The organism is Tissierella simiarum, from assembly GCF_018917865.1.
In the GTDB taxonomy this organism is placed as follows: Bacteria; Bacillota; Clostridia; order Tissierellales; family Tissierellaceae; genus Tissierella_C; species Tissierella_C simiarum.
This window is the reverse complement of sequence record NZ_JAHLPM010000009.1, coordinates 114,418-172,088: the sequence shown is the minus strand read 5'-3', so window position 1 is coordinate 172,088 and position 57,671 is coordinate 114,418. Positions and strand designations below refer to the sequence as shown.

Annotated in this window: 66 protein-coding genes, 1 pseudogene, 1 riboswitch and 2 other annotated features (2 of these 70 only partly in view); of the genes and pseudogenes, 64 read left to right on the top strand and 3 right to left on the bottom strand. The window is 29.3% G+C overall.

Translation table 11 applies throughout. The annotated features are described in order from the left end of the window. The 29 genes and pseudogenes from KQI42_RS11955 to KQI42_RS11820 form a co-directional block, all read left to right on the top strand. Window positions 1–92, top strand: the 3' portion of a protein-coding gene (locus KQI42_RS11955) for an HAD-IIIA family hydrolase (protein ID WP_216520043.1). 436 nt of this gene lie to the left of the window's left edge; 92 of the gene's 528 nt are visible here — the last part of the coding sequence; the start codon falls outside the window, past its left edge; it ends in the stop codon at window positions 90–92. A gap of 52 nt (window positions 93–144) precedes the next feature. Further along, on the top strand, window positions 145–723 hold the full coding sequence (locus KQI42_RS11950) for a hypothetical protein (RefSeq protein ID WP_216520041.1): 579 nt from the start codon (window positions 145–147) through the stop codon (window positions 721–723). 37 nt (window positions 724–760) lie between these two features. Further along, on the top strand, window positions 761–1,429 hold the full coding sequence (locus KQI42_RS11945; RefSeq protein WP_216520039.1) for an HD domain-containing protein: 669 nt from the start codon (window positions 761–763) through the stop codon (window positions 1,427–1,429). Window positions 1,430–1,704: 275 nt separating this feature from the next. Next, entirely contained in the window at window positions 1,705–3,588 is a 1,884-nt protein-coding gene (locus tag KQI42_RS11940; RefSeq protein WP_216520037.1) for an ABC transporter substrate-binding protein, read from the top strand. Continuing rightward, window positions 3,566–4,348, top strand: a complete 783-nt coding sequence (locus KQI42_RS11935) for a Na-translocating system protein MpsC family protein (protein WP_216520035.1) — start codon at window positions 3,566–3,568, stop codon at window positions 4,346–4,348. The genes KQI42_RS11940 and KQI42_RS11935 overlap by 23 nt, the downstream gene beginning before the upstream one ends. Before the next feature lie 292 nt (window positions 4,349–4,640). Further along, window positions 4,641–6,008: a uracil-xanthine permease family protein gene (locus KQI42_RS11930; RefSeq protein WP_216520034.1), complete on the top strand. Its 1,368-nt coding sequence runs from the start codon at window positions 4,641–4,643 to the stop codon at window positions 6,006–6,008. A gap of 40 nt (window positions 6,009–6,048) precedes the next feature. Continuing rightward, window positions 6,049–6,852 carry an FAD binding domain-containing protein gene (locus KQI42_RS11925; RefSeq protein ID WP_216520033.1) on the top strand — a complete coding sequence of 268 codons (804 nt, stop codon included), beginning with the start codon at window positions 6,049–6,051 and terminating at the stop codon, window positions 6,850–6,852. Further along, a complete protein-coding gene (locus KQI42_RS11920; RefSeq protein ID WP_216520032.1) occupies window positions 6,842–7,309 on the top strand; it encodes a (2Fe-2S)-binding protein in 468 nt (155 codons plus the stop codon). Before KQI42_RS11925 ends, KQI42_RS11920 begins: the two co-directional genes overlap by 11 nt. After that, window positions 7,293–9,608, top strand: a complete 2,316-nt coding sequence (locus KQI42_RS11915) for a xanthine dehydrogenase family protein molybdopterin-binding subunit (protein ID WP_216520031.1) — start codon at window positions 7,293–7,295, stop codon at window positions 9,606–9,608. The genes KQI42_RS11920 and KQI42_RS11915 overlap by 17 nt, the downstream gene beginning before the upstream one ends. Window positions 9,609–9,816: 208 nt before the next feature. Further along, entirely contained in the window at window positions 9,817–10,404 is a 588-nt protein-coding gene (locus KQI42_RS11910; protein ID WP_216520030.1) for a nucleotidyltransferase domain-containing protein, read from the top strand. Between the two features lie 35 nt (window positions 10,405–10,439). Further along, window positions 10,440–11,075, top strand: a complete 636-nt coding sequence (locus tag KQI42_RS11905; protein ID WP_216520028.1) for a carboxypeptidase-like regulatory domain-containing protein — start codon at window positions 10,440–10,442, stop codon at window positions 11,073–11,075. 39 nt (window positions 11,076–11,114) lie between these two features. Further along, window positions 11,115–11,468, top strand: coding sequence for a hypothetical protein (locus KQI42_RS11900; protein WP_246566439.1), 354 nt, complete (start codon window positions 11,115–11,117; stop codon window positions 11,466–11,468). A 2-nt stretch (window positions 11,469–11,470) separates the two neighbouring features. Continuing rightward, complete coding sequence (locus KQI42_RS11895; protein ID WP_216520026.1) at window positions 11,471–11,707, top strand: hypothetical protein; 237 nt, start codon at window positions 11,471–11,473, stop codon at window positions 11,705–11,707. Window positions 11,708–11,733: 26 nt separating this feature from the next. Further along, window positions 11,734–11,898, top strand: coding sequence for a hypothetical protein (locus KQI42_RS11890; RefSeq protein ID WP_216520024.1), 165 nt, complete (start codon window positions 11,734–11,736; stop codon window positions 11,896–11,898). 117 nt (window positions 11,899–12,015) lie between these two features. Beyond that, window positions 12,016–12,153, top strand: a pseudogene (locus KQI42_RS21815) (GNAT family N-acetyltransferase); the annotation flags it as partial. A gap of 328 nt (window positions 12,154–12,481) precedes the next feature. Beyond that, window positions 12,482–14,227 carry a glycoside hydrolase family 10-like protein gene (locus tag KQI42_RS11885; protein WP_216520022.1) on the top strand — a complete coding sequence of 582 codons (1,746 nt, stop codon included), beginning with the start codon at window positions 12,482–12,484 and terminating at the stop codon, window positions 14,225–14,227. A 690-nt stretch (window positions 14,228–14,917) separates the two neighbouring features. Further along, entirely contained in the window at window positions 14,918–15,322 is a 405-nt protein-coding gene (locus KQI42_RS11880; RefSeq protein WP_216520020.1) for a VOC family protein, read from the top strand. Between the two features lie 185 nt (window positions 15,323–15,507). After that, entirely contained in the window at window positions 15,508–16,131 is a 624-nt protein-coding gene (locus KQI42_RS11875) for an NUDIX hydrolase N-terminal domain-containing protein (RefSeq protein ID WP_216520018.1), read from the top strand. 64 nt (window positions 16,132–16,195) lie between these two features. Next, window positions 16,196–16,618 (top strand): NUDIX hydrolase, encoded by a 423-nt coding sequence (locus KQI42_RS11870; RefSeq protein ID WP_216520016.1) that lies wholly within the window; start codon window positions 16,196–16,198, stop codon window positions 16,616–16,618. A 191-nt stretch (window positions 16,619–16,809) separates the two neighbouring features. After that, complete coding sequence (locus KQI42_RS11865; protein ID WP_216520014.1) at window positions 16,810–17,430, top strand: HAD-IA family hydrolase; 621 nt, start codon at window positions 16,810–16,812, stop codon at window positions 17,428–17,430. A gap of 61 nt (window positions 17,431–17,491) precedes the next feature. Next, window positions 17,492–17,755: a hypothetical protein gene (locus KQI42_RS11860; RefSeq protein ID WP_216520012.1), complete on the top strand. Its 264-nt coding sequence runs from the start codon at window positions 17,492–17,494 to the stop codon at window positions 17,753–17,755. A gap of 88 nt (window positions 17,756–17,843) precedes the next feature. Continuing rightward, on the top strand, window positions 17,844–18,347 hold the full coding sequence (locus tag KQI42_RS11855) for a D-glycero-alpha-D-manno-heptose-1,7-bisphosphate 7-phosphatase (RefSeq protein ID WP_216520010.1): 504 nt from the start codon (window positions 17,844–17,846) through the stop codon (window positions 18,345–18,347). A 51-nt stretch (window positions 18,348–18,398) separates the two neighbouring features. Continuing rightward, the gene (locus tag KQI42_RS11850; RefSeq protein WP_216520008.1) at window positions 18,399–18,938 is read left to right on the top strand and encodes a GNAT family N-acetyltransferase; all 540 of its coding nucleotides are present in this window, start codon (window positions 18,399–18,401) and stop codon (window positions 18,936–18,938) included. A gap of 119 nt (window positions 18,939–19,057) precedes the next feature. Beyond that, entirely contained in the window at window positions 19,058–19,912 is an 855-nt protein-coding gene (locus tag KQI42_RS11845) for a Nif3-like dinuclear metal center hexameric protein (protein WP_216520006.1), read from the top strand. Between the two features lie 189 nt (window positions 19,913–20,101). Beyond that, on the top strand, window positions 20,102–21,397 hold the full coding sequence (locus tag KQI42_RS11840) for a hypothetical protein (RefSeq protein WP_216520004.1): 1,296 nt from the start codon (window positions 20,102–20,104) through the stop codon (window positions 21,395–21,397). A gap of 309 nt (window positions 21,398–21,706) precedes the next feature. Next, window positions 21,707–22,402, top strand: a complete 696-nt coding sequence (locus KQI42_RS11835; protein ID WP_216520002.1) for a DUF5058 family protein — start codon at window positions 21,707–21,709, stop codon at window positions 22,400–22,402. Window positions 22,403–22,433: 31 nt separating this feature from the next. Beyond that, complete coding sequence (locus KQI42_RS11830; protein WP_216520000.1) at window positions 22,434–23,126, top strand: hypothetical protein; 693 nt, start codon at window positions 22,434–22,436, stop codon at window positions 23,124–23,126. 73 nt (window positions 23,127–23,199) lie between these two features. Further along, window positions 23,200–24,309: a M20/M25/M40 family metallo-hydrolase gene (locus KQI42_RS11825; protein ID WP_216519998.1), complete on the top strand. Its 1,110-nt coding sequence runs from the start codon at window positions 23,200–23,202 to the stop codon at window positions 24,307–24,309. Between the two features lie 15 nt (window positions 24,310–24,324). Then, window positions 24,325–25,653, top strand: coding sequence for an amidohydrolase (locus KQI42_RS11820; protein ID WP_216519996.1), 1,329 nt, complete (start codon window positions 24,325–24,327; stop codon window positions 25,651–25,653). A gap of 47 nt (window positions 25,654–25,700) precedes the next feature. Here the strand turns inward: KQI42_RS11820 and KQI42_RS11815 are convergent, their stop codons facing one another. Beyond that, a complete protein-coding gene (locus KQI42_RS11815; RefSeq protein WP_216519994.1) occupies window positions 25,701–26,870 on the bottom strand; it encodes an iron-containing alcohol dehydrogenase in 1,170 nt (389 codons plus the stop codon). Window positions 26,871–27,071: 201 nt separating this feature from the next. Here KQI42_RS11815 and KQI42_RS21810 point away from each other — a divergent pair, with 201 nt between their 5' ends. The 9 genes from KQI42_RS21810 to KQI42_RS11770 all read left to right on the top strand — a co-directional run bounded on the left by KQI42_RS21810 (window position 27,072) and on the right by KQI42_RS11770 (window position 31,527). After that, the gene (locus KQI42_RS21810) at window positions 27,072–27,278 is read left to right on the top strand and encodes a GNAT family N-acetyltransferase (RefSeq protein WP_216520101.1); all 207 of its coding nucleotides are present in this window, start codon (window positions 27,072–27,074) and stop codon (window positions 27,276–27,278) included. Window positions 27,279–27,305: 27 nt separating this feature from the next. Next, the gene (locus KQI42_RS11805; protein WP_246566436.1) at window positions 27,306–28,124 is read left to right on the top strand and encodes a VanW family protein; all 819 of its coding nucleotides are present in this window, start codon (window positions 27,306–27,308) and stop codon (window positions 28,122–28,124) included. Between the two features lie 45 nt (window positions 28,125–28,169). Next, window positions 28,170–28,508 (top strand): transposase, encoded by a 339-nt coding sequence (locus tag KQI42_RS11800; protein ID WP_216519993.1) that lies wholly within the window; start codon window positions 28,170–28,172, stop codon window positions 28,506–28,508. A 26-nt stretch (window positions 28,509–28,534) separates the two neighbouring features. Further along, window positions 28,535–28,789 carry a zinc ribbon domain-containing protein gene (locus tag KQI42_RS21805; RefSeq protein ID WP_216519991.1) on the top strand — a complete coding sequence of 85 codons (255 nt, stop codon included), beginning with the start codon at window positions 28,535–28,537 and terminating at the stop codon, window positions 28,787–28,789. Next, a complete protein-coding gene (locus KQI42_RS11790; RefSeq protein WP_216520104.1) occupies window positions 28,716–28,904 on the top strand; it encodes a hypothetical protein in 189 nt (62 codons plus the stop codon). The genes KQI42_RS21805 and KQI42_RS11790 overlap by 74 nt, the downstream gene beginning before the upstream one ends. Before the next feature lie 31 nt (window positions 28,905–28,935). Beyond that, on the top strand, window positions 28,936–29,181 hold the full coding sequence (locus tag KQI42_RS11785) for a hypothetical protein (RefSeq protein WP_216519989.1): 246 nt from the start codon (window positions 28,936–28,938) through the stop codon (window positions 29,179–29,181). Further along, window positions 29,132–29,569 carry a hypothetical protein gene (locus KQI42_RS11780; RefSeq protein ID WP_216519987.1) on the top strand — a complete coding sequence of 146 codons (438 nt, stop codon included), beginning with the start codon at window positions 29,132–29,134 and terminating at the stop codon, window positions 29,567–29,569. Before KQI42_RS11785 ends, KQI42_RS11780 begins: the two co-directional genes overlap by 50 nt. Window positions 29,570–29,839: 270 nt before the next feature. Continuing rightward, the gene (locus KQI42_RS11775) at window positions 29,840–30,739 is read left to right on the top strand and encodes an AraC family transcriptional regulator (protein ID WP_216519985.1); all 900 of its coding nucleotides are present in this window, start codon (window positions 29,840–29,842) and stop codon (window positions 30,737–30,739) included. A 38-nt stretch (window positions 30,740–30,777) separates the two neighbouring features. Then, window positions 30,778–31,527, top strand: a complete 750-nt coding sequence (locus KQI42_RS11770; RefSeq protein WP_216519984.1) for a class I SAM-dependent DNA methyltransferase — start codon at window positions 30,778–30,780, stop codon at window positions 31,525–31,527. Between the two features lie 98 nt (window positions 31,528–31,625). Here KQI42_RS11770 and hisC read toward each other — a convergent pair whose 3' ends face one another. Then, complete coding sequence (hisC, locus tag KQI42_RS11765; RefSeq protein WP_216519983.1) at window positions 31,626–32,708, bottom strand: histidinol-phosphate transaminase; 1,083 nt, start codon at window positions 32,706–32,708, stop codon at window positions 31,626–31,628. A gap of 253 nt (window positions 32,709–32,961) precedes the next feature. Here hisC and fusA point away from each other — a divergent pair, with 253 nt between their 5' ends. From fusA to disA, 12 genes are all read left to right on the top strand, one after another. After that, entirely contained in the window at window positions 32,962–35,025 is a 2,064-nt protein-coding gene (gene fusA / locus KQI42_RS11760) for an elongation factor G (RefSeq protein WP_216519982.1), read from the top strand. Between the two features lie 71 nt (window positions 35,026–35,096). Further along, window positions 35,097–36,131: a BTAD domain-containing putative transcriptional regulator gene (locus tag KQI42_RS11755; RefSeq protein ID WP_216519981.1), complete on the top strand. Its 1,035-nt coding sequence runs from the start codon at window positions 35,097–35,099 to the stop codon at window positions 36,129–36,131. 69 nt (window positions 36,132–36,200) lie between these two features. Continuing rightward, window positions 36,201–36,497 (top strand): hypothetical protein, encoded by a 297-nt coding sequence (locus KQI42_RS11750; RefSeq protein WP_216519980.1) that lies wholly within the window; start codon window positions 36,201–36,203, stop codon window positions 36,495–36,497. A gap of 158 nt (window positions 36,498–36,655) precedes the next feature. Continuing rightward, window positions 36,656–36,729, top strand: a riboswitch (cyclic di-GMP riboswitch). Window positions 36,730–36,742: 13 nt separating this feature from the next. After that, complete coding sequence (locus KQI42_RS11745; protein ID WP_216519978.1) at window positions 36,743–36,967, top strand: hypothetical protein; 225 nt, start codon at window positions 36,743–36,745, stop codon at window positions 36,965–36,967. An 18-nt stretch (window positions 36,968–36,985) separates the two neighbouring features. Then, complete coding sequence (locus tag KQI42_RS11740) at window positions 36,986–37,276, top strand: transglutaminase-like domain-containing protein (RefSeq protein ID WP_216519976.1); 291 nt, start codon at window positions 36,986–36,988, stop codon at window positions 37,274–37,276. Window positions 37,277–37,291: 15 nt separating this feature from the next. Continuing rightward, window positions 37,292–37,525: a transglutaminase-like domain-containing protein gene (locus tag KQI42_RS11735; protein ID WP_343231686.1), complete on the top strand. Its 234-nt coding sequence runs from the start codon at window positions 37,292–37,294 to the stop codon at window positions 37,523–37,525. 94 nt (window positions 37,526–37,619) lie between these two features. After that, window positions 37,620–38,078 (top strand): CtsR family transcriptional regulator, encoded by a 459-nt coding sequence (locus KQI42_RS11730; protein WP_216519974.1) that lies wholly within the window; start codon window positions 37,620–37,622, stop codon window positions 38,076–38,078. 12 nt (window positions 38,079–38,090) lie between these two features. Beyond that, window positions 38,091–38,603 (top strand): UvrB/UvrC motif-containing protein, encoded by a 513-nt coding sequence (locus KQI42_RS11725; RefSeq protein ID WP_216519973.1) that lies wholly within the window; start codon window positions 38,091–38,093, stop codon window positions 38,601–38,603. A gap of 5 nt (window positions 38,604–38,608) precedes the next feature. Continuing rightward, complete coding sequence (locus tag KQI42_RS11720; protein ID WP_216519972.1) at window positions 38,609–39,625, top strand: protein arginine kinase; 1,017 nt, start codon at window positions 38,609–38,611, stop codon at window positions 39,623–39,625. 15 nt (window positions 39,626–39,640) lie between these two features. Continuing rightward, entirely contained in the window at window positions 39,641–42,079 is a 2,439-nt protein-coding gene (locus KQI42_RS11715) for an ATP-dependent Clp protease ATP-binding subunit (RefSeq protein WP_216519971.1), read from the top strand. A 61-nt stretch (window positions 42,080–42,140) separates the two neighbouring features. Then, a complete protein-coding gene (gene radA, locus KQI42_RS11710) occupies window positions 42,141–43,523 on the top strand; it encodes a DNA repair protein RadA (RefSeq protein ID WP_216519968.1) in 1,383 nt (460 codons plus the stop codon). A gap of 65 nt (window positions 43,524–43,588) precedes the next feature. After that, window positions 43,589–44,689 (top strand): DNA integrity scanning diadenylate cyclase DisA, encoded by a 1,101-nt coding sequence (gene disA, locus KQI42_RS11705; protein WP_216519966.1) that lies wholly within the window; start codon window positions 43,589–43,591, stop codon window positions 44,687–44,689. A 99-nt stretch (window positions 44,690–44,788) separates the two neighbouring features. Here the strand turns inward: disA and KQI42_RS11700 are convergent, their stop codons facing one another. Then, complete coding sequence (locus KQI42_RS11700) at window positions 44,789–45,205, bottom strand: nucleoside triphosphate pyrophosphohydrolase family protein (RefSeq protein WP_216519964.1); 417 nt, start codon at window positions 45,203–45,205, stop codon at window positions 44,789–44,791. A 216-nt stretch (window positions 45,206–45,421) separates the two neighbouring features. On the opposite strand from KQI42_RS11700, the gene KQI42_RS11695 reads away from it, so the two are divergent. The 14 genes from KQI42_RS11695 to KQI42_RS11630 all read left to right on the top strand — a co-directional run. Next, complete coding sequence (locus tag KQI42_RS11695; protein ID WP_216519962.1) at window positions 45,422–45,910, top strand: CarD family transcriptional regulator; 489 nt, start codon at window positions 45,422–45,424, stop codon at window positions 45,908–45,910. Between the two features lie 77 nt (window positions 45,911–45,987). Beyond that, on the top strand, window positions 45,988–47,082 hold the full coding sequence (locus tag KQI42_RS11690) for a PIN/TRAM domain-containing protein (RefSeq protein ID WP_216519960.1): 1,095 nt from the start codon (window positions 45,988–45,990) through the stop codon (window positions 47,080–47,082). 113 nt (window positions 47,083–47,195) lie between these two features. Continuing rightward, entirely contained in the window at window positions 47,196–47,936 is a 741-nt protein-coding gene (gene ispD, locus KQI42_RS11685) for a 2-C-methyl-D-erythritol 4-phosphate cytidylyltransferase (RefSeq protein WP_216519958.1), read from the top strand. Window positions 47,937–47,946: 10 nt separating this feature from the next. Then, window positions 47,947–48,426, top strand: coding sequence for a 2-C-methyl-D-erythritol 2,4-cyclodiphosphate synthase (gene ispF / locus KQI42_RS11680; RefSeq protein ID WP_216519956.1), 480 nt, complete (start codon window positions 47,947–47,949; stop codon window positions 48,424–48,426). A 53-nt stretch (window positions 48,427–48,479) separates the two neighbouring features. Beyond that, window positions 48,480–48,691 (top strand) — a binding site (T-box leader). Between the two features lie 115 nt (window positions 48,692–48,806). Beyond that, window positions 48,807–50,540, top strand: a complete 1,734-nt coding sequence (locus KQI42_RS11675; RefSeq protein ID WP_216519954.1) for a proline--tRNA ligase — start codon at window positions 48,807–48,809, stop codon at window positions 50,538–50,540. Between the two features lie 224 nt (window positions 50,541–50,764). Then, entirely contained in the window at window positions 50,765–51,205 is a 441-nt protein-coding gene (locus KQI42_RS11670; RefSeq protein ID WP_216519952.1) for a hypothetical protein, read from the top strand. Continuing rightward, window positions 51,189–51,728 carry a hypothetical protein gene (locus KQI42_RS11665; protein ID WP_216519950.1) on the top strand — a complete coding sequence of 180 codons (540 nt, stop codon included), beginning with the start codon at window positions 51,189–51,191 and terminating at the stop codon, window positions 51,726–51,728. Before KQI42_RS11670 ends, KQI42_RS11665 begins: the two co-directional genes overlap by 17 nt. Before the next feature lie 40 nt (window positions 51,729–51,768). Continuing rightward, the gene (locus KQI42_RS11660; RefSeq protein WP_216519948.1) at window positions 51,769–52,095 is read left to right on the top strand and encodes a GHKL domain-containing protein; all 327 of its coding nucleotides are present in this window, start codon (window positions 51,769–51,771) and stop codon (window positions 52,093–52,095) included. A gap of 36 nt (window positions 52,096–52,131) precedes the next feature. Further along, complete coding sequence (locus tag KQI42_RS11655) at window positions 52,132–52,842, top strand: LytR/AlgR family response regulator transcription factor (RefSeq protein WP_216519946.1); 711 nt, start codon at window positions 52,132–52,134, stop codon at window positions 52,840–52,842. A 140-nt stretch (window positions 52,843–52,982) separates the two neighbouring features. After that, a complete protein-coding gene (locus KQI42_RS11650) occupies window positions 52,983–53,156 on the top strand; it encodes a hypothetical protein (RefSeq protein WP_216519945.1) in 174 nt (57 codons plus the stop codon). Between the two features lie 198 nt (window positions 53,157–53,354). Continuing rightward, window positions 53,355–54,209: a DUF1002 domain-containing protein gene (locus KQI42_RS11645; protein WP_216519944.1), complete on the top strand. Its 855-nt coding sequence runs from the start codon at window positions 53,355–53,357 to the stop codon at window positions 54,207–54,209. Window positions 54,210–54,284: 75 nt separating this feature from the next. Beyond that, window positions 54,285–55,772: a glutamate--tRNA ligase gene (gltX, locus tag KQI42_RS11640; protein ID WP_216519943.1), complete on the top strand. Its 1,488-nt coding sequence runs from the start codon at window positions 54,285–54,287 to the stop codon at window positions 55,770–55,772. Between the two features lie 49 nt (window positions 55,773–55,821). After that, window positions 55,822–56,033 (top strand) — a binding site (T-box leader). Window positions 56,034–56,166: 133 nt separating this feature from the next. After that, the gene (gene cysS, locus KQI42_RS11635) at window positions 56,167–57,564 is read left to right on the top strand and encodes a cysteine--tRNA ligase (protein WP_216519942.1); all 1,398 of its coding nucleotides are present in this window, start codon (window positions 56,167–56,169) and stop codon (window positions 57,562–57,564) included. A 3-nt stretch (window positions 57,565–57,567) separates the two neighbouring features. Further along, a protein-coding gene (locus tag KQI42_RS11630; RefSeq protein ID WP_216519941.1) for a Mini-ribonuclease 3 crosses the window boundary here: on the top strand, window positions 57,568–57,671 show its start. The gene runs 322 nt beyond the window's last position; 104 of the gene's 426 nt are visible here — the first part of the coding sequence; it begins with the start codon at window positions 57,568–57,570; its stop codon lies beyond the right edge, outside the window.

The window sequence follows — 57,671 nt, the reverse complement described above, 5'->3', positions numbered from 1 at the left end:
ATCAATATAGATACAAATGGGAAAGTATAGAAGCAAATTATATTGCAAGAGATTTAGAGGATGCAGTAAGATGGATAAAGGAACTTAAGTAGATACCAATGAAAGTAAGAACAACTAAGTATACTGATAAATGGAGAGATGAAATTGGGAAAAGTGTATCATAGTTCAAAAGAGCAAGAATTAAAAAAACTTATTCCTCAAAAAAGTACTCATGGAGTAGAATGGGTTTATGGAACAAAAGATTTAGTAATGTCAGCAGTATTTCTTAATAGTTATGGTGGGGATTTCACTTGTAGTGTTGGAAGAGAAGAAGAAACAGGGAAAGTCTATATTTGTGAGAGATTTAAAGGTGCTTTTGATCTAAGATATGACGGTATACAAGGTTCTATCTATGTCTTATCACAAGATAATTTTTTAGATGGTAAAACAAGTTGGAATGAAGAAGTTGTATGTCCAGTTCCAGTGCAAATAATAGATGAAATAAAGATAGAAGATGCAAAAGAATTTTTAATTAACCTAGAAAAGCAAGAAAAGTTGATAATAAAATATTATCCAGAAAAAATTGATGGGATACCGAGTGATGATGAGGATTTAGTAATGAGAGGTATTATATGGACAAGGAGATTTGGAGATAGAATCTTAGAAAGCGTAAAGTTATTTCATCCTCATTTATTAGAAAGGATATTACAAGGTTTAAAAGAAGATAAATATATTGATTTCTAAAAATACTTACTAGCATCAAAAAAGGGGAGCAAAGAATATGAAAGCAAGAATTAACAAAATAAAAGAAATCGTAGGCAAAGAATTATCTTGTTCTGCACATAATTTAGATCACGTCATGAGAGTACATAATATGTGTATATTTTTAGCCAAATATGAAGAGCATGTAGATTTAGACATTTTAATTCCGGCAGCATTATTACATGATATTGGACGGGTTATTGAAAGTCAAGATAAAAGCGGAAAAACAGACCATGCAATTTTAGGTGCTGAAATGGCTGAGGATATATTGAGAAATTTAGATTATAATGAAGAAGAAATTGAAAAAATTAAGCATTGTATTATTACACATAGATATAGAAGTGGAAATGAGCCTAGAACAATAGAAGCTAAAATACTTTTTGATGCTGATAAACTAGATGTAATAGGCTCTATTGGAATTGCTCGTACATTTATGATATCAGGACAATTCGGTCAAAGTTTATCACAAAACAATTTGAGCAATGACTACATAATAAATAATACAAGTGAAAATGGAAGATTAAAAGATGTATCAAAGCACTCACCATTTATTGAATATGAACTTAAATTTAAGAAAATCCCTGAAAAGTTATATACTAAAAAGGCAAAAGAAATTGGTAAAGATAGGTTAGCATTTATGGATCTGTTTTTTAAAAAACTAGAATTAGAAATAGAAGGCATTGAATGAATCTATTATAAAGAAAAAGTTAGATCTATTGTAACTTAAATAATTATATAGGAGGTTCTTACTCAAAATATTTAGGATAAAATCATATCTATTTATGTGAGTTTAAGGGCCTTTGTTTTTTTATTTCTTTTAGCATAACCTAAAAATAAGTCTTGAGTAATTATCAAAATATAAATAATTTGTGGAAAATATATAAAGGAATTAATAAATATTTATAGAATTCAATACTTATGGCAGAAAATTTCATACAATACGTTGTTTGGAGGTTGCCAATAGTGAGAAAAAACAAAATATCTTTGCTTTTTTCATTTATAATACTCATGTTTATAATATGGAATCCGAGAAAAACACACTGTGAAACTCAAGATAAAGTAGTACTCCAACTAAGGTGGAATCATCAATTTCAATTTGCTGGATATTATGCAGCAGACTGGATGGGTTACTATGCAGATGAAAATATAGAAGTAGAAATCAGACCTGGTTGTACAAAGGATAACCAAGTATTAAATGCAACTGAAGAAGTTTTAGAGGGAAGAGCTGATTTTGGAATAGGTTCTACAGATATTTTATTGGCAGAAGATGAAAAAAAGGGTCTATGTATTATTTCTTCAGTTTTGCAAAGAAGTGCCATAACATTTTTTATAGATGAAAATATTCCATTTTTATCTCCAGTCGACATAACAAAATTAAAAGTAGGGCGGAGAAAAAATGATCTTCTTGATATTGAACTCCAAGCTATGCTTATAAATGAAGGGATAGATCCTAGTATTTTACCTATAGGTGATGAAAATGAAAAATTTAAATCAGAAGATATTATTAATGATAAATATGATGTTATACCAGGATATTTAGGGGGAATAATTGAGTTTTATGCTAGAAAAGAAGGAAACAATTTAAAATCTATAAAGCCTATAGATTATGGTATAGATTTTTATGGAGATACATTATTTACAACAAGGGACTTTGTACTCAAAGATCCCGAGTTGGTAGAAAGATTTAGAAGAGCAAGTATGAAAGGATGGGAGTATGCATTAGAGAATCCACATGAGATAATTGAAAGAATGGAAAAAGAATTTTCTAATCCAGAACTTAAAAGTGAAAAAGACTTTATGGATTATAATAGATTTCAAGCTGAACAAATAAGAGAACTTACCCTATATCCTATAGTTAATCTTGGTAACATAAATGTATATAGATGGGAAAAGATGTATAACAATTTGAAAAAGCTAGAATTAGTAGATAAGCCTATTAACATGGATGAGTTTGTATTCAATTATGAAAAGATTTTACTTAATAGAAGTAAAATCTTTATAAAAAGAATTATTAAAATACTAATAATTATATTGTTAGGAACCATTATATTTTTTGTAATAAATCTTTTTAACAAAAATAAAGAACTAAAAAAAGAATTAGAAGAAAATAAGAGAAAAGAAGCATTAATCTTATATCAAGCTAGACTTGCTGCTATGGGTGAAATGATAGGTAATATAGCACATCAGTGGAGACAACCGTTGAACAATTTAAATCTAATCTTATCTAATTTACAAGATTCTTATAACTATGGAGAATTAGATAGTGAATATCTTCATTCCTCTATAGGAAGAGGACACTTATTGATAAAGCAGATGTCAAATACTATTGATGACTTTAGGTATTATTTGAATCCAAAGAATAAAAAAGAAAACTTCTACATATTAGATAGTGTAAAGTTAGCACTAAGTATTTTAGAAGAAAATATAAGGTTTAACAATATAACACTAATAGTAGATGAAATTGATTCATTAACAGCATATGGATATAAAAATCAGTATTCTCAAGTAATATACAATATTTTAAACAATTCTATAGACGCATTGGTTTCTATTAAAAGAGAGGAGAAAATAATAAAAATTCTAATATATGATGAAAATCATAGGGCAGTTTGTGAAATTATAGATAATGCTGGCGGAATTAGTAATGAAATAAAAGAAAACATATTTGATGCATACTTTACTACAAAAAATAATTCAGATGGTACTGGGTTAGGATTATATATGGCAAAAACTATTATAAATAACATGAATGGATTCATCCAATGGTCTAATATTAAAGACGGTGTTTCTATGAAATTGGTAGTTCCTAAAGGGAGGTTAGAAGATGCAGAGTACGAGAAACCATAACCTTTTAAATAATATTAGAGTATTATTAGTAGAGGATGATGATTTTACTAAAGTAGAACTTGAAAGATTTTTAAAAAGAAGAGTAGGTAAATTATTGACAGCTACTAGTGGAATGGAAGGATTAGATATTTTACAAAGGAATAAAGTAGACATTATCATAACAGATTTAAAAATGCCTAATATGAATGGGCTAGAGATGATTAAAATAGCGAAAAAGGATGGATATGAAGGACCAGTTATAATTATTTCGGCTCTATCTGATAGTAGTACTATTTTAAAAGCTGTTGATATAGGAATAGTTAAATATATAATAAAACCTATAGATACAAATCAATTAATATTTACCATGGAGGAATTATCCTCTAACATATTAAAAAATAAATACAATGGATTAATAATAAATGAAGATATAATTTTAGATAGAGATAAAAAAGTAGAATTAGAAAAGGATATTGGTAGAAAGGTAGCATATTTTTTAAAAACTTATACTGGAAAAGGACCCAAAAACATACATGTATTTCTCCAAGGAAATGAGATAATTATTAAAGCAGAAGAAGTATTATCAATTATGGAGGCCAATATTATCTCTGATATGAAAAATTATAGTATAGTAGATTACAATAGAACATTATTTTACAATGTAAATAAAAGCATATTAGAAACTTTAATTAAAGAAGTTATAAATACTGAAATAGATTTAGTAGAAGTAAATAGTAGCTCGCTGAAAAATTTAGATATTTTAAAATCTTCTTTTAATTAGTTTCATTTTTCTAGATAATATGTTATTATATTAATAAGCTAAAGCAAAATTAGTAGAGAAAGTTAAATGCAAAAGAAAATGAATTAGATGGAATTTATGCTAAAATAGATACAATATGTAAGCTATTTTAGATTTAATCCAAATAAAAATTAAGATTTTCTGGCAAAGGTTAAAGAGAGCTTTTAAAGTTAGGCTTTAATAGGTCAGCTTAGAAGAATTGTATATTCTTTTAGGCTGACTTTTTTTGTTTTATCTATATCATAAAGCAGTAAAAAAATAAGGGGGTATTACAATGAGTAAGGGAGATCTTGTTTATGAACTGGAAGGGAAACCAGAATTAAGAGTAGCTATACCTTTAGGGCTTCAGCATGTACTAGCAATGTTTACTGGAAACATAGCACCCATCATAATTATTGCTAATACATTAGGTTTGCCAGAAGACAGTAAAATACTTATGATTCAATCAGCTATGATTGTTGCAGGAATCGTTACTTTAATTCAATTATATCCAGTTTGGAAAGTAGGAGCAGGGCTACCAATAGTAATGGGTACAAGTTTTGCTTTTGTTCCTACAGCAGTTGCAGTTGGAAGTAAATATGGAATATCTGGAATTTTAGGAAGTTCTTTTTTAGGAAGTTTTACAGAAGTTATTATTGGATTTTTCATAAAACCTTTGAAAAAATATTTTCCACCAATTGTTATGGGAACAGTTCTTTTTTCTATCGGTATTTCATTACTACCTGTAGGTATCCAATATTTTGCAGGGGGAGTAGGAGCAGCGGATTTTGGTTCGCCTGAAAACTTGTTTTTAGGATTCTTGGTACTACTAATAATTATTGTTCTACAGGGATTTGGAAAGGGAATTTTCAATACAGCATCCATACTTATAGCTTTAGTTATAGGATATATTGTTGCCATTCCTATGGGAAAAATAGATTTTACAAGTGTATCACAAGCAGGATGGTTAAGTATTCCAAAGCCTTTAGAATTTGGAATGGAATTTCATCTAGATGCAATATTAAAGTTTGCAGCAGTATATTTGATTGTAAGCCTTGAAACATTGGGGAATGTTTCAGGAATAACTATAAGTACTTTAGGAAGAGAGGCAGTAGAAAGGGAAATGACAGGAGCAGTATTAGCTGATGGTTTAGGAAGTACTTTAGCCGCAGTTTTTAATGTATTACCTAATACAGGATATGGGCAAAATGTCGGAATTATTGCCTTAACAAAAGTCGTAAATAAATTTTGTATAGCAACAGGAGGAATATTTTTAATTATTGCTGGTATCATACCAAAATTTGGAGCGATTTGTGCTGCAATGCCTCCAAGTGTATTAGGAGGAGCAGTAACAGTTGTTTTTTCAATGATAACTATAAGTGGAATAAGAATGATTGGAAAAGCTGGCTTAGACGGAAAAAACGCAACTATTCTTTCTGTTTCTATTGGAGTAGGAATAGGGTTTAGTCAAGTGCCAGATTCAATGGTACATTTTCCAAAAGTGCTTCAACATTTTTTTAGTGATCCTGTAGTCGCAGCAGGAATATTGGCTCTAATTCTTAACATTATATTTACAGATAGATGGGCTATAAAAGAGTCAGAAGCTAGGGAGAGTAATGATTCTATAGAAAATAAAGACGACTTAGCCGCTGAGAAGATATAAATGTAGTGGATAAACCTAAATATGCAAGGGGGTAAATCGATTGATATCCATAAATGAATATGCTACACCTGAAAGTGTAGAAGAAGCTTATAATTTATTGATTAAGAAAAGAAACAATGTAGTTTTTGGTGGAGGAGCATTCATAAGAATGGGTTCAAAGAATATATCTACTGCCATAGATTTATCAAAGGCAAATTTTAATTATATAGTAGAAGATGAAAATACAATCAATATTGGCGCAATGACTACCTTAGGAGATATAGAGCATTCCCCAATATTAAAGAAATATTTCAATAATGTTTTAGCAAAATCTGTTAGAGAAATAGTAGGTATTCAACTAAGAAATATTGTAACTGTAGGAGGTACTGTTTATTCAAGATATGGATTTTCTGATTTTATAACAGGTTTATTAGCCTTGAATACAAATGTAGAATTATATAAACAAGGCAATATTTCTTTAGATAAATTTTTAGAAGAAGGGTCAAGAGAACGAGATATTCTAAAAAGTATATCTATTATGAAAGACAATAGAAAAGCTGCTTTTTCATCCATGAGAAATTCTAAGGGAGATTATGCCATTTTAAATGTAGCCATATCGAACTTAAATGGAAAATATAGAATAGCTGTAGGAGCAAGACCTAATAGAGCAGTCTTAGCCAATAAATCAATGGAATATTTAAATAACAATGGTTTTTCACAAAAAAATGCTGTTGAAGCAGCTAAAATTGCTTCAGAAGAATTAACCTTTGGGACTAACAGCAGAGGAAGTAATATTTATAGAAAACAGTTATGTTATGTTCTAGTTAAAAATACTCTAATGGAGGTTCAGGGGTATGAAGATTGAAATGAAGATTAATGGAGTAAAAAAGTATTTTGAAGTATCTCCTGATGAATATTTAGTTGATACACTTAGAAATAATGGATATATAAGTGTAAAAAGAGGGTGTGATACTGGCATGTGTGGCGTATGTACAGTTCACATGGATGGAAAAGCAATTTTATCTTGTGTAATACTTTCAGCTATGGCAAATGGTCATGAAATAACAACTATTGAAGGAGTAAGGGAGGAAGCCAAAAAAGTAGGAGAATTCTTGGTAAGTGAAGGAGTTGAACAATGTGGGTATTGTAGTACTGGATTGATAATGAATATTTTATATTTAGAAAAATGTATAGAAAATCCTACAGATGAAGAAATACTTCACTACTTAAACGGGAACTTATGCAGATGTACGGGGTATAGTGGTCAGTTGAGAGCCATAAAAAAGTATCTGGAGGTGAAAAACAGTGAAAGTAGTGAATAAGCCTTTTTCTAAAATAGATGGTAAAGGATTAGTAGAGGGAAAACCTGTTTATACCGATGATTTAGCTCCTAAAGATGCACTAATAGTTAAAGTATTAAGAAGTCCCCATGCCTTTGCTAAAATTAAAAAAATTGATATCAAGATTGCAGAAAAAGTACCTGGAGTAGAATGTATATTAACCTACAAAGATATTGATAGAGTACCATTTACAAGAGCTGGACAGTGTTATCCAGAATTATCTCCCTATGATAAGTTTATATTAGATGAGTATGTAAGACATGTTGGAGATGAAGTTGCAATAGTTGCAGCTATTAATGAAAAAGCAGCTATAAAAGCTATGAAGCTTATAAAAGTAGAATATGAAATATTAGAGCCTGTATTAGACCTTGAGAAAGCAGATGGACACCTTTCTTTAGTTCATCCCGAAAAAGAGATATTTTCAATGGCAGATATAGGATTTGATAGAAATAGGAATATAGCTTGCCAAGTAAAATTAGAACTAGGAGATATTGAAAAGACTTTAAAAGAATGTGATGTAATCGTTAAAGGAACTTATAGTAGTCAAGCTCAAGCACAAGGTATGATGGAAACTCAAAGAGCTTTTACTTATATAGATACATATGGAAGATTAATCGTAGTTACATCAACCCAAATACCTTTTCATGTAAGAAGAATTTTATCAACAGCACTTAAAATACCTGAAAGTAAAATAAGAGTTATCAAACCTAGAATTGGTGGGGGATTCGGTGCAAAACAAACAGCAAATGCAGAATTTTATCCTGCATTAGTTACATTGAAAACAGGTAAAGCTGCAAAGATTATATTTTCTAGAAAAGAAGTATTTATAGGAACTAACTCAAGACATGCAATGAAATTTAATGTTATTCTCGGAGCTTCAAAAGACGGAAAGATAAAAGCTATAGATATGATAGGACTTTCCGATACTGGAGCATACGGGGAGCACAGCCAAACAACTATAGGTGCTGCTGCAAAAAAAGTATTGCCTCTATACAATAAGGTAGAAGCTTGCCGATATTACGGAAAGGCTCTTTATACTAACCATGTAACTGCTGGGGCTTTTAGAGGTTTTGGAGTAACTCAAGGAACTTTTGCTATAGAGTCGGCTGTAAATGAATTGGCAGTAGAGTTAAATATGGATCCATTAGAAATACGAAATATAAACATGATAAAAAAAGGAGAGACGACTAAACTTCTAAATATGACAACAAAAGATTGGGGAAACAGACCTATGTATATGGATAGTTGTATGCTTGAGTATTGTGTATCTAGGGGAAAGGAGTTAATAAACTGGAGTGAAAAATATCCTAGACAAAAAATTAGCAGTACAAAGGTAAGAGGAGTAGGAATGGCAATTGCACAACAAGGCTCTGGTCTTCCTAAAATTGATATGGCTTCTGCTACTCTAAAGTTAAATACAGACGGGTTTTTCAGCCTTTTAATTGGTGCAACTGATCTTGGTACGGGTAGTGATACTATTCTTGCTCAAATTGCAGCCGAAACACTTGGAGTTGATTTGGATAAGATAGTAGTTTATTCTTCAGATACGGATTTAACCCCTTTTGATAGTGGAGCATATGCATCTAGTACAACTTATACTACTGGTAATGCAGTAATAGAAGCAGCGAAAAACATGGTCGATTTAATTTGTGAACATGGAGCTAAATATTTTCATGTAACTAAAGATGACATATTGTTTGATGGAGCTAATATTACCAATAAAGTAACTAGAAAATTTATTAGTTTAGGAGATTTCTCAAAGAAAATAACATATAATGAACTGTTTACTCAATTAGTTGCAACTGGATCCTTTATACCTGAAAAGAATGTTACACCATATATGGCAGGTTTTGCTGAGGTAGAAGTTGACTTAGAAACTGGAAAGGTAGAAGTAGTTGAATTTGTTGGTGTAGTAGACTGTGGAACACCTATAAATCCTAAACTTTCAAAAATACAAGTAGAAGGTGGTATAGTAACAGGAATAGGATTAGCTTTATATGAAGAAGTTAAATATGATAGTCGAGGAAGATTAATGACAGATACATTTATGGAATATAAGCTTCCTACTAGAAAAGATATTGGAAAAATAACTGTAGAATTAGCTGAAGGATATGAAAAAACAGGGCCTTATGGAGCAAAGTCCATAGGTGAGGTAGTTGTTAACACTGTGGCACCAGCAATAACAGACGCTATATATAATGCAACTGGAGTAAGAGTTAGAGACTTACCAGCTACATCAGAAAAGGTATTTTTAAAATTGATGGAAAATACTTTTAAGTAAATAGGGTGAGACATTATTTAAACATAAAAATTATATTTGAAGTTTGGATAAGTGAATTCTAGACTTTTGATTAGGATTAAAAGGAAAGTAGATTTTTTTACTTTCCTTTTTTGTTGAAATAAATTCGTTTACAAAAATAAGAATATTTAGATTTTGAAGGAGGAATTTGGTGGAAAACGTGGAATAGGTAGTATGAAGGAGGAATTATATGAAGTTTACTAAACTACAAGAAATTAGTGAGTTAATGAAAGACTATAAATACACATGGTTTATAGCAGGAGGATGGGCTATAGATCTTTTCATTAATACTGTGACAAGAGAACATAATGATATAGAAATTGGAATATTTCGCGAAGAACAGTATGAAATATATAAATACTTTAAAGATTGGACCTTAAAGAAAGTTGTAAAATATGAAAATAAACCTAAATTAGAAGTTTGGAAAGAAAACGAATACTTATGCTTACCAGTGCATGAAATACATGGATATAATAGTAATCTACATGTTAATAACATTGAAATTTTACTAAATGAAAAACATGAAAGCTATTGGATATACAGAAGAAATCAAAATATTAAAAGAAATATTCAAGATACAATACTAATATCAGAACTAGGGATTCCAATTCTAAGTCCAGAAATCGTTCTATTATATAAGTCTTCTCATAATAAAGAAAAAGACAATAAGGATTTTATGAGTGTGATAGATAAATTGTCTTGTTCCCAAAAAAATTGGCTAAGAGAGTCATTAGTGGTTACAAACCCTAATCATGAGTGGTTAGATATGATGAGATAATCTAAAATCAATTATTTATAAGGTGAGGTTTTACTATGGTGAAGTTGTTTGGGAAAGTTACAGATTATCATGGAAATCCATTATCTAATGTAGATGTTTTAATAAAAGATAAGAATTTTCAAGACATTTATAAAGCTATAACCGACGAAGATGGATATTATGAAATTGAAGTAAAAAAAGATGTATATTATGCAATTGCCATTGTAAGAGATTATTCAGTAAAATATCTTGAATATTGGGCTTGGAATGTTCCAATGATAAAAGATCAAGAGATTAATGCTAAAATTAATGGTCTAGAAATATATGCAATTAATGTATTTGTGGTTCAAGGAGCATACGAAGCTCTTATGATATATTTTAGGCCAATGAGTTTACAACGTCATAAAAATATAAATTTAAGGGATTCAATTAATTCAAATAGTATAATAAATATTTCTCCAGATTTATCTAAGGAGGATATAAAAGTTGAAATAGAAAATAGAGAAGTTAATCTGTTAGAGATAAATAGAGTTAAAGAATACATAGGTCAAAATAAATATATGTATTCTTACTTAATTCAGGTAGAACTACCAAAAAACATAGATAGGAAAACTTATAATAAAGTCGATATAGAATTGATAGATAGAGAAACTGGTGAAAGAGGTAGTGGAAGTGTGTTTTGGAAAGAGTAGGCTAGATGAGTGGTTAAAATAGATAGGAGAATTAAGATAATGGGATATAGAAAAGAGGATTTTCTAATAATTAGCAATCTTGAAATAAGAACATTAAAAGAAGATGATAATGATATAGATTTATTTATACCAATAGATTACAGAACATTAAATTTATATATAGAAGATCTTCCAAATTATATAAATAATAGAATCCAATTCACAGAGGTAAGAAGTCTTGTTATACGGTTTTCTATAAAAGAGAATGAAAGTTACTGTACAATTCATTTGTTAAAGAGTATAGATCTTCAATCAGCAATAGTTAATTTTGAAATGAATTATAAAGATCATTATATAGAACTTGTACATAAAGAATATTGTATAGAGATGTATTTAAAAAGGAAGGAAAGTTAAACATGAACTACTATAGAAAATTAGAGAGACTAGAGGAATTAAGTAAGGAGGAAATAACTGAAGTTATAGAAGAAAATTTTATTAATAATATAAAATATATTGGACAGTCAAATAAGAGTAAGGTTTATTCTTATAAACAGATTATGTTAGCAACAGATGTATCTCATCCATTTTTTAATGTGGCTTTTATAGGAAAGTTTTCAAGTAAAAATATAATAAATGATATAAAAAAGTTCTAAAAAATTTTCTAGAAGAAAGATTACCAATGAGGTTAATTATTGAGTCCAAAATAATGAAAGATGAAGTAGATGAATTACTTAAAGATAAAGAACTATTTTATGCGGAAGACACTATTGGCATAGCAATAGATTTAAATACTTTAGATGATAAGAAATATTTAAACAATGATTTAACAATAAAACCTGTATAAGATGAAAATTCCCTTAAAGAATGGTTAAAACCAATAGTAGAAAGTTATAAATTATCATCTGAAGCTACTGAATATTAGTTTCAACTATATAGTGAATTAGGATTAGAACAAGATAAACAATGGATTCATTATGTAAAATTTTTAGACAATAAGCCTATTGCATCAGCATCATTATTTTTAGATGGAAAATCAGCAGATGTTTACAATGTAGCTACCATACCTAAAGAAAGGAGAAAAGGTATTGGTACCTCATGATATATACAATGTTAAAAAAGGTAAAAGAGAAAGGCTATAATATAGTAGTTCTGAATTCTTCTAAAATGGGACAAGGTATATATAAAAATATCAGATTTAAAGAATATAGCAATCAATCTATTTATATATGGATTAATATGTAAAATAAAGGACTAGGTTAGTTTTACATATTAGTTTAGACTATATTAAAATGGCTATTAAACTTTTATTACAATTATGTAATTTTAATAAGGAAAATTGTCATCAAATCTTAATCTACAATACGTGTCAAAATATAATATAATTCTTATAGGTAGTTAAATTTATAAGAATGGAGAGGATGACAAATATGAAAAAGAAAATTGTTAAATGTATAGGTATAAGCACTATATCGTTATCGTTGATATTAAGCAGCAGTACTTTTAAGGTAGAAGCAAGTGATATATCAATGAAAACTTTAAATAAATATAATTCTCAGGAACAAATTTTATTGAGAGATAAACCAATACAAATACCAGTTGATAATATAGAACAAGAAGAACAGTTTAGAGGGGTTTGGGTATCAACAGTATTTAACCTAGATTTGCCATCAAAAAAAGGATTAGCGCAGGAGGAGTATAAGCGAGAGTACATAGAGCTTTTAGATAACTTACAAGCTTTGAATATTAATTCTGTAATATTCCAAGTTAGACCTAAATTAGATGCTTTTTATAAATCAAAGATAAATCCTTGGTCAGAATTTTTAACAGGAACTCAAGGGTTAAGTCCTGGATGGGATCCATTGAAATGGATGATAGAAGAAACACATAATAGGGGAATGGAATTTCAAGCTTGGTTTAACCCATATAGGGTAACTACAACTTCAAATAATAAGAAAACAGTGAAACAACAATTAGAAGAGTTAGCTCCTAATAATTGGGCACGACAAAATCCCCAATATGTTTTTAGCTTTGATGGTAAATTATATTTAAATCCAGGTGAACCAGAGGTAATAAAATATATTATTGAAAGTGTAATGGAGGTTGTAAAAAACTATGATATAGATGCAGTTCACTTTGATGATTATTTTTATCCTTATAGATCTACAAAAGATAAAGATAAGTGGTATTCTATAGAAGAACAAAAAACTTTTGCAAAATATGGTAGCGGTTTTAAAAGTGTAGCTGATTGGAGAAGGGATAATGTAGATAAACTAATATTAAGTTTGCATAATTCAATTACATCCTATAACAAGGAGCAAAAAAAATCTGTACAATTTGGTATCAGTCCTTATGGTATATGGGGACATAAAGAAATCCATCCAGAGGGAAGTGAAGCTGGAACAGGCTCCTTAACACCAATAACATCTCAAGCATCTTATGATAATTTATTTGCAGATACAAGAAAATGGGTAAAAAATAATTGGATTGATTATATAGCACCTCAGATATACTGGTCTTTTGATGAAAAGGCAGCACCTTATGGAGAGTTAGTTAACTGGTGGGCAGATGTAGTAAAAGATACTAACGTTCATCTATATATAGGACATGCTAATTATAAAAAGGCAGATATAAATAATAAAAATATAAGTTGGAAAAATCCAGAAGAAATATCAAATCAACTTAAATTTAATAGTCTATATAAAGAGGTAAAAGGAAGTATATTTTTTAGATATAAATCTTTATTAAAGACTGAAAATAGTGCTAAAGCCAATAATGAGTTTATTGATATATTAAAAAATCAGCATTTTAATACCATATCCTTATTGCCGTCTAAACCTTGGCTAGATCATAAGGAAACTTTAAGTCCATATGATTTATCTGTTGTGAAGGAGAATAATGGTAATAGATTAACTTGGTATGATACTATAGATAATGATTCTGCTTATTACGTTATTTGCCGAGAAGAAGTCGTAAAAGATAACAATACTATGGGACAATCTAAAACCATTATAAGTAAAATTAAAAGGACAGATAAAAGTACATCTTTTACTTTTGTTGATACACATATTGATCCACAGAAGGAATATATATATTCAGTAGCTGCAGTGGACAAGGCAAATAATCAAAGTATACTTTGTAAGGAGAAAAAACTTAGCCAAGAAGAATCTCGTTAAATCACATAAATTTAAAAAATAAATAATAGATTTTTATACACGGAGATTATAGTTATAGTATATAAAAATTTTATATTATTTTAGATGACAGATATGGTCAAGGAGTAAGTATAAAATTTTTTCAAATAATCTCCGTGATTTTATTTTATTATGATGAGAAAAGTATATTCGTTAAAAAAATACACTATAGGGTGATAAAAATATTTGATTTTGAAAATTTACAAAATGTAAAAACAGTAGGTGCATTTATAGTAAATGATAGTAAGTTTGCTTTTATGATAGGATCAAATGCGAGTAAGGTTAAAATGCTACCCGGTTTTGCTAACTATGAATATTCTATTATAACGGGTATTTATAGACAGTCTGATTGATACATATAATAATAGCAATTTCATTTGTTTGATTTTTCAATAAATTTTGGGAGAGATAGAAATTTTATCTTTTTTTGTTGTGCAATTTTTTTAAAAAGAGAATTTTTAGTTTTCGGGAAGGAATTTAGGGAACATATAGAATAGTAAAATATTAAAGTTATTTAATAGAGACTAAAAAGGATCCCAAAACAATAAACAATTAATTTTATTTAAAAATATAGCATCAGCTAAAGAATAAAGACACCGTGAATAAAATACTTCAAAAAATTTATATTAACTTAAAAATATATTGAAAGAAAAATCAAAGGAGGATTTTTAAATGAATAATATATTATTTAGTAGAGTAGGATATGTTTATCTGCCTGTAGTAGATATTGACAAGTCTATTGAATGGTATAGGGATATTCTGGGATTAGAGTTAAAATCAAAGTTTAATGATAGAGGAACTAATATTGCTGTATTTCATTTTAGGGAGCTTAACAAAGTTGCTCTGTTACTCGTTGAAACAACCGATTCACTTAAAGCCGAATATTTAAGGAATGGTAAGCCTTTCCCAGTAGTAGCCATTAATTGCCCTGATATTGAATATACTTATAATACCTTAAAAAGTAAAGGAGTAGAAGTCGGTGAACTTATAACTCTTGGAAAGGGAGAAGCCAAGTATTTTTATTTTAAAGATATAGAAGGAAATAGATTGGAAGCAGCATGGTCTATATGGGATTAATGAAAATGATATAAGCTAATAAGATAATATTTAGAGGAAGAGAAATATCTCCAGCCTCTATTTTTTATACTGTCTAAAGTAGAGATAATACTTAGATTTTAAGAAGGAATTCAGCATGAGATATGGAATAGTATAAATAAGGATTACCATAAAATAAAAATTTTTAAGTCTATAGGAGGTAAAGAATGAATATTGAACCTAAATGGCTAGAATGGGCTAAAAAGCTTCAAGCAATTGCTCAAGCTGGTTTAACTTATTCTAAAAATGAATATGATTTAGAAAGATTTGAAGAAATAAGGGATATTAGTATTGAAATATTAAATAATTATACTGGAGTTGAAAATGAAAAAATTCGCCAATTGTTTGCAAATGAAGAAGGGTATCCTACACCTAAAATAGATGTAAGAGCTGCAATATTTAATAACGAGGAAATTTTATTAGTAAAAGAGAAACTAGATGGTTTATGGTCGTTACCAGGAGGATGGGCAGATATAGACATATCTTTAAGGGAAAATCTTATAAAAGAAGCAGAAGAGGAAGCAGGGGTAAAAATTGAACCTAAACGAGTAATTGCTATATTAGATAGGAAAAAACACAATATCCCACCTATGCCTTATGGGATTTATAAGATCTTTGTAGAATGTGATCTTGTCGGAGGAAAATTCCAAGAAAATATTGAAACATCTGAAGCAAAGTTCTTTTCCATTGAAAATCTCCCACCTTTATCAACAGAAAGAAATACAAAAGAACAGATTGAAATGTGTTTTAGTACTAAAGCAAAAGAATTTCATGAAGCCATATTTGATTAAATAATAATTAATTATAGCAGTATTTCAATTAATATAGATTAATATTTAAAGGAAGGAAGATATTATGGAAGTTAAATTCTATTCAATAGGAGAAATAGATGATAAAGATTTAAAATTTGCAGTAATTAGTGCAATGTTTGATGGGAAATGGATATTTGTTAAGCATAAACAGAGAGATACGTGGGAAATACCAGGAGGACATAGAGAATTTGGAGAAACTATAGAAGAAACTGCTAAAAGGGAGTTGTTTGAGGAAACAGGAGCTAAAGATTTTAAAAATAAGGCAATATGTGATTATTCAGTATTGAGAAATGATACTACTACATTTGGCAGATTATACTTTAGTGAAGTTAAAAAATTGGACAAACTTCCTGATTTAGAAATAAAAGAAATCAAATTATTTGATGATATTCCAGATAATTTAACGTATCCTGAGATTCAACCTTATTTATTTGAAAAAGTAAAATTTTTAAATAAAAAATATTAGAATAGATTGGCTTAAAATAGAAAGCTTATATAAGATGGTTAGATCCAAATAATTGAAGAAGTATGTAATAGTATAATGGGAAAGACTAAATAATAAATTTTAAGTATAATATTTAATTAAAAAGGAGTCTCATGTGAAGAAAAAGCTCAAGAAGCCTAGAAACTTTACAGAGGGAGTGAAATAAACTAATTATGGTTAAACATATAATTTTTGATTTTGATGGTACTTTAGTCGATTCAAAAGATGCTGTTATATCCGCATTTAATTATCTTGCTGAGAAATATAAATTTAAAAAATTGGATCCGGGTAATATTGAGTTCTTGAGAAAATTATCTATTATAGAAAGAGCAAAGTTTCTAGATTTTCCCATATATAAAATTCCTTTTTTAGTAGGAGAAATGTATAATTTATATAAGCAATCTATAAAACATGTTAATTTATTTAGTGGAATAAGAGATTTGTTAAATGAATTAGAAGATAAGGGGTATAGTTTAGCAATTATATCATCTAATTCTGAAGAAAACATTAGAGAGTTTCTTTCTAGAAACCAAATAGATAATATAAAAGAAGTTTTTTGTTCAAGTAATATCTTTGGCAAAGATAAAATTATTAAAAAGTTTTTGAAAACATATGATCTAAAAAATTCTGAAGTTATATATATTGGAGATGAGAAAAGAGATATTGTAGCATGTAAGAAAGTGGGCATAAAGGTAATTTGGGTAGGATGGGGATATGATGCAATAAATATTGTAAAGGAGGAACATCCTGATTATATAGTTGATGCACCAGAAGAGATTTTAAAAATATTATAGAATAATGGATTTTTAGGCTTTTAAATATTTAATTGAAAGATGAAAAAAAGGGGGAATTTATATGAGTGGGATTATTATATTTGCTTTAATTATTATAAATGTACCTATTTTTAAATTTATATACAAATTATCTTTTATAAATAATGATGATTTTAAGAAATCTGTTAAATATTCTTTCACGCCAGATATTGTTTCGCTTTTTAGAGGAGAGTATTGGAAAGATAGATTTGGAGAAGCAAAAATAGGATTCTTTATATTTACTTGTGTATTAGTTGTTATATTAGAAGTTTTCATTTTACAAGGAATTATAACTACTTTTATATAGAAAATAATTGCAAAACTCTAGTCTTACTAAGAAACCTAATATTCGGAAAAAACCTAAATAGAAAAAATCTAAATAGAGGGTGAACTTTATGAAAATAGCTTTTTTAGATAGAGATGGAACCATAATAGAAGATTATGAAGATGAGCTATGGAGAAACGTAGTGGATCCAGTTTTTATAGATGAGTCTATAGATACTTTAAAAATTATAAAAGAAAAAGGATATGAAATTATTATTATAACAAATCAGTATTTGATAGATGAAAAAATTATAACATTATCACAATATAAAAATTTTACTCAAAAATTTATAAATAAATTAAAAGATAATGGGGTTGAAATATTGAATATATTTTACTGTCCTCATTCTAGAGAAAAAGACTGTAGTTGTATGAAACCTAAAGATGGTTTAATAAAGTCTGCATTGGAAAAATATCCAACGATAGATTTGCAGAATAGTTTTATTGCGGGAGATTCCTTATGTGATATTGAACTTGGAAGAAATTTAGGGATAAAAACTTTTGGGATAGGATTAGAAAGTAGCGAAGGGGTATTAAGTATTAATTCTTTAAAAAACATAGTAAAATATTTATAAAATTAAATATAATAATCGTTGATAAAGTAAATTAATTAAAGGAGTATTGCTATGTATATTATTGAGACTAATAGATTAGGATTACGAAATTGGATGGATACAGATATACCAGTTTTTGTAGAGATGAATAAGGATCTTAAAGTAATGGAGTATTTTCCAAAAGTATTATCTGAAGAAGAGACTATGGTAATGATAGATAGAGTTAAACAACATTTTATAGATAATGGATTTGGATTATTTGCAGTTGAGCTTAAAGAGACAAATGAGTTTATTGGATTTGTTGGATTGTCAATTCCAAAATTTGAAGCTGATTTTACTCCATGTGTAGAAATAGGCTGGAGATTAGCTCATAAACATTGGGGAAAAGGATATGCACCAGAGGCAGCAGAAGCTTGTCTTAATTATGGATTTGACAATTTAGGTCTTAAAGAGATTGTATCTTTTACCTCAGTTTTAAATAAAGGATCAATGAGAGTAATGGAGAAAATTGGAATGAAATACGTTAAAGAATTTGATCATCCAAATGTAGAACCAGATAGTAGATTAAAAAAACATGTATTATATGTAAAGAAGGCAAAAGATAGATATTAAAGGAACAATTGTTACCCTATAAATTTATATAGGGTACTATTTTTATAGGACATAATGATTTATAATAATATTATTTATTTAGTGTACGGATAAAAATGCCTTTAAGGAGATGATTGAGAATGTTAGCTAAAGAATTATACTTAAAACTTTATGATGATTTTCAAATTGAAGGAATGAAAGATGATTGGAGTTTTGTAGATTTCAATGATTATATTTTCACAGAGTTTAAGGATAAGCATATAGGGGTTATGCTTGATAATTCTGAATATATAAAAAAGGTATATACTGCAGTATTTCCAGATAAAAATATAATAGAAAAGATTTTAAAAACTGGAAAATCAGATATATTACTTTTTTCTCATCATGCTATGGGATATGATGGAAGAGTTGATGGGTTTCCTTTTTATAATATTCCAAAGGATTATTTAAAACAAATGAAAGAAAAGCGTATTTCTTTTTATGTACTTCATTTACCTTTAGATAAGAACGGAGAATATTCTACTTCTATAAACTTGGCAGAGGCTTTAAATTTAGAAATTGTTGATGAATTTTGTGAGGTTGAAGGAGTGAAAGTAGGAATAATATGCAGAGTAAAATTTAAATATGTTGATGAATTTTGTAAACATATAGAAGGGATATTAGGACATAAAGTTAAATTTAGGAATTATGGAGATGAAATAATTAAAGGTGGAAAAGTAGCAATTGCAGCTGGTGGAGGTAGTTATCCATTTGTAGCTACAGAATTATCTAGCAAGGGAATAAACTTATATTTGACTGGTTTCACAAGACCACTACAATCATTTCAGCCAACTATTGAATTTCATAAAATTGCACAGGAAAATAGAATAAATATAGTCGGAGCAACTCATTATTCAACGGAAAAATATGCTTGTATAGCTATGGTCGATTACTTCAAAGAACTTGGTCTATCGGCAGAATTCATAGAAGGAGAATATTATTTAGAAGATTTATAAAAGCAGAAATTCTTTAATAAGGAAGAGGGTATTTATTTAAATACAATTATCTCAACATAAAACTTTAAAAAATGAAGAGATAAAATGGTGGCATTATAAATTGGCATAAGAAAAAGGCTATTATATAATGAGTGAAGAAGTTGGAATGTTTGGTTACTCATTATTATAGGCTTAAGGGAGGATTTTATAGTGAAAATAGCCGTTGTTGGGTATGGAGACTCAGTAGATAAAACTTTATACGTTGCAGATAAATATTATAATAATATAGATTTTGTTTGTTTTACTGTAGGAGAAATAGACAGTTGTGAAGATATTTTAGAAAAGTGTGAAAAAGAAGTTGATGGAATAATTTTTACAGGACAGGGATTTAATGTAGAAGTTAAAAAATATGGAAAATTAACAAAACCTTTTTTATGCATTCCTAGAGAAGGATCATGTTTAATGAAGACCCTATGGAATATTAAAGATCATTATAGAGATGTTAAAAAGGTAAGTATAGATATTTTGGAAGAACCTCTTGTACATGATATATTTCAAGAATTTAGAATAGAATTTGAAGAAATATTTGTATTTCCTTTTGATGAAGATGAAAAAGAATCGAAATATAAAGAATGGCATGAGAAGCTTTTAGAACAAGACAAAATAGATTTAGCTATGACTAGCTTTGGATCCATTTATGGAGATTTTAAACAAAGAGGTTTGCCTGTAGCACGGATAGAAATAACTACACCTGTAATTAAAAATTCTATAGATATTCTCATTCAGCTCATAGAAACAAAAAAATTAGGGGCAGCACAAATAGGGATACAGATAATAGAATTAAATCTATCAAATGAAAAGGCTAATCATTATGTATCTTTAAAAAAGAAAAATTTGGTGGAAAGTAAACTTATAGAATATTTGCCTTTGGTACAAGGAAGTTTAGTTAGGGGTGTAGGCAGTGAATATATAATTTTTAGCACAAGGGGAGCTTTAGAAAATGAAAAGGCACAGAATTATTTTTTAGAGCTTATGAAAGATCTATCTAAAGAAAAACTTATAATTTATAGTGGAACAGGTTATGGGACTACAGCGTTTCATGGAGATAACAATGCTAGAACGGCTTTACAGAAAGCAAAAGAACATAAAGAATCTTCATACTATATTGTATATGAGGATGAAAGCATAAAAGGTCCTATTGGAGAAATTGAAGGATATTCTTATAATTTAATGATAAAGGATAAGAATTTAAATAAAATAGCAGAAGAAGTAGGAATAAGTCCAACTTATTTATCTAAGATTATAGCGCATATGGAAATTTCCCAAAAAGAAATTTTTGAAGCTAAAAGCCTTTCAGAATTTTTAGGAGTTTCAGAGAGAAGTGCAAGGAGAATTTTAAAAAAATTTTTAGATTCAGGGTATGGTGAAAAAGTAACATCGGTACAATATAATAATGTAGGACGACCTACTCAATTTATAAAGATAAAATTACAGAAATCTAACTAAATGCATAAAATCATTTGATGATTCTTATTATGATTATCATGAGAAAATATTCATAATAAAATCATCAGATGATTTTTTATTATACTATTTTGAATGTAAACTAGAAAATAATTATAGAATCATAGCATTTAAAAATTTTTATTGAGCTGTAATGAATAGAAAGTATAGGAACTAGCTTTATTACATGAACGTACTCCTATAATAATTTTATAACACAATAAATTATATTAATTGAAATGTATTTAAAAGTTTGTTATAATTCCATTAAGGACATATTAAAGACATGTCAATAATAAGGAGGGAATTATAATGAATTATTTAGAAGTAGCAAATCATCCATTAATGTGGACAGCAGCTGCTTTAGCTGTAGGAGTAGTAATTTTACAATCAATCATTTTTGCTAAAAAGTCTTATAAAACAGGAAAAGATATAGGACTTACTGAACAACAAATGAAATCTGCCATGAAAACTAGTGCTATTTCATCTATTGGACCTTCAATGGTTATTTTAGCTGGAATGGTATCGTTAATAGTTACTATGGGAGGACCAATAGCTTGGATGAGACTTTCCTTTATAGGGTCTGTTACTTATGAATTAATGGCAGCAGGCTTTGGTGCTGATGCTATGGGAGTAGTTTTAGGAAAAGAAGGCATGACCGAGGTAGTTTTTGCTAATGGAGTATGGACAATGATACTTGGTTCTATGGGGTGGTTATTATTTACTTTCTTATTTACTCATAAAATGGACAAGCTTACTAAAGTATTAGCAAATGGAAAAAAAGCAATGGTTCCAATTATCTCAGCAGGTGCTATGCTAGGAGCTTTTGCATATTTTAATGCAGATAGGATTTTAGGCTTTGATGCTGGAGCATTGGCATGTATAAGTGGATTAGTTCTTATGATGATAATAGTATATATTCAAAAAAAGAAGAACATTACTTGGTTAAGAGAATGGGGATTAACTATAGCAATGTTTGGTGGAATGCTTATAGGATCACTAATTTAATTAAATAATGAATATCAAAGGAGCTGGAATAATGAAAAATAATGTATATGATAATGAATTTATACCTAGTATAATTAAATATGGGAGGATAACGTTATTTTTAGGAATGTTGTTAGCTTTAGGACCTGCCTTGATATTGGCACTTCATTTTGGATATATGCCTCCAATAGGAGCTATAATTGCAGGAACATTAGCTCAAATGAGCGTAAGTGGAGCATTCTATGTAGTTGAGCCAATTTCATATTTCCCTATTTTAGGAATACCAGGAACCTATATGGCATTTTTATCAGGAAATTTAGTAAATATGAGAATTCCTTGTGCCGTTGCAGCACAAGAAGCTGCAGGTGTAAAACAAGGTACTAATGAAGGTGCAATTATTTCGACTTTAGGAATTGCAGTATCTATACTAATAAATATAGCTATTTTATCAATAGCAGTGTTTTTAGGTTCATCAGTTTTAGCCAGTTTACCAGCAGAAGTAACAAGGGTACTTAATTTAATTTTACCAGCTTTATTTGGAGCAGTTTTCGGACAATTTGCTATACAAAGACCAAAGCTTGGAGTAGTTGCAATTACTATAGCAGGTTTTATGACGTTCTTACTAAAACAAGGATTTTTATCATTTTTACCAGGAACACCATCTTATGCAGTAATCTTAGTATCGGTATTTGGAACTATTGCTGCAGGTAAAAAAATCTATGGAAAAGAACTGCAAGGAGAATAGTATTAAAAATATAGAAAAGGCTGACATGGAAAGGTCAGCCTAAATTTTTAAAAAATAGAAAGGAAGATGGAATATGATTAATAAGGACAGGCTAGTAAATAATTTAATAGAAATGATAAAAATAGATAGTCCTTCTTATGAAGAGAAAAACTATAGGGAATATCTAATAAAATATTTTCAAGATAGAGGTTTTGAAGTATATGCTGATAATGCAGGAGAAAAGTTTGGCGGTAATTGTGGAAATTTACTAGTTTATATAAAAGGAAATAATAGTAATGAAGAAGCTATATGTTTAGCAGCACATATGGATACTGTCAGTCCTGGAAAAGGGATAGAGCCTATTATTGAAAATGAAATAATGAAAAGTAAAGGTAATACCATTCTTGCTGGAGATGATAAGGCTGGTATTGCATCTATATTGGAAGCTATTGAACATATAAGAGAAGAAAAACTTCCACATAGAGATATTTATTTATTATTTACTGTATGTGAGGAAGTTGGAATGCTTGGAGCTAAAAATTTTGATGTTTCAAAATTGCCTTGTAAAAATGTAGTAATAATAGATGCTGCAGGACCTGCTGGTATTATTGCTTATGCAGCACCAGCTAAAGATGATGTAAAAGTAACGTTCATAGGTAAGACAGCTCATGCAGGAATTGAACCAGAAAAAGGAATAAATGCTATATACATGGCTGCTGAAGCTATTTCTAACATGACTTTAGGTCGTTTAGATGAAGAAACTACAGCGAATATAGGTCGTATTGAAGGAGGAAGTCAAACCAATATAGTTACAGACAAAGTTACATTTACAGCAGAAGTCCGCTCACATTCAATAGAAAAATTGGACATGCAAGTGAAAAAGATGAAAAATGCATGTGAAGCCACAGCGAAAAAATTTGGTGGTACTGTTCAAATAAAGGTTTCTAGAGATTATCCTACATTGAAATTGGACAAAAATTCTTTTATATTTAACTTATGTAAGGAAAGTTTTGAAAAAGAAAATATTAACCCATCAGCGTTAATAATAGGTGGGGGAAGTGATGCAAATATTATTGCTGGAAAGGGATATGATTGTGCTATTATAAGCGTAGGAATGGATAAGGTTCATACTGTAGAAGAAACTTTAAATATAGATGATATGCATATTACTACAAGAGTTTTAGCACATATGATCAGCTTATAAATAGGAGTGTTAAAAGTGAATGTAGAAAAAATTAAAGAAAATATAATAAATGTTATTGATGAAAATAAAGAAAAAATAATAGCCATAGGAAGAGATATATATGATAATCCAGAAATCGGATATAAGGAATATGAGACAACAGAAAAAGTATTTAAATTTCTAAAAGAATTAGATTTAGAAGTAGAAAAAAATATTGCAGTTACAGGTTGCAGAGCAAGAATAACTTATGATGAAAGTTCACCTAGAATAGCATTGCTAGGAGAAATGGATGCTATATATTGTAAGGAGCATAAAGATTCCTTAGAAAATGGTGCTATTCATGGATGTGGTCATAATGTTCAGATAGCAGGACTTTTAGGAGCTGTTATAGGATTGATCAAGTCAAATGCTCTGGCACAAATTGGGGGTAATATAGATATATTAGCAGTTCCGGCAGAAGAATTTATAGAAATTGGCTATAGGAGTTCTTTAAGAGAGAAGAAGATAATAGAATTCTTTGGAGGAAAGCAAGAACTTATTAGAAGAGGATACTTTGATGATGTAGATATATCTATGATGTTTCATGTTCTAGACTTAAGTGAGAATAAGGCTTTAGTTGGACCGGTAAGTAATGGATTTATAGGGAAAAAGATTAAATTTATTGGGAAAGCTTCTCACGCTGGCTCTGCTCCTGATGAAGGAATCAATGCTTTGAATGCAGCTATGTTAGCTATGAATAATATAAATGTCCAACGTGAAACTTTTAAGGATAAGGATAGAGTAAGGGTTCATTCAATCATAACAAAAGGTGGAGATATAGTTAATGTAATACCTTCAGAGGTAGTTATGGAGAGTTATGTAAGAGCTAGAACTTTAGAAAGTATGATTAGTTCTAATAAGAAGGTAAATAGAGCTATAAAAGCAGGAGCTGAAGCAGTTGGAGCAGGATTAGAAATTGAAGATATACCAGGTTATTTTCCAATATTAAGTTTTAAAAATTTAGATGATTTGTTTAGGCAAAATTTAGAACTATTAGGCTTAGAAGGTAAGATAATTTCTGGAGGAGATTTTACTGGTTCCTTTGATTTTGGAGATTTATCACATATAATGCCAACACTTCATCCAATGATAGGAGGAATAAAAGGAAGTCTTCATAGCAAGGATTATGAAATTATAGATGAAGAACTAGCCTATATAATACCAGCGAAGGCAATGGCATTAACAGTCGTAGATTTACTTGTAAATCAAGGAGAAAAGATTAAAGAAATAAAAGAAAAGTATCCTCCAAAGATGACAAAAGAAGAATATCTACAGTTTATGTATTCTATGTTTAACGTTTATAAAATGGATTTATGTGAAGAATAATCAAAAGGGGCTATATCAAAATTTTATTTTGATATAGCCCCTTTTACCTAAATTACAACTTGCTTTCCGTTATATGCACATTCTAATATTTTTTTCATATCATCTTTTAAGGTTTCTCTAGGATTAGAAGCTGTACATGGATCTAATACTGCATTTTCAGCTATGTAATCTAAAGTAGATTTGAATGTATCTTTTTCTACACCAGCATCTTTCAATGTAAGAGGTATATTCAATTTTATATTTAAATCGACAATAGATTCTATCAACGAGTGAGTCAATTGCTTTTCAGTTTTTCCTGGTAAACCTAGCATACACGCTAAACCTGCATAGCGACTTAGTGAGACTTTAGAATTAAACTCTATTACATAAGGTAACAATATTGCATTACAACATCCATGAGGAATATTATATTGGGCACCTATTTTGTGAGCTAAACTATGAGTAATGCCTAGTAGAGCGTTGCTAAAAGCCATTCCTGCTAGACATTGAGCAATATGCATATCTCCCCTTGCTTCCACATTTCCATTATAGGAATCTATAATATTATCGTATATCAACTCAATAGCTTGTTTTGCCAACGGATCAGTAAAGTATGATTTGTTAGATGCAACATAGGCTTCTATGGCATGGGTTAAAGCATCCATTCCAGTGTGTGCTATTAGTCTGGGGGTCATGGTTTGTGGAATGTCACTGTCTAAAATAGCAATATCTGGAGTTATTTCATAATCTGCAAGAGGATACTTTATTTTCTGAGTATAATCTGTAATAACTGAGAAGGCTGTAACTTCAGTAGCTGTTCCACTAGTTGAAGGAATGGCTACGAAAATTGCTTTATTTCTTAGTTTTGGAATAGTAAAAGGATCTTTTATGTCATCAAAAGTCTTTTCAGGATGCTCATAGAACACCCACATAGCTTTAGCAGCATCGATAGCTGAACCTCCACCTATTGAAATTATTACATCAGGTTCAAATTTCCTAAACATCTCTGCACCCTTCATCACTGTGTCTACTGAAGGATCAGGTTCTACACCATCAAAAATTTCTACATCTAAGTTTATATCTTTTAAGATTTTTTCTACTCTGTCTAGGAACCCGTATTTTTTCATGGAAGAACCACCAGTAACTATAATGGCTTTCTTATATCCTTTGAGATTTTTCAGTTCATCTATAGCTCCTTTACCAAAATATAAATCTCTAGGCAATGTAAACCTTCCCATGATTTAATCCCTCCTTAAATTTTTTATGATTATAACATTATATATTTACCACATTCAATTATCATTATTCAGGATCTTTAATAATAATTACAAATATTAACATTTAAAAGTATTAAATAAATTTATATATTTAAGGAGGATAAAGGTTCAAGTTATAGAACTTATATGCTTAAGCATATATAAAATTTAGATTGAGGAGTAATTATTGGTGGTACCGTTGGAAGTAAGGATAATGAATGTTTAACTATAGACTTTTTATGGATAGATGATCTTTATAGGGGTAAAGGATATGGATCAAGTCTTTTAAGATATATAGAAAAAGTAGGAAGATATAATGGCTGTAAAGTAGCATTTTTAAACACCTTTAGTTTTCAAGAACCAGACTTTTATCCAAAGAAGGAATTATAGGATATAAATGGAGGAGAGGGGAGTTTGATGGAGCCAGTTAAAAGATCTAAAATAAGAGTAATTTTAGGAAAAGTATTTTATACATATAAAAGATACTTTGAATGGTATTTTGGAGATCTTAAGTTTGCGAATAAAATAGAAGGTAATCCTTTTGTCTATAAAATTTACACTCATCGAACTCCTTTAATTAGGGAACTGAAAGATGTAGATATGTGGTTGCAATATAATAAGATTATAAATCTTAAAATTGCAACTAAAAAAATTGATGGCTTAGTAATATATCCGGGGGAAACATTTTCATTTTGGCGTTCAATTGGCAAACCAACTAAAAAGAAAGGTTATAAAAAAGGAATGGTTTTATATTATGGCAACTACAAAGCTGGAGTAGGAGGCGGACTATGCCAGTTATCTAATTTAATATATTGGATGACACTCCATACCCCTTTAATAATCTCCGAGAGACATAGACATAGCTATGACGTATTTCCTGATTTAAATAGGACTCAGCCTTTTGGTAGTGGTGCTACTTGTGCTTATAATTATTTAGATTTAAGAATATATAACCCAACAAAACAACCTTACCAATTGAAAGTATATTTAAGCGATGACTATTTAATCGGTGAGTGGAATACAGTCAGTGAGCCTTTATATAGTTATGAAGTTTATGAAAGAGAGCATAAAATCACCCATGAATATTGGGGAGGATATATTAGGCATAATTTAATCTTTAGAAAAGTCTTTAATAAAAATAAAGAGTTAATAGATGATCAATATATTACAGAAAATCATGGGATTATGATGTACCAACCATTCTTGAAAGAAGGAAAATGGCTAGATATTGAATGAAATTAATTAAGAATGAACATCTATCCTATATTGTAATTATAGATAATGATTAAATTAGGTAGAATATTATCAGCAACAATTACTCAAGTTCCAAGTGAAAAATATTTTGTCAGCTTAAATATTGAATATAAACAAAAAGAATTACCTAAGAATAATAAATCAATAGGATTAGACTTAGGTATAACAGACATGTTAATAGACAGCAATGGAAATAAGATACCAAATCTTAAAACTCTATATAAATATGAACAGAAACTAGTAAAAGAACAGAGAAAACTAAGCAAAAAAGAAAAAGGAAGTAAAAACTTTCATAAGCGAAGAATAAAAGTAGCAAAAGTACATGAAAGAATAACAAATAAAGAAAAGACTATTTACATAAACTAACTTTCAATATTATCAACGAAAACCAAGTGATAATAACGAAAAGTTTAAATGTATCTGGTATGATAAAAAATAAAAATCTATCAAAAGAAATATCAGATGTATCTTGGTCTGAGTTTACAAGACAATTAGAATACAAATCCGATTGGTATAATAAAACCTATCATAAAATAGGTACATTCTATCCATCAAGTCAACATTGCAATAATTGTGGTTATAAAAATCAAGAAACTGTATCGAGAAATTGGATATGTAGAAGTTGGGTCCATAGCAGATTTTTATAAAAAAGGAATTAAAGAATACCTAATGGTGAAAGACGTAACTTCTATTACAGACATAGCTCAAGATAAAGATATATATTTAGAGGAAATACATAGTGTTGCTAGTCAGAATAAATAGTGAGAGTTAAATATATTTTAGGAGGTAGACTATGGAGTGGATTAATAAGGAATCATCACATTATATTTTTCACTATAAAAAGAGTTCATTAGCTAATAAGGATATAGACAAGATAATAGAATTACAAGAAAGCTGTTATAAATATATTTGTAATATTCTTAGGGTTAAAACGAACATAAAAATTAATTATTTTCTTTGCAGCACACCCGGAGAAGTGGGTGAAATATATGGTGATAATGAGCCAGCAAATGGGTTTGCACGGATGCCTGATATATAATGAAAATATTAAATGTATTGGATATCATGAAGACGTTCATTTAATATCATATAATGCTCTTGCAAGACCTAAGGAAACTTTTATAAGAGAAGGCTTAGCTATGTTTTTTGATAAAGTATGGTGGGGACTCCCAAATCAAGCGTGGGTTCAAGAATTAATAGAATGTAACAGATATCTAAGTATTTGTGATTTAATGGATAATGATGAATTTTATAAATATAATGATTTCATTACGTATCCTATAGCAGGTGCGTTTACAGAATATCTTTTCAGTTTCTATGGTATTGAGAAATATAAAAAATTTTACTTAAATACTACTGACGACGTCCAGCAGAATTTCCTAAAATCTTTTAATATATCATTAAAAATGCTGAAAATGAATTTATAAATTATCTTAATACTTTAGAATATAATGATATTATTTGTGGCAATATTAGGACATGCTTTAAGAACAAGGGGATTTGTTAACAATTATCTCAAATAACATATATATTGATAATAATTTTTAGGATTAAATGAGTCGTTAATAAGAATCAATGGGCTTAAGCATATATTCTTTTTTAAATTTTGCCTATTATAATCATAACAAGTTTGGATAAGAAAAAATATTGCTATGTGTTAATATTTAATTATTGTACAGTGTATAGGGAGGAAGCCTATGGATTATTTGTTTTTGATTCAAAAAAGTATAGATTATATCGATGAAAATATTAAAGAAGATATTAATCCAGAAATCCTTGCCAATATATCAGGTTTTTCAAAATACCATTTTTATAAGATATTTAATATTTATATAGGCATGCCCGTAATGGAATATGTTGTAAAACGTAAACTTCAATATGCATTATATGATATTTCAAAAGGACAAAAAATTATAGATATTGCAATGGACTATGGATTTGAAACACATGCAGGATTTACGAAGGCATTTAAAAAAACATTTAATTATCCTCCAAGTATTTATCGATTGCATGCACCAACGGGTATTCCTCCAAAAATAGACTTATTTAAATTAAGAGAAATAAAAACAGGAGGAATTGTTATGCAGCCTAAAATTATTGAAAAGGATTCATTTAAAATTGCGGGATATGGATTTAAAACAACTATGAAAAACTCAAAGCATACACGAGATATACCAGTTTTTTGGAATGAATGTGGGATAGAAGGATGCGAAGCTAAATTGTATAAACTTCTTAATCCACCTAAACACGGTGAATATGGTATTTGTGTAAATGTTGATATGGAAACGGATGAATATTTTTATGTTTTTGGTGTAGAGGTACTAAACTTTAATAATATACCAGAAGACATGTATAGATTAGAAGTTCCTGCTGCAACTTATGCAGTTTTTACTACTCCACCAGTTGAAGACAATGATTTTGTAAGCTCTATACAAGGTACATGGAAATATATTCTTGAAGAGTGGTTTCCTAACTCAGATTATAAAATTGATGATACAAATCTAGATTTTGAGTTTTATGATGAAAGATGTCACCCTTGGGAGTATGATAAAGTTGTGATGGATATATATGTTCCTATTATAAAAAATAGACTATGAATATTATAAATAGATACATGATTTAGGAGTGATACTATATGAAATATTATGGGGATTTATGTACATTAATGTATGATTTAGATAAACCTAATGCACCAAAAGATGAATTAGATTTTTTTCTTTCTTATGCAGAAGATAATATGAAAATACTTGAACCCTTATGTGGTTCAGGAAGATTTCTTGTTCCTTTTGCTGAGAGGGGATTTGATATAACAGGTTTTGACTTGTCTTATGATATGTTAAAGGCTTTATATAATAAAGCTGAAAATAAGGGGATAAAAGTGAAGGCATATAATTTATCCATGGAAGACTTTAATCCTACTGAAAAATATAATCTTATTATAATTCCAGCAGGCTCTTTTTCTCTCTTCACTAAAGATGAACTAATATTTTCCTCATTAGAAAAAATAAAAGAGTCTTTATTAACAGGAGGAAGATTTGTTTTTCAAGTAGAAAGTATAAATTGTAAGGGAGAAGATAATGACTTCTATAAGGAAAGTAAAAGAGTTATTACTAAAGATGGATATTTACTTGTTCAAAAAAATAAAAGTTATTATGATGAGAAAAATAAAATATTATATATGCCTTTAATGTATGAACTATATAACGACAAAGAATTATTAGATAAAGAAGAGATGGATTTTCAAGTAAGATTGTATTCCTTTGGAGAAATGGAGAACTATTTAAAAGAAGTAGGATTTAAGGATATAAAAGTATATACTTCTTATAATAAAAATGAAGATATAGATATAAATAGTGAATATATAATATATAAATGTAGTTTATAAATAATTCAAATTATGCAATGAATTGCATGGATAAAAATGGTATTTATAAACAAAATAAAAGGACAAAGAAAATTAATTTTCTTTGTCCTTTATATCAATTACTTGCCTAAAACCTCTTTCAATTTTTCAATAAATATTTTATTTTCTTCCATAGTACCTATAGATACTCTAATGAAAGTTCCACCCATAGGTCTTATAATAACGCCTCTTTTTTGAAGTTCAACAAAAACTTCTTGTCCATTTCTTTCGACATTTACAAAGATATGATTAGTTTCTGAAGGAGGATAGAAAAAGCCCATTTTATCAAATTCTTCGTAAAGATAATTTTTACCTTCCAAGTTTAAATCATAACTTTTTTTGATGAAATCTTGGTCTTCTAAAGCTGTTATAGCAGCTTCCAAGGCTAAAGAATTAACATTAAAAGGTCCTCTAACTTTATTAATATTTTCTATGATTTCTTTATTACCTACACTATAGGCTACCCTTATTCCTGCTAATCCATAAGCCTTAGAGAAAGTTCTCATAACCAGTATATTAGGATAGTTTTTAATAAATTTAATACTATCCTTTGGATAATCATCTTTTGTAGCATATTCTCTATAAGCTTCATCATAAATAATTAAAACGTTTTCCGGAACTTTATCAAAAAACTTAACTAATTCTTCTTCTTTAACCATAGTTCCTGTTGGATTATTAGGATTACAAATCCATATAATTTTAGTTTTATCAGTAATTTTTTCTAACATACCATTTAAATCAAAAGTGTAATCTTTTAAAGGTACTATAACAGGAATTCCACCCATCATTTCGGCTGTTTGTATGTATCTTGGGAAAGTAATATCAGCCATAATAATTTCATCACCTTTATTTACATAGGCTTTTACTATTAAGTCTATCATTTCATCTGAGCCACTACTTGGCAGTATTTCTTCTACAGAAACATTTAAGGATTTTGATAATGCTTCTTTCAATTTTGTAGCATTTCCATCTGGATAAATAGCAAGATTATTTAATCCCTCTTTAATCTTTTCTTTAACTTTTTCTGAACAACCTAGAGGATTTTCATTAGAAGCAAGCTTTATTACATTATCAAGCCCATATTCTCTCTTTACATCTTCTATTGGTTTTCCTGGCTTATAAGGTTGTAAACTTTTAATTTCTTCTCTGTGATTAATTAACAATATAACCAGCCCCTTTCATTAAATTCCTCATTATCAGTATATCAGTGTATGCACATTAGAGCAATAAAAAAAGACTAGGATAAAAATAAGTTTCATGATATAATTTAAGTGGTGCAACAGATGATTTCCTATGTGTAAAGGTGTAAATAAAGGAAATATTATTTTTATGACAAAAAAGGTTTTAGAAAAATTTTTAAAATCTTTGTAGTATATTAATAATAATAAATACGCTGGTTAAGGGGGAAAAGGTATAATGAAAGCATATCAGACTGATCAAATCAGAAACGTAGCTTTGATAGGCCATGGTGGTAGTGGAAAAACAACTTTAACTGAGGCCATACTATTTGCAACAGGCGTAACAAAAAGACAGGGTAGAGTAGACGATGGGAATACTGTATCCGACTTTGACAAGGAAGAAATTGCACGAAAAGTTTCAATAGGAACAGCTGTTATCCCAGTAGAATGGGGTGATACTAAATATAATTTATTAGATACTCCTGGATACTTTGATTTTGCTGGAGAGATGTACGGAGCTTTAAAAGCTAGTGAAGGAGCTATTTTACTTGTAGATGCTTCAGCAGGAGTAGAAGTAGGAACAGAAAAAGCTTGGAAATATGCAGAACAACATAAAATTCCAAGAATTATATTTTTAAATAAGATGGAAAAAGAAAACGTTAACTTTGAAAAAGTTTTAAATCAATTAAAAGAGGAATTTGGGGATAAAATAGTACCTTTCGTTCTGCCAATAGGAGAAGCAGAAGGTTTTAAAGGATTAGTAAGTGTAATGGATGAAGTGGCTTATGAATACAATGGAAAAGATGGGAAGAAGGTAGATGTACCAGCAGATTTAAAAGATGAGATAGAATCTATAAAAGAAGGTCTAGTTGAAAAAGTTGCGGAATCCGATGAAGAATTAATGGAAAAATATTTTGAGGGAGAAGAATTTACTCCTGAAGAAATTGCTAGAGGTCTAAAGTTATCTGTGGCTAATGGAGACTTAGTCCCTGTAATAGTAGGATCAGCGGAAAAAGCCATGGGAATGGATTTTTTATTAGAAGTAATCAATAGATACATACCTTCACCAAAGGATATTGGAAGTTATAAAGGACAAAAAGATGATAAAGAAGTTGAAAGAAAGGTGGATGTAAAAGAACCTTTCTCAGCAATAGTATTTAAGACTATTGTAGATCCATTTGTTGGTAAATTATCTTTATTTAAAGTTTTATCTGGGAAGATGACAAAGGATCAAGAATTATACAATCCAGATAAAGATAGAACTGAAAAACTAGGTGGGCTATTTGTATTAAGAGGAAAAAATCAAATTGATGTCTCGGAAATAGTTGCTGGAGATATTGGAGCTACTTCAAAGCTTCAAGTTACTCAAACAGGAGATAGTTTAAGTGATAAAGCTAACCCAACTCAATATGAAAGAATAAGCTATCCACAGCCAACTTTATTTTTAGCTGTAGAACCAAAGGCTAAGGGAGATGAAGAGAAAATAGGCACATCTTTACAGCGGTTAACCGATGAAGATCCAACTTTTGTTGTTCAAAGAAATACTGAAACTAAACAACTACTAATTGGTGGTCAAGGAAATATGCAATTAGCAGTTATTATAGATAAATTAAAGAATACTTTTGGAGTAGATGTAAAATTAACTAATCCAAAAATAGCTTATAGGGAAACTATTAAGGGAACGGCGAGTGTTCAAGGTAAACATAAGAAACAAAGTGGTGGCGCAGGTCAATATGGGGATGTTCATATAAGATTTGAACCATGTGAAGAAAATTTTGTGTTTGCAGAAGAAGTATTTGGTGGTGCAGTTCCAAGAAACTTTTTTCCAGCAGTTGAAAAGGGATTGAGAGATTCTATTGAACATGGAGTATTGGCAGGATATCCTGTAGTAAACTTAAAAGCAGTTTTATTTGATGGATCTTACCATCCAGTAGACTCTAATGAAATGGCATTTAAAATAGCAGCATCCTTAGCCTTTAAAAAAGGTATGGAAGCAGCTAAACCAGTATTACTAGAGCCTATTGTAAAAGTAGAAATTTTAATCCCAGAAGATTACATGGGAGATGTAATGGGAGATATGAATAAACGTAGAGGTAGAATTTTAGGAATGGAACCTCAAGAAGATGGGTCACAATTAGTTATAGCAGAAGCTCCGCAAGCTGAAATGTTTGAGTATGCTATTGACTTAAGAAGTATGACTCAAGCAAGAGGAAGTTTTACTATGGAATTCAATAGATATGAAGAGGTACCAGGAAATATTGCAGAAAAAATCATTGCAGAAGCAAAGGCTGAAAAAGAATAATACAACTATTTGGCTCAATCTTATTAAGATTGAGCCTTTATTTAGTAAGTTTTTAGAAAGTTATTGGTATTGTGATTTATATATATACCCTTGGAGATTTTGATATCAGAATAAATGATAATTCTATTTTAGAATCTAAAAACTATCCTTATAGAACAATGAAGCTATTTAAATATTTTTTTACATTTAAAGGAAAAAAGATTTTACCTAAAAATATTATAGAAGATTTATGGGCAGATAATAATTTTCAAGATCATAAAAATGTTTTAAGGACACAAATTAGTCGTACAAGAAAGATGATAGATTTAGAACCTTGTTATGATATACAATACATAAATGGGTATTATGTTTTTGAAACAAAAAATAATTGCATACTAGATGTAGAATTGTTTGAGAAATATATAGTCCAAGGGAATACAATAAAAGAAGAGAAACCTGATGAAGCTCTCTTATTATTAAATAAAGGTTTAGAACTTTATAAAGGGACTTATCTAGGGGAGATGGATTATGAAGAATGGCTTGTACCCATTAGAAATAGATATCATAGGCTGTATTTAGAGGGATTATTTAATTATATAGAGATTTTAAAACAGAAAGGAAAGAACTTAGATATTGTAAAAACGTGTGAAGAAGCAATACATCTTAAACTTTATGATGAAAATTTACATATTTATTTTATTGAAGCATTGATGGAAATCGGAGAAACTAGATATGCTATAAGCCATTATGAATATATTACTTCTAGATTATATAATCATTTAGGGGTTAAACCTTCCCCTAGAATGAGAATACTTTATAAAAAACTTCAATCACAAGATAAGGTCTTAAGGAATACAATTAATTTGTACAAGGTAGATGAGGAGCTGGAACAATTTGATGAAGCTAATGGACCATTAATTTGTGAGCCTTATTATTTTAAGTTCTTATATAATCTAGAGAAAAGAAATGGACTAAGGAATGTAGAACTTAATAAATTCTTGGGAGTTATGACTATAGAAAATGAAGAACATTTAACCATAGGAGAAGAGGATTTAAGAGATAGTATGAATACGTTAATGGAAATTATCAATGTAAATTTAAGAAGAGGAGATGTTTTGTCTAAATAGAATGATAATCAAATTGTATCCTTATTATATAATATAGAACAAAAAAATTTAAATATAGTTGTAAATAGATTGCAGAATAAGTTTAAACAAGATGATCCTAAGAAACCAAGAACACCAGTAGTTACTGTAACAGAGTCAGAACCAGAAGAAGAGGTTATAAACGAAGAAATACCGGAAGCCATTATTGAAACTCCTGTTGAAGATATGTCTATTGAAGATTCGGAGGATGAAACCATTGAAGAAGAACTTCCAAAAGATGTTCCTAAGATGCCAAAAACAGGAGAATTATCTCCAGTCATATACTACGGTACAGGATTATTATTCTTGTTAATGGGAATAGAACTTGGATTTAAAAGGAAAGAATAGCTGAGAGAATATGCTCTCAGCTTATTTTATATGATTATAGTAATGGAGATAAATGTTTTTTAATTATAATAGTAGAAAATATTAAAAAAATTATTTTTATTTTTAAAATAAAGTGGTATTATTATAGTAATAAGATATAAATAAATTTGTAAACTGTTAAGCGATAAAGGCAAACTTAGAGAAATCTAAGGACGCAAAGCTATAGGGCCTGAAATGGCAGCCAGCTACCGAAAGGGGAGTTTACTTTGAGTAAAAGTTATCTATTACTATGTTTTTTGCTAATCTTTATGACAGTATTTGTTGGACAAGTTTATGGTGAATCTGCTTATATTATTAGTACTTTGGATAATGATGTATTAAAAGTAGAAAGCTTTGAAAAAAGTAATGGTATTAGAATAATGGTAGAAAAAGATAATGAAAAGTATTATTATAGTTTGAAAGATTCTTTAGAAATCATACCTTTACAATGAGGAATGGGAAAGTATACTGTGAAAATTTTGGAGAATACTAGTGGAAATAAATTCAAAGTATTAAAAAAAGAAGAAGTAAATATAACTAAAGAAAGTGATGACAGTTTATATTTAAAATCAACTCAACCAGTTTATTGGAGAAATAAAGGTGAAGCCATTAGTTTAGCCGAAACTTTAATAAAAGGCGAGGATAAAAATATAGATAAAGTACAGGCTATTTATGATTATATAGTTAATAATATAGAATATGATTATGAAAAAATGGATTTGTTGAATTCCGATTATGTACCAGATATTGATAATGTTTAAAAAAATAATAGTGGTATTTGTTATGACTATGCAGCATTAACTGCTGGAATGTTAAGAAGCCAAGGAATACCTACTAAATTGGTGAAAGGTTATAAGAATGATTTAAAAGCTTATCATGCTTGGAATGAGGTTTTGTTAGATAATAATTGGGTCATTGTAGATACTACTTATGATGCAGCTTTAGGAAAAAATAAAGATAATAACATGTTAAAGAATAGTGTTGAATATAATAAAATAAGAGAATATTGATAAATTATTATTTATCTATAGGGGTAATATTTAGAGTAAATAATAATTTACTACAGGAAAAGACAAAGAAAGTCAAAGTCAAAGGAGTGATTTTATGACTGGTCTTAGTAATATAATAGAGCAGTTCATTAAGGAAATGTTAGAAGAAACAGAAAATGGAATAGTGGAGATTCAAAGAAATGAACTAGCAGAATATTTTGAGTGTGCCCCTTCTCAAATAAATTATGTTTTAACTACTCGCTTTACTCCTTATAAAGGATATTATATTGAGAGTAGGAGAGGTGGAGGAGGGTATATAAAGATAGTAAAGGTAAGCATTGATGAATATGAGGATATTAACCATATTATAGTAAATACTATTGGTAATTCCATTACTAAAAATAAAGCATACCATATTATAGAAGGGCTAATAGAAGAAAATATAATCACTAAAAGAGAAGGAGAATTAATGAAATCTGCCTTAGGAGATAGATCTTTATCTGCTAACACTACAGACAGGAATCAATTAAGAGCTGACATATTAAAAAATATGCTTCTCATACTCGTAAAATAGGAGGTGTTTATTATGTTGTGTGAATCTTGTGGAAAAAATAATGCAACAGTCCATTATACTAAGATTATTAATGGTAGTGTAGAAGAATATCATATCTGTGATGAATGTGCTATGAATGGTAATGAAATAGAATTTGATACGCCCTTCTCTTTTCATAAACTGTTAACAAGCCTAATAGATACTATTCAAGAAGGTCAAATGATGAAAGAGGATCAGAATATACAATGCAAAAACTGTGGATTGACCTATTCTAAATTTAAACAAACAGGAAAATTTGGTTGTAGCAAATGCTATGAAACCTTTAAAAATAACTTAGAACTTCTTTTAAAGGGAATACATGGTCATAATGAGCATGTTGGGAAAATCCCAAGAAGGTCAAAGAACATCATATCATTAAAAAGAGAAGTTGAAAGTCTAAAAGAAGAATTGGAAAAAGTAGTAGCTAAAGAGGAATTTGAAAAAGCAGCTTTTTTAAGAGATAAAATAAAAACTTTGAAAGAAGAACTGGATAACTGTAAGGAGTGATGTGTATGATTAAATGGTTAGAAGGTCCAAGAAAAGACGAAGATGTTGTGGTAAGTACAAGAATAAGGGTTGCAAGGAATATTGAAAATTATAAATTTCCTCAATATATTAATCTAGAAGAATCTAAAGAATTAACAGATGAAATACTTAATGGAATGAAGAAAATTTCTGGTGATGATAATTATAGGTTCATTAGGATTAATGATTTGACTCCTAGAGAAAGGTTTGTGTATATTGAAGAACATTTAATAAGTCCAAGTCTTGTTCAAAAAGTAGATAAAAGTAGCTTTCTTTTAAGAAATGACGAAAAGGTAACTATAATGATTAATGAAGAAGATCATATTAGGATTCAAGTGTTAATGCCTGGATTAAATTTTGAAGAAGGATGGCAGCTTTGCACTCAAATAGATGATTTATTAGAAGAAAACCTTGATTATGCTTTTCATGAAAGGTTAGGGTACTTGACTTCATGCCCTACTAATGTAGGTACAGGACTTAGAGCTTCTGTAATGGTTCATTTACCTTGTCTAGTTATGACAGGTCATATAAATGCAATAGTTGAAGCTTTAAGTAAAATTGGATTGACAGTAAGAGGAATTTATGGAGAAGGATCTGAAACCTTAGGACATTTATTTCAAATATCAAATCAAACGACTTTAGGAGAAAAAGAAGAAAGTATCATTAAAAAATTAAACAATGTTATATTTCAAGTAGTAGCCAGGGAGAGGAATATCAGAAAAAATTTAATGGAAAAGAAAAAAGTTGAAATGGAAGATAAGATATTTAGATCCTTTGGCTTATTAAAGCATAGTAGGTTAATGTCTTCAAAAGAAGCTATGGGTCATCTATCTAATGTAAAATTAGGCTGTGAAATGGGTATAATTAATGATGTAGCTTCTAAGGAAATATTGAAACTGATGGTAGAGATACAACCTGCTAGCATTCAAGCTAATCTTAATAAAGAAATGACAAAGGAAGAAAGAGATATAAATAGAGCACAGCTCATAAGAAATTTTTTATAGTTTTGGAGGGATAATATGGCAATGTTTGGTAGATTTACTGAAAGAGCACAAAAAGCCATTCTATTAGCACAAGAAGAGGCTAAAAGATTGAAGCATAATTACGTAGGTACAGAACACCTACTTTTAGGATTACTGGCTGAAGGAGAAGGTGCAGCAGCTATTGCTTTAAAAGAATTAGGAGTAAATATAGAAAATGCTAGATTGCAGGTAACAAAGGCTATCGGTCAAGGCGAATATGAAGCCGATATATTAGGATTTACCCCTAGAACAAAAAGAATATTTGAACTTAGTTTTCTTGAAGCAAGAAATTTAGGACATAACTATGTTGGTACTGAACATATTCTATTAGGACTATTGGCTGAAGGAGAAGGTGTTGCAATTGTAGTGTTAAAAGAATTAGGAGTTGACATAGATAAGTTAGAAAATCGCATTATAAATATGATTACTGAAACTACACCAAAATCTAATCAAGCTATGGAAGGTGGTAATCAAAATACTCCTAATCTAGATAAATATGGTAGAGATTTAAATAAATTAGCTATTGAAGGTAAAATAGACCCTGTAATTGGAAGAACAAAAGAAATTGAAAGAGTAATTCAAGTTCTAAGTAGAAGAACCAAAAATAATCCTGTTTTAATTGGAGAACCAGGTGTAGGCAAAACAGCTATAGCAGAAGGATTAGCTCAAAAAATTGTTGAAGGTGAAGTACCGGATATTATTAAAGATAGGAGAGTAGTTACCTTAGATTTACCTAGTATGATTGCTGGAGCTAAATATAGAGGAGAATTTGAAGAAAGATTAAAATCTGTAATGAAGGAACTGAAGGAAGCAGGAGATATAATTTTATTTATTGATGAACTTCATACTATAGTTGGAGCAGGTGCTGCAGAAGGTGCGATAGATGCTTCTAATATTTTAAAACCTGTATTAGCAAGAGGAGAACTTCAAGTAATTGGAGCTACAACTATCGATGAATATAGAAAGCATATAGAAAAAGATTCTGCATTAGAAAGAAGATTTCAGCCAATAATGGTTGAAGAGCCTACTGTGGAAGATACAGTGAAAATATTAGAAGGATTAAGGGATAAATATGAAGCTCATCATAGAGTGAAAATAACAGACGAAGCTATTAAAGCAGCAACAGAATTATCTAACAGATATATTACTGATAGATTTTTACCCGATAAAGCTATAGACTTAATTGATGAAGCTGCTTCTATGATTAGAATAAAGTCTTATGTAGCCCCTGATGAACTTAAAGATTTAGAAGAAAAGTTAGAGGAACTATCTCAAGAAAAAGAAGAAGCTATAAATACTCAAGATTATGAGAAGGCTGCTAAGATAAGGGATATGGAGAAAAAAATTAAAGAAGAATTAAAAAGTAATAAGATTAAATGGGAACAAGAAAAGCAAACTTCTAACATGGTTGTAAATTATGATGAAATTGCTAAAGTAGTGTCTACTTGGACTGGTATTCCTGTAAGTAAAATGACTACTGAAGAAAGTCAAAGACTTTTAGAATTAGAAAAAACTCTTCATAAAAGAGTAATAGGACAGGAGCAGGCTGTAGAAGCAGTATCTAGTGCCGTTAGAAGGGCTAGAGTAGGCTTAAAAGATCCAAAGAAGCCTGTGGGTACCTTTATCTTTGTAGGACCAACAGGAGTAGGAAAGACTTACTTAGCTAAAGCTTTGGCTGAAGCTATTTTTGGAGATGAAGATTCTATGATTAGAATAGATATGTCTGAGTATATGGAAAAACATTCTGTGTCTAGATTGGTAGGATCACCTCCAGGATATGTAGGATATGATGAAGGTGGGCAATTAACGGAAGCTGTTAGGAGAAAGCCATATGCAGTAATTCTTTTTGATGAAATAGAAAAAGCTCATCCTGATGTATTTAATATTTTACTTCAAATTTTAGATGATGGAAGACTAACGGATTCTAAGGGAAGAACTGTAGATTTTAAAAATACAATAATTATTATGACTTCTAATGTAGGAGCCACATCTATAAAGAAACAAAATGTATTAGGTTTTTCTGCTGGAAGAGAAGAAACTAAAGAAGAATATGAAAAAATGAAAGAAACTATTTCTGAAGAGTTAAAAAGAACCTTTAGACCAGAATTTTTAAATAGAATTGATGAAGTTATAGTATTCCATTCTTTAAAAGAAGAACATGTCAAAGAAATTGTAGAAATAATGATAAAAGATTTAGAAAAGCGTCTTCAAGCCTTAAATATCAACATTAAAGTTTCAGAGGATACTAAGGAATATATTTCTAATAAAGGATTTGATCCTGTTTATGGTGCAAGACCATTGGAAAGAACCATTAGAAAAATGATAGAAGATCAGTTGGCGGAAGAAATATTAAGGGGAAATGTTTCAAAAAATGATCATATTCTCGTGGAACATGAAGAAGATAAATTAATATTTAAAAAGGAACCTGTAGCATAAGCTACAGGTTTAAATTTTGATATAATGGATATATATGTTTTCATAACAAAGGAGAGATTTTATGAAGAATAAAACTGTTTTTATATGCAAAGAATGTGGCTATGAAAGCATAAAGTGGATGGGCAGATGTCCCGAATGCAATGCTTGGAGTAGTCTTGAAGAAGCTATAGTAGAAGACAAAAAAGGAAAGACGGGAAAGAGTAAGGGAAATATTCGAACAAAATCTATTAAAAGGTTATCGGAAGTTGAGTCTAGCAATAGCGATAGAATTATAACTAGTATAAATGAGTTCAATAGAGTTATGGGTGGAGGGATTGTTAAGGATTCAATTACTATTCTATCAGCAAAACCTGGGGCAGGGAAATCTACATTATTGCTTCAAGTTGCTAATGACTTAGCGATAAAGGGACATAAAGTTTTATATGCATCTGGAGAAGAAAGTGAAAGTCAAATTAAGAATAGGGCTGATAGAATAATTAAAAAGATTGACGATAAGGTTTGGGTAATATCTGACAACAGTATGGACAACGTAATAGAATATATTGACGAAGTAGATCCAGATTTAATAATAATAGATAGTATTCAGACTTTTACATTAGCTGCCTTTCCAAGTTCAAGGGCAGGGTCTCCTACTCAAACTATGGAATGTGCTAATGAGTTAGTAAAAATAGCTAAGAGTAATACTAGACCTAGAGTTATAATAATGGTTGGACAGATGACAAAAGAAGATGAAATTGCAGGCGTTAGAGCACTAGAACATTTAGTAGATGCAGTATTGATTATTGAAGGAGAAAGTGGAGAAGAATTAAGAACATTGTTGACTACTAAGAATAGATATGGTTCTACAGGAGAATTAGGATTTTTTAATATTACTGATGAAGGAATGATATCCATAGACAACCCATCAGAATACTTTATGACTAAAAGAGAAGAAGGCAATACTATGGCTGGTAGTTCCATTACTGTAGTTAGAGAAGGAACAAGACCTATAATTGTAGAAATAGAGAGTTTAGTCTCTCATTCTTTCACTCCATATCCGTCTAGAATAGGTGAATGTCTAAGAAGAGAACAATTGAACACATTAATTTCTATATTGGAGCAAAGGGGCGGAATACAGCTTTATGACAAAAATGTGGTAATTAAAAGTACTGGTGGTATTAAACTTAAAGAGCAGGCAGCTAACCTTTCCGTTATAATGAGTATTGTATCCTCGGTTTATAATCAAGGTATTCCTAATGATACCGTTTTTATATCAGATGTAGGGCTTACAGGAGAGCTTAAAAAGGTTCCTTCCCTTGAGTCAAGAGTCAGAGAATTAGATAGATTAGGCTTTAAAAAAGTCTATGTAGCTCCTAACAGTATAAAGAATATAAAAACTAGCCATTTAAATATAGTAGAAATGGAAACCTTAAAAGATGTAATTAATAATTTATTTAATGTATAAAACATTTCATAAAATATGGATAAATATAAATAATATTATTAAGACTACTATTAGGGAGGAGTTGTATGGAAAATAGTAATCATGTGGAGAAATTATTTGAAATGTTGAGAATAGTAGCACCAGGAACTGAACTAAGAGAAGGTCTTGATAATATTTTAAGGGCAAGAACAGGGGCATTAATAGTTATTGGAGACAGTAAAGAAGTTTTAAATTTAGTTGATGATGGATTTTATATAAATAGTGAATATTCTCCAGCTTACATTTATGAATTAGCAAAAATGGACGGGGCAATTGTAATAAGCAAAGATTGTAAAAAAATACTATATGCAAATACCCAACTAAATCCATGTCAGTTAATTGTATCGAAAGAAACGGGAACGAGGCATAAAACAGCAGAAAAAGTTGCCAAGCAAACTAATGAATTGGTCGTTGCTATTTCTAAAAGAAGAAACATAATTACTTTATATAAATCAAACTTTAAATATATATTAAGAGATATTGGTGAGATTTTATCTAATGCCAACCAAGCAGTTCAAACTTTAGAGAAATACAAGTCTGTATTAGATGAAGAAATAAATAATTTAACAACTTTAGAATTTGAAAACTTAGTAACTCTTTATGATATAGCTAAAGTTATGCAGAGAATGGAAATGGTACGTAGAATAGAATGTGAGATCAACATATATATTTACGAATTAGGAATTGAGGGCAGGTTGTTAGATATGCAAGTTAGAGAATTAGTTGATGGTTTAGAAAATGAAAGAGTTAATTTGGTTAAGGATTATTTGAAAGATAATAGTAAAGATCATCTGAAAGTATGGAATTATATAAGTGGATTATCTTCTGAGGAATTACTAAATTTATCTAATATGATATTTGTACTAGGTTATGATGATGAAATCTCAGCTTTGGATAAAAATATATATCCAAGGGGTTATAGGATAATGGGCAAAATACCAAAACTTCCTCTTGGGGTATTAGAAAATACTATAAGTATGTTTGGGTCTCTTCAAGGAATTTTAAAAGCATCTTTATTAGACTTATGTAAAGTAGAAGGAATAGGTGAAGTAAGAGCTAAGACTATTAAAGAAGGTTTAAGGAAACAGCAAGAAAAAACTCTATTTGAAAAAACCATAATAAAACAGGCTAAGGATTTACGTCTTTAGCCTGTTTCTTATAACATATAACAAATTATATGCTTTGAAGAATTATAAATAACCTAATGTACTTTTTAAGGTTATTATCCTTTAAAAAAGACTTCATATTTATTTTAAACTAAATACACCTAAAGTCTTAATTCTGTCATACTCTTTTGACATAATCTCATAAAAGTCTAACTCTAAAGTATTACATAAAGCTGCTAAGTAGAAAACGTAAGAACCCATTTCTTCTTCAACAACATCTCTACATCCTTCACAGATAGAACCTTCAACATGAGTTTTCACACTATCTAACATTTCCTCAAAAGATTCTTTACTATAATCCTGCTTTGAAGCATTAATAGATATACATCCACAAGAAGTAACAGATTTAGCTACTGCTCTATTAATTCTAGAATTGTATTCGTCTAATTTAGTCATTATATCAAGAACACTACGATGTCTAACGAGAACTTCGGAAACTTGTTTTTGAAAATCTTTACAAATTGAATCTCTATCCACATCCATAATATTTCTGTCCATACACTCCACCCCTGTCAAAAGTTTATTTATTTATGATTCAATTATACTTATGAGGACAAGTTGTTGTCAAATATTTCTAACATTTATTTTTTACCAAATTAAAATGTAAAATAAGTAGTTGACAAGCGAAATATTTCTGTGATAGAATATAAACTTTACAACCTCAGATTATTATTGTATAATAATAAAGAAGATGGTTAAATGGGAGGTTGTCATATGTTTAACATTGGTGATAAAGTAGTTTATCCTATGCATGGAGCTGGTATAATTGAGGGTATAGAAGAAAAAGAAATATTAGGAGAAAAAAGGAAATATTATATTATGAGGATGCCTATCGGGGACATGAAGGTTATGGTTCCTGTAGATAACGTAGGTGATGTTGGAATAAGAGAAATAATTGATTCATTAGATATGGAAAGGGTAATAACCATATTAAAGGGAAGCAAAACTAATATGCCACAAAATTGGAACAGAAGATATAGAATAAATATGGATAAAATCAAAAGTGGTGATATATTTGAAATTGCTGCTGTAGTTAGAAATCTTACTATGAGAGATTTAGAGAAAGGTTTGTCTACTGGAGAAAGAAAAATGTTGAGTAGTGCTAAGCAAATGCTTATATCTGAAATGGTATTAGTAACAGGCTCAGAGTTAGAAGAAGCAGAAAAAACTATTATAGATGCCATTAATTGTACAGAAGATTAAAATAAATCTAGCAATTACACATTTTAGGTTATATAATTTATTTAAATGGCAATAAATATACTATGGGAGGTGAATTGATGATTGATAAAATATTACGAGGAATAATAGGCCTGGCGGGATTACTGGTTGGATATGGAATTATGGCCGGGCTTAAAGCTTTGGAAATTATCAATATGTCTAGTAAAGGGTGGCTAGGATTAGTATTATATTTAGGAGTTAGTTTTATATTTGGAATTATATTTTTTTCATTATCGCCTAAGATTATTAAAGGGGGAAGAAGAGGAGTTCAAGTTTTGGAAAATGAACTGCAAAAATTTCCTGCTTATGATATTGCTATAGGATCTGTTGGACTAATTATTGGATTAATAATTGCCTATCTATTAAGTCAACCCTTTTACAATTTAGAAATACCGTATTTAGGAGTAGCTATATCTATTTTACTTTATGGTGTATTTGGATATTTAGGAATTAAAGTGCCTACTAGAAAAAGAGATGATATTACTACTACATTAGGAAACTTCAAAAAAAGCTCTAAAGATAAAATAAAAGGAAACTGGAAATCTTGTCCTAAAATATTAGATACTAGTGTAATAATTGATGGAAGAATTGCAGATATTTGTAAAACTGGTTTTATAGAAGGACCACTTATAATTCCTGAATTTGTATTGGAAGAAGTACAACATATAGCTGACTCTTCAGATGCTCTAAAGAGAAATAGAGGAAGAAGAGGGCTGGATATATTAAATAAGATTCAAAAAGAATTGGATATTGAAGTAATAATTCATGATAAGAAATTTGAAGATGTTCAAGAAGTAGATTCGAAACTACTAAAGCTAACTCAACAGCTAAAGGGTAAAATAATAACCAATGATTATAATTTAAATAAAGTAGCAGAAGTTCAAGGAATAGACGTGTTAAACATAAATGATCTAGCAAATGCAGTAAAACCAATAGTTTTACCTGGAGAAGAAATGATAGTACAAGTGATAAAAGATGGTAAAGAGTCTGGTCAAGGATTAGCTTATTTAGATGATGGAACTATGATAGTAGTAGAAGGTGGAAAAAAATATATTGGCGAGACTATTGAAGTTTTAGTAACTAGTGTACTTCAAACTTCTGCAGGAAGAATGATATTTGCTAAGCCAAAATCTATAGTAGATAGAGCAGTATAGGACCCATTTGGGTCCTATATTTTTGAATCCTTTTTTTATTTTTTGGATATTATATAAGTAAATTGTTCTATGTTTAATTTTAATATGCTATAATACACTAAGAGGTGAAAAAAATGTATAAAAATTACTATGTATCCGTAGTTATTGCTGCAGCAGGAATGAGTAATAGAATGGGAAGTAAGATCAATAAGCAATTTATATCCATAAATAATAAACCGATTTTAGCTCACACTATAGAAAGATTTGAAAAATGTAGATATATAGACGAGATTATTGTAGTTGCCAAGGAAGAAGAAATTGACTATTGTAAGAAAGAAATAGTGAAAAGATATGGATTTAAGAAAGTAGTTAATATTATAAGAGGTGGCAGAGAAAGACAAGACTCAGTATATAATGGTATTTTAGCTTTAAATGAAAAGTCTAATATTGTACTAATTCATGATGGTGCTAGACCTTTTGTAAAAGTTGAAAATATAGTGGATGGTATCAAAGGTGTAGTAGAAAATGGAGCTTGTGTTGTTGGGGTCCCAGTAAAGGATACAATAAAAGTAGTAGGAGAAAATAAAGCTATTGAAAATACACCTCAAAGAAGCTTAATATGGGCAGCTCAAACTCCTCAATGTTTTTGGCATCATATTATTATAAATGGTTATCAAAAAGCTATAGAAGATAATTTTGTTGGTACTGATGATAGTTCTATAGTTGAAAGATTAGGCTATGAAGTAAAAATGGTTATGGGAAGCTACGAAAATATAAAGATTACTACGCCAGAAGATTTAATAGTAGCAGAGTCAATGTTAAAAGATAAGGATATAATATATAAAAGAAGAGAGTTTGTATTTCAAGGTAGATAGGATGATTGAAATGAGAATTGGATTTGGATACGATGTTCATCAATTAGTAGAGGGAAGAAAATTAACCATTGGTGGATTGGATATTCCTTATGAGAAAGGACTTTTAGGACATTCTGATGCAGATGTTTTAGTTCATTCTATAATGGACAGCATTTTAGGAGCTTTGGCTTTAGGAGATATTGGCAAACATTTTCCAGATACAGACAGTAAATATAAAGATATTTCTAGTTTACTACTCTTAGATAGAGTGTATGAAACTATGGAACAATCAGGATATAAAATTGGAAACATAGATGCTACTATAGCAGCTCAAAGACCTAAATTAGCCCCTTACATAGATAAGATGAAAATTATTATTGCTAATAGATTAGAAACTTCTGTAGAAAATATAAATATTAAAGCTACAACCACAGAAAAATTAGGTTTTGAAGGTAGAGAAGAAGGGATTTCAGCATATAGCGTGTGTTTGTTAAAGCCAAAGAACATTTAAAGAGTGAAATCAGATTGACATAATAAAATATATTTAGTAATATATAAAATAAATACTATGCAACGATAGGAAATAGTAAATATTAATGGTCCAAGAGAGGAAATCAATTGGTGAAAGATTTCTGACCCTCTTAATGTTGAACCCGCCCTGGAGCTTTTAGATATGGTTTTTCGTATCTAAACGGTAGTACCGTTATAACTATTGAGTGAACTTTTAATAAAGTTTATTAGAGTGGTACCGCGGAATTCAACCTTTCGTCTCTATTTAGAGATGAAAGGTTTTTTTATTATAATGTACATGAAAACATAAAATTTTTAGTGTAAATTTAATATTAAAAGTATTCTAAAAAAGTTTTATTAATTTGATGAGGAGGAAATTCTATGAAGATGTCAAAATTGTATACACCAACTTTAAGAGAGATGCCATCAGAAGCTGAAATATCAAGTCATAAGTTATTATTGAGATCAGGGATGATGAGAAAGTTAGTTAGTGGAGTGTATTCTTATTTACCTTTAGGGTATAGAGTTATTAGAAAAATTGAAAATATAGTAAGAGAAGAAATGGATAGAGCTGGTTCTCAGGAATTGTTAATGTCGGCTATACAGCCAAAGGAAATATGGGAAGCCAGTGGAAGATGGGATAATTTTGGAGCAGAAATGTTTAGATTAAAAGATAGAAATGAAAGAGATTTTTGTCTTGGACCAACCCATGAAGAATATTTCACTAACTTAATCAAAGATGAAGTAAGATCTTATAAGCAATTACCTCTAAATTTATATCAAATTCAGACTAAGTATAGGGATGAAAAAAGACCGAGATTTGGATTAATTAGATCTAGAGAGTTTATAATGAAAGATGCTTATAGCTTTGATAAAGATGAAGAAGGCATGAAAGTGGCTTATAAAGAAATGTGGGAAGCATATGAGAAAGTTTTTACAAGACTTAAGCTAAAGTTTAAAATAGTTCAAGGAGATTCTGGTACTATGGGAGGAAATGAGTCCCATGAATTTATGGCTATGTCTGAAGTTGGAGAAAGTCTTGTAGCTTACTGTGAACATTGTGATTATGCAGCTACAGATGAAAAGGCACAAGTGATATATAAAGTTTCAAATGATACTGATGACGAAAAAGAGATGGAAAAAGTTCATACACCAGAAATAACTACAATAGAAGACTTAGTAGAATTTTTTGATACCGAAGAAAGTAAATTTGGAAAAGCTTTAGTATATAAAGCGGCAGGAGAAACTGTAGTAGCAATAATACCTGGAGATAGAGAACTAAATGAAACTAAGTTATGTAACTATTTAAAGATTCCTGAGCATGAATTAGAACTAGCTGACGAAGAAACGATAATAGACATTACAGGAGCCAACAAAGGATTTACAGGACCAGTTAATCTTAAAAAAGAGGTAAAATTAATTGTAGATTCAAGAATTACTAAAATGAAAAATTTAGTAGTTGGAGGTAATGAAACTGATTACCACCTTAAAAATGTAAACTATAGCAGAGACTTTACTGGAGAAGTAGCAGAAGATTTGCTATTGGTTAAAGAAGAAGATATTTGTCCTAAATGTGGAGAAATTTTATCTATGGACAGAGGAATAGAAGTTGGTAATATATTTCAATTGGGGACTAAATATAGTGATAGCTTAGGCGCTAAATTCTTGGATGAGAATGGCAAGGAACATCCTTTTGTAATGGGAAGCTACGGTATTGGAGTATCTAGATCTATGGCAGCTATAGTTGAACAATACCATGATGAAGATGGAATCGCTTGGCCTTTAGTAGTAGCTCCATATCATGTGATAATTACAGTAATTAATATTAAAAATCAAGAGCAAATGGATCTGGCAGAAAAATTATATAAGACATTAGAAGAAATAGGACTTGAAGTTCTTCTTGATGATAGAAATGAGCGAGCTGGGGTTAAATTTAAGGATAGAGATCTAATAGGAATTCCAATTAGAATTACTGTAGGAAAAAGAGCAAATGAAAATATAGTAGAGTACTCAATTAGGGGAAGAGAAGAAAAGATAGAAGTAGAAACTGAAAAAACATTAGATCTAATTAGAGGTGAATTTATTAAAGAAGGTCTTAATATAACTAGAGTTTAAATAAACATGATTTTTGAATATCTTTATTAATGTATTATAGTTTATTATGTATAATAAAGGTATTAAGTATTATTACTTAATCATAAAACCAGTTGATTTCTTTTTTTAGGTAGTCGAAAGACTACCTTTTTTTTATCTAAAAGAGGAATTAAAGGTTTTGCGTCGAATATTGAATTTGATAGTAAAGTAATTTACTGTTCAATTTATAATTTGGAGGATTTTTGATGATACTAGAATTTATGTCATCAATATTTTTATGGGGGCAATTTTTCATTACTAATAATGCAACTCTATTACTATTTTTAATCAATAACTTTATAATTATAAATACAGGACTTACTTTATACAACTTGAAGATAGAAAGAAATCGTATACTTATAGCATCATTAATTATATGTATAATAACAGGAAGCATTGCCTTTAGCCTTAAAGATTTTAGCATTTTAGGAAAATTGCATTTAATGCTAATTATCATTATTTGTAGTATAGTCTTTAAAATGAATTTATTCATATCCTCCTTAATAATAGTGTCATCATTTACACTTTACTCAGCTTTATTTGGGTTAATAGGCAGTTTGATTTTATGGACTTTGAAAACCTCTTTATTAGAAGCCGTTAGAAATCCATTAGTTATCTTCCTATATACTTATGTATTTTTTAAATGATTACATAAGAAAAAGCCAAGGATATGTAATTGATCTGGATAAACATATCCCCATTTCTTTAGAAGATATAAAGAGGGAAAAGAATTATATCCTTATTATTATAATTATCATTCAATATTTTACCTATATTCTAAAAAATGAATTAATATCCAAAATTCATAGAAGCAGCCAAGTATGTGTCATTAGCTATATTAGAAATATAATAATTATCCTGTCTTTAATAGGAGTATATGTTCTTATCAAGAGTTTGAGTAATCTTAATCTGAAACAATCTTATAATCCCAAAGAAGTTGAAGAAGTAAGAAATAATCTAATGTCTATGAAACATGAATTCAATAGACATCTACAAACTATTCAATCCATGATTTATTTAGATAGAGTTACAGACGTTCAAAAGTATATTGAAGAAATTACTAGATATCAATACCACCACCCATTGAGTAAAATTCAAATAAAGGAAAATCCAGCTTTAGCTGTGTTAATAAATGAGAAAAATAATTTAGCCTTAAAAAAAAGGTATTGACTTTAAAATTTTTATAAACTGTACCATGGAAGAATTTCCTTTGGATTGGTGGGAAATCAATAGTGTTATAGGAAATTTGTTAGATAATGGCTTGGAAGATTTAGAAAAATATAAAGATAAAAAAGAACTAGGACTTACTATTGATAAAGATAGCCATATATTCATTATAGAAGTCTACAATTATTCTTCTAAATTTGATATATCTAATTTAGATAAGTTATTTATTCCTGGATACTCTACTAAAAACTCTAATTCAAGAGGATATGGATTGTATGTTTCACAATCTATAGTAAAAAAATATCATGGAACAATTAAAGTTTTTTATGATGGCTATGTAAGGGTTAAAGTTTTTATACCAATAAAGTAAAAAATGTTTTTGAATACTACGAAAGGAGGCAAGAGCGTGGCTAATATTATAGTTTTAGAGGATGATTTATATACAATAGAATTTATATCAAAGCTTATTACGGAAAATTGGCCTAATTTTAATATATTTAAAGCGAAATCTATAGAAAGCTACAAAAAGATATTAGAGAAAAATATTATTCATATTGCCTTATTAGATATTCAATTAGGAAAAGATTCCTATAATGGCTTAGATGTAGGAAAATATACTGATAAGTATTATCCCAAAATAAAGATTATATTTCTCACAGGATATGATCAGTACGCATTAACTTCTTTTGCTATTCATCCTTATGACTATATACTTAAACCAATAAATATTACTAGGTTTAAAAACACAATAAATAGATTATTAACATCTTTAGAAGAAGAAAAATGTATTAAAGAAAAATTAATTATAAAAAATAAAAATGAGATATATTTTATATGTCCAAGCAATATAATATATATAGAAAAGGCAGGTAAAGATACTATAATTCATGAAGAAAAAGAAAGTTATTTAGCGAAGGAGAGTCTTTCTTATTTTGAAGATACTTTAGGGGGTAGTTTTATAAGAGTACATAAATCATATTTAGTAAATAAAAATAAGATTCTAAGAATTAAGGAGATTGGAGATAGAGTATATGAAATAGAATTTTACAATTCTTCTAAGGTAGCTTATATGAGTAGAATGGGATTTAGTCAGTTGAAAAGGTACTTTCCTTTTTAGATTTTGGAGAAATGTACTTAACGTATGGCTAGTTAGACTACAATTTTGGCTTTTTAAAAAAGTAAGAAGGTAAAAATAGTTATTTGTATAATAATACTGGTAATGGAGAATATTAGAAAACAAGTAAGGTAGGGGTTTACATGAGTGTGGAAATGATGTTGAAAGAGTTATGTGAAGAAACTATGGAAATTCTAATGGGGTTAAAAGAAAGGGGTATATTAACAGAAGAAGAGTTAGAAAAGCATTTAAAAGAAAAAAGAGAATTTATTCAGATGCTTGAAAAAAAAGAAGAATTAGCTTGCTATATTCATTAGTTACTCTTTAGATCAAATAATTTACAAGTTCATTTTCCATAATACTTAGAATCTAATATAGCCAATAAAAACCCTAGTAAAACTAGGGTTTTTAAACTTTTTGTTGTCTATAATAGTTATAGGATAGAATCCTTGTAAAATGTTTAATAATAGGTTATCCTATTTTAAGGACCTATTTATAAAGTTGGAGGGATTAATATGAAAAAAAGAATAGTGTCTTGTATAATGGCTTTAATATTACTAATACCAATGATGGTCTTTGGTGCAGATATAAACCAAGAGATTGTAGTCTTGGGAAAGGATTTGTCATCTGGTGAGAAAAAGGAAATGCTTAAATTGTTTGAGGCTAAAGAGGACTCAAAGGTAATTGAAATAACAAATGAAGAAGAAAGAGAATATTTAGGAAAATTTGTAGATGAGAAATTGTTAGGAACTAGATCCATTTCTTCTGCTTACGTAGAAAAGTTAGGAGAAGGTGAAGGTATACAAGTAGAATCTACTAATATAACTTGGGTAACCGATGATATGTTTAGAAATGCCTTAATCACGGCTGGAGTAAAGGATGCTAAAATCAAAGTTGGCAGTCCTAGGCAAGTATCAGGTACTGCAGCTTTAACGGGAATAATAAAAGCTTTTGAAGATATAACTGGAGAAGAAGTTACAAATAAGGAAAAAGAAGTCGCAAGTGAAGAAATTGCTAAAACAGCCATATTAGGAAATGAAATCGGACAACAAAAAGCGGAAGAATTAATGAGTAATATAAAAATGTATATAATAGAGAATAATATTAAGAATAAAGGCTCTATTAAGAAAGTTGTAATTCAAGCAGCAGAAGACTTAGGAATTCAATTAACTGAAAATCAGATAAACCAAATAGTTGGTCTAATGAAGCGTATATCTAAGTTAAACTTAGACATTAATCAGATTAAGATTCAACTTAAAGGTATATCAGAAAAAATTGATAAAGTTAATGTTCAAGGTGAAGAAGTAAAATCATTTTTGGGTAAAATACTAGATTCTATTGGTCAATTATTTAATCGTATTTTTGGTTAATATTTCATGTAATATTTACACTTAAAATTTAGTGATATATAATATAAGGTAATTAATTTAGGAGGTGTCATTGTCTTGAAGGAAGTAAGACTAAGATTTGCACCAAGTCCTACAGGATATTTACATATTGGAGGACTTAGGACTGCTTTATACAATTATTTATTTGCTAGACATAATAATGGAAAGTTTATATTAAGAATAGAGGATACAGATCAAACTAGATTTGTAGAGGGTGCTATTGAAAACTTAATTAAATCTTTACACTGGGCTGGAATTGAATATGATGAAGGTGTATTTATAGAAAATGGTCAAGTTATACAAAAGGGTGATCATGGACCTTATATTCAATCAGAAAGATTGGGAATTTATAGAAAATATGTAGATGAACTAATAGAAAAGGGACATGCTTATTATTGTTTCTGTTCCAAAGAAAGGCTGGAATCCGTAAGAGAAGAACAAAAAATTAAGGGGCTTGTTCCTAAATATGATGGATTTTGTAGAAATGTATCTTTAGAAGAAGCTAAGGAAAGAATCGCTAAAGGAGAAGAATATGTAGTTAGACTAAAACTTCCTCCAAATAAAGACATTAAGTTTCATGATTTAGTAAGAGGCGATATAGTTATAAATACAGATGATGTAGATGATCAAGTACTTTTAAAATCAGATGGGTATCCTACCTATCATATGGCTGTTGTAATAGATGATCATTTAATGGATATCACTCATATAGTAAGAGGAGAAGAATGGCTGCCTTCTACACCAAAGCATGTTTATTTATATGAAGTTTTTGGATGGGAAAAGCCTACTTATGTCCATCTTCCAACAGTATTAAATAAAGAACGGAAAAAATTAAGTAAGCGTCATGGAGATGTATCTGTTGAAGACTTCAAAGGAAAAGGCTATTTGCCAGAAGGATTGATAAACTATTTAGCATTAGTTGGATGGAGTCCAGAAGATAATGAAGAGATTTTATCTATGGAAGAATTAATCGAAAAGTTTTCCTTTGAGAGAGTTTCAAAAACTGGAGGAATCTTTGATAAGGATAAATTAGATTGGGTGAATGGTCATTATATAAGAAATTCCTCTGTAGAAAAAATTACAGAATTAGCTATTCCTTATTTAAAAGAAGCTGGATATATTGATGATGAGTTTGTTGAAAAAAATTATGATTGGACTAAATTATTGGTTCATACTGTTCAAGAAAGTTTGTCTACTGTAGCTGAAATTGTAGATAAAGTAGATATATTCTTTAAAGATGAAGTAGTACTAGAAGATGAAGAAGCCTTAGAGGTATTAAAAGGAGAACAAGTACCCGTATTATTAGCTGCTTTTAAAGAAGAATTAAAAAATGTAGATAAAATTGATGAAGATTATGCTAAAGGTTTAATGAAAACTATCCAAAAAGCGACTGGAATCAAAGGGAAAAATTTATTTATGCCAGTAAGAGTTACTTTAACAGGAAACATTCATGGACCAGAATTGGTTAATATTATTTATTTATTTGGTAAAGAAAACATCTTGAAAAGAATAGAATATATAGAAGAAAAGTATTTAAAAGCTTAAAGTGTTGAATATATTTTTACTTTAATGTAAAATAAAGATAATCTTTATAAGAAAAGTATTGATAAGGAAAGTAAGCTTTTTAAGCCCTTAAAGAGAGGAGTTTTCATAGGCTGAAAGAAACTCTAAGTAGGCACTAAGCTGAAATGCACCTTAGAACTATTGCCTGAAGAGAGTAAGGTAAATCGGTTTACACCGTTATTTGTATTAAAAGTGGGAAGAATCCTATTAGAGTGGAACCGCGGTTTTGAAATCGTCTCTTATTTTGTAGAGACGATTTTTTTATAATAAACAGAAAAGTATAAAATTTAGACTTAAAAAATACTGTTAAATTTTTAAATATACTTTTATAAAAAATACTAAAATGTTTTGAATAAATGAAAAAGGAGGATATAATATGAAACTATACAATACTTTAACAAGAAAAAAAGAAGAATTTAAACCTGTTAAAGAAGGTCAAGTAACTATATACAGCTGTGGACCTACAGTTTATAATTATATTCATGTAGGAAATGCTAGACCCTTAGTAGTTTTTGACACCTTAAGAAGATTTCTTATTTATAAAGGATATAAAGTAAAATATTTAGTAAACTTTACGGACATTGATGATAAAATGATTCAGAAAGCCAATGAAGAAGGCACTACAGTAAAAGAAATAGCTGATAGGTATATTAAAGCTTTTACAGAAGATGCTAAAGGATTAAACTTATATGAAGAAGAAACGATCCATCCTAGGGCTACAGATTTTATTAATCAGATAATAGACTTCATAAAAGGGCTTACTGAAAAAGGTTCTGCTTATGATATAGATGGAAATGTATATTTTGACATTGCAAAAGCTAAAGATTATGGTAAACTATCTAAGAAGAATGTAGATGATTTAATAAGTGGTGCTAGAATAGAAGTTAATGAAGAAAAGAAAAACCCAATGGATTTTGCATTATGGAAAAAAGAAAAAGAGGGAGAACCTTCTTGGGATAGCCCTTGGGGCAAAGGTAGACCAGGATGGCATATTGAATGTTCAGTTATGGCAAAGGCTTTATTAGGAGATACCATAGATATTCATGCAGGAGGAGAAGATTTACAATTTCCTCATCATGAGAATGAAATAGCTCAAAGTGAAACTCTAACTGAAAAGCCCTTTGCAAATTATTGGATGCATAATGCTATGGTCAATGTAGATAATGAAAAAATGTCTAAATCAAAATTTAATTTCTTTACAATAAAAGATATTGCAAAAGAATTTGACTTAGAATCTCTTAGATTCTTTATTTTATCAGCCCATTATAGGAACCCAGTAAACTTTAATAAAGAAGTTTTAATGCAGTCACAAAAAGGATTAGAAAGATTATACAATGGAAAGAAAAATTTAGAATACCTATTAGATAAAGCTGAGGAAAGATTACTGACAGAAGAAGAGAAATCAAGTATTGAAACTTTAAATAAATATAAGACAGAATTTATCGAGAGTATGGAAGATGACTTAAATACGGCAGATGCTATTTCTTCTTTATTTGAAATAGTAAAATATACAAATACCTATTTAAATGAACAAAGTAATAAGAGGATAATAGAAGAAGCTTATAATATGTTGATAGAACTTTCAAAGATATTGGGTATATTATCAAAGAAAGAAGAAATTTTAGAAGAAGAAATATTAGAGTTAATTGAAAAAAGGTCTCAAGCAAGGAAAGACAAGAATTATAAATTATCTGATGAAATTAGAGATGCTTTAAAAGAGAAAGGAATAATTTTAGAAGATACTCAAGAAGGAGTGAAGTGGAAACGTATATAGCCTATGGAAAAAGAAACTAATCTATTTAGAAATATAAATACAAAATTGAGTGGAGAAGATGTAAATATGTTATCTCCACTCCAACTTGCTTATATAGGAGATGCAGT

Excerpts from the sequence above, each read along its gene's own strand:
- KQI42_RS11945 (WP_216520039.1), top strand. The coding sequence starts at position 761 with ATGAAAGCAAGAATTAACAAAATAAAAGAAATCGTAGGCAAAGAATTA.
- KQI42_RS11935 (WP_216520035.1), top strand. The coding sequence starts at position 3,566 with ATGCAGAGTACGAGAAACCATAACCTTTTAAATAATATTAGAGTATTA.
- KQI42_RS11930 (WP_216520034.1), top strand. The coding sequence starts at position 4,641 with ATGAGTAAGGGAGATCTTGTTTATGAACTGGAAGGGAAACCAGAATTA.
- KQI42_RS11920 (WP_216520032.1), top strand. The coding sequence starts at position 6,842 with ATGAAGATTGAAATGAAGATTAATGGAGTAAAAAAGTATTTTGAAGTA.
- KQI42_RS11910 (WP_216520030.1), top strand. The coding sequence starts at position 9,817 with ATGAAGTTTACTAAACTACAAGAAATTAGTGAGTTAATGAAAGACTAT.
- KQI42_RS11905 (WP_216520028.1), top strand. The coding sequence starts at position 10,440 with ATGGTGAAGTTGTTTGGGAAAGTTACAGATTATCATGGAAATCCATTA.
- KQI42_RS11900 (WP_246566439.1), top strand. The coding sequence starts at position 11,115 with ATGGGATATAGAAAAGAGGATTTTCTAATAATTAGCAATCTTGAAATA.
- KQI42_RS11895 (WP_216520026.1), top strand. The coding sequence starts at position 11,471 with ATGAACTACTATAGAAAATTAGAGAGACTAGAGGAATTAAGTAAGGAG.
- KQI42_RS11890 (WP_216520024.1), top strand. The coding sequence starts at position 11,734 with ATGAGGTTAATTATTGAGTCCAAAATAATGAAAGATGAAGTAGATGAA.
- KQI42_RS11885 (WP_216520022.1), top strand. The coding sequence starts at position 12,482 with ATGAAAAAGAAAATTGTTAAATGTATAGGTATAAGCACTATATCGTTA.
- KQI42_RS11880 (WP_216520020.1), top strand. The coding sequence starts at position 14,918 with ATGAATAATATATTATTTAGTAGAGTAGGATATGTTTATCTGCCTGTA.
- KQI42_RS11875 (WP_216520018.1), top strand. The coding sequence starts at position 15,508 with ATGAATATTGAACCTAAATGGCTAGAATGGGCTAAAAAGCTTCAAGCA.
- KQI42_RS11870 (WP_216520016.1), top strand. The coding sequence starts at position 16,196 with ATGGAAGTTAAATTCTATTCAATAGGAGAAATAGATGATAAAGATTTA.
- KQI42_RS11865 (WP_216520014.1), top strand. The coding sequence starts at position 16,810 with ATGGTTAAACATATAATTTTTGATTTTGATGGTACTTTAGTCGATTCA.
- KQI42_RS11860 (WP_216520012.1), top strand. The coding sequence starts at position 17,492 with ATGAGTGGGATTATTATATTTGCTTTAATTATTATAAATGTACCTATT.
- KQI42_RS11855 (WP_216520010.1), top strand. The coding sequence starts at position 17,844 with ATGAAAATAGCTTTTTTAGATAGAGATGGAACCATAATAGAAGATTAT.
- KQI42_RS11850 (WP_216520008.1), top strand. The coding sequence starts at position 18,399 with ATGTATATTATTGAGACTAATAGATTAGGATTACGAAATTGGATGGAT.
- KQI42_RS11845 (WP_216520006.1), top strand. The coding sequence starts at position 19,058 with ATGTTAGCTAAAGAATTATACTTAAAACTTTATGATGATTTTCAAATT.
- KQI42_RS11835 (WP_216520002.1), top strand. The coding sequence starts at position 21,707 with ATGAATTATTTAGAAGTAGCAAATCATCCATTAATGTGGACAGCAGCT.
- KQI42_RS11830 (WP_216520000.1), top strand. The coding sequence starts at position 22,434 with ATGAAAAATAATGTATATGATAATGAATTTATACCTAGTATAATTAAA.
- KQI42_RS11825 (WP_216519998.1), top strand. The coding sequence starts at position 23,200 with ATGATTAATAAGGACAGGCTAGTAAATAATTTAATAGAAATGATAAAA.
- KQI42_RS11815 (WP_216519994.1), bottom strand. The coding sequence starts at position 26,870 with ATGGGAAGGTTTACATTGCCTAGAGATTTATATTTTGGTAAAGGAGCT.
- KQI42_RS11805 (WP_246566436.1), top strand. The coding sequence starts at position 27,306 with ATGGAGCCAGTTAAAAGATCTAAAATAAGAGTAATTTTAGGAAAAGTA.
- KQI42_RS11800 (WP_216519993.1), top strand. The coding sequence starts at position 28,170 with ATGATTAAATTAGGTAGAATATTATCAGCAACAATTACTCAAGTTCCA.
- KQI42_RS11785 (WP_216519989.1), top strand. The coding sequence starts at position 28,936 with ATGGAGTGGATTAATAAGGAATCATCACATTATATTTTTCACTATAAA.
- KQI42_RS11780 (WP_216519987.1), top strand. The coding sequence starts at position 29,132 with ATGGTGATAATGAGCCAGCAAATGGGTTTGCACGGATGCCTGATATAT.
- KQI42_RS11775 (WP_216519985.1), top strand. The coding sequence starts at position 29,840 with ATGGATTATTTGTTTTTGATTCAAAAAAGTATAGATTATATCGATGAA.
- KQI42_RS11770 (WP_216519984.1), top strand. The coding sequence starts at position 30,778 with ATGAAATATTATGGGGATTTATGTACATTAATGTATGATTTAGATAAA.
- fusA (WP_216519982.1), top strand. The coding sequence starts at position 32,962 with ATGAAAGCATATCAGACTGATCAAATCAGAAACGTAGCTTTGATAGGC.
- KQI42_RS11730 (WP_216519974.1), top strand. The coding sequence starts at position 37,620 with ATGACTGGTCTTAGTAATATAATAGAGCAGTTCATTAAGGAAATGTTA.
- KQI42_RS11725 (WP_216519973.1), top strand. The coding sequence starts at position 38,091 with ATGTTGTGTGAATCTTGTGGAAAAAATAATGCAACAGTCCATTATACT.
- KQI42_RS11720 (WP_216519972.1), top strand. The coding sequence starts at position 38,609 with ATGATTAAATGGTTAGAAGGTCCAAGAAAAGACGAAGATGTTGTGGTA.
- KQI42_RS11715 (WP_216519971.1), top strand. The coding sequence starts at position 39,641 with ATGGCAATGTTTGGTAGATTTACTGAAAGAGCACAAAAAGCCATTCTA.
- radA (WP_216519968.1), top strand. The coding sequence starts at position 42,141 with ATGAAGAATAAAACTGTTTTTATATGCAAAGAATGTGGCTATGAAAGC.
- disA (WP_216519966.1), top strand. The coding sequence starts at position 43,589 with ATGGAAAATAGTAATCATGTGGAGAAATTATTTGAAATGTTGAGAATA.
- KQI42_RS11700 (WP_216519964.1), bottom strand. The coding sequence starts at position 45,205 with ATGGACAGAAATATTATGGATGTGGATAGAGATTCAATTTGTAAAGAT.
- KQI42_RS11695 (WP_216519962.1), top strand. The coding sequence starts at position 45,422 with ATGTTTAACATTGGTGATAAAGTAGTTTATCCTATGCATGGAGCTGGT.
- KQI42_RS11690 (WP_216519960.1), top strand. The coding sequence starts at position 45,988 with ATGATTGATAAAATATTACGAGGAATAATAGGCCTGGCGGGATTACTG.
- ispD (WP_216519958.1), top strand. The coding sequence starts at position 47,196 with ATGTATAAAAATTACTATGTATCCGTAGTTATTGCTGCAGCAGGAATG.
- ispF (WP_216519956.1), top strand. The coding sequence starts at position 47,947 with ATGAGAATTGGATTTGGATACGATGTTCATCAATTAGTAGAGGGAAGA.
- KQI42_RS11675 (WP_216519954.1), top strand. The coding sequence starts at position 48,807 with ATGAAGATGTCAAAATTGTATACACCAACTTTAAGAGAGATGCCATCA.
- KQI42_RS11670 (WP_216519952.1), top strand. The coding sequence starts at position 50,765 with ATGATACTAGAATTTATGTCATCAATATTTTTATGGGGGCAATTTTTC.
- KQI42_RS11665 (WP_216519950.1), top strand. The coding sequence starts at position 51,189 with ATGTATTTTTTAAATGATTACATAAGAAAAAGCCAAGGATATGTAATT.
- KQI42_RS11650 (WP_216519945.1), top strand. The coding sequence starts at position 52,983 with ATGAGTGTGGAAATGATGTTGAAAGAGTTATGTGAAGAAACTATGGAA.
- KQI42_RS11645 (WP_216519944.1), top strand. The coding sequence starts at position 53,355 with ATGAAAAAAAGAATAGTGTCTTGTATAATGGCTTTAATATTACTAATA.
- cysS (WP_216519942.1), top strand. The coding sequence starts at position 56,167 with ATGAAACTATACAATACTTTAACAAGAAAAAAAGAAGAATTTAAACCT.